This window comes from Halosimplex halobium (genome assembly GCF_051414055.1).
In the GTDB taxonomy this organism is placed as follows: Archaea; Halobacteriota; Halobacteria; order Halobacteriales; family Haloarculaceae; genus Halosimplex; species Halosimplex halobium.
The window spans coordinates 55,446-110,855 of record NZ_JBLKNX010000013.1; the positions used below are offsets into that span (position 1 = coordinate 55,446).

A 55,410-nucleotide genomic window follows, 5' to 3' on the forward strand; every position below is an offset into this window, starting at 1 on the left:
ACCGACAACCCGCTGGTCTTCCAGCGGTCGTCGATCGCCGACCGGACCGACCGGGCCACGGCCGCCGCCGACCGCGCCAGCGGCACCGACCGCGCCGCGGTCCTCTCGGGCGGCAACTTCCACGGCGAGCCGCTCGCGCTCCGCCTGGACTATCTGACGAGTGCGCTGACCGAACTCGCCGCCATCAGCGAGCGCCGCGTCGACCGCATGCTCAACCCCAACACCCAGGAACCCCACCTCCCGCCGTTTCTCACCAGCGAACCGGGACTCCGATCAGGGTACATGATCGCCCAGTACACCGCCGCCGCCCTCGTCAACGAGTGCCGGAGCACGGGTCGCCCGTCGACCGACAACACGCCCGTCAGCGGCAACCAGGAGGACCACGTCAGCATGAGCGCGGCCGCCGCGTGGGGCGCCCGCGAGACGGCCGACCGCGTCGCCCGCGTCCTCGGGGTCGAACTCCTCTGCGGTGCCCAGGCCGCCGAGTTCGTCGACGACGACCTCGCCCCCGGTCGCGGCAGCGGCGCGGCCTACGAGGCCGTCCGCGAGCGCGTCCCGCCGCTGGACGAGGACCGCCCGCTCGCAGACGAGATGGCCGCCGTCGCCGCCCTCGTGACCTCGGGCGCGCTCGAAGACCGAGTGAACGCCGCGCTGGACGAGCCGCTTGACTGAGCGGGATCCGCTCAGGTGGCGTCCCCGCCGTCCTCGTCGCCGCCCTCCCGGATCGCCCGCTCGGCCGCCGTCAACGCCTCGCCAGCGTCGAACTCGGCGACGATAGATTCGAGCGTCTCGCGGTCGGCGTCGGCTAGGTCGCGGGCGTGTTCGGTGATCCCCGGGACCGCGCGGATCACGTTGTCGACGATCGGCACGTCGGCGGCCCGCGCCGAGCGCGACATCGGGTTGAGGTCGATCACGATCTCGACCTTGCCGAGGTCGCCCAGCGCCTCGGCGCGGTCGCCGTCCTCCAGCGGGACCAGCACCACGTCGGCGTCGCCGATGCCGTCGGCGTCGACCTTCGCCCGCTCGTGGTCCAGCCCGGGGATCCGTCCGTCCGCGGTCAGCCCCTTCACCTCGCTCGCGCCGTGCTCGCGGAGGTGGTCGGCGATCCGCTCCATGCGCTCGTCGGTCCGGTTGAAGAGGTTCACCTCGATGTCGGCGCTCGTCGCCGCCGCCAGGTCGACGACCTCGCCGGGGACCAGCGCGGCGACGTTGCCGTTGACCGAGAGGACGGGGTGGTCGGCCAGCAGGAGGTGAGCGGCCGCCGCCCGCTCGGCGGCGTCGGCGGCGGGGAGCGTCCGCTCGCCGAGCAGGTAGTCGAACGCCTCGCCGCGGCCCTGCGCGATGAGCCCCTGGCGGGAGGTGATCCCGGCGTCGACGCCCGCCTCGATCCGGTGGCGGGTGAGCAGCGACTCGTAGCGGGGGTGGCTCTCGGGGATCTCGATGTCCGGGTCGGTCATGCCCGGAGCCTCGCGGTCGAGCGCCGAAAAGCCGCCGCTTTCGGTCGTATCGACGCGGGACCGCCTACTCCACGTCGATCCGGTGGCCGGCGGCGGGGCCGCACTCCTCGAAGAGGGCGCCCAGCACCTTGCGCTGGGCGGCCCGGAGGTGCTGAGAGAACGTCGACGGCGAGATGTCCAGCTCCGCGGCGACCTCGGCACCGGTCGTCGCGCGGGGCCGTTCGAAGTAGCCGGTCCGGTAGGCGGTCACCAGCACCTCCAGCTGGCGGTCAGTGAGCTCCCTGGCGAGCACGTCCTCGACCTGGTGGCGGAGAAAGAGCGGTCCGTCCTGTGGACGGTCGCGCTTGGCGACCAGTTCGACCGCCGGGTGTTGCTCCAGCAGGGCGTCGACGACGGTTCCGGCGTCGCGCGAGGGGAGGACCTCGGCGACGACGCGGCCGTCCCCCTCCTCGGCCCACAGGTCGCGGATGAACGCCGCCTCGTCGGCCAGCGTCGTCGCGACGCACTCGCCGGGTTCGTCGACCTGGCAGACCACGACCCCGTTGTCGGTGTGGCGGTCGACCAGCCGCTCGTCGACGGGTTCGGCCTCGGTGATCCGCTCGACGGTCGCCGGGGCGGCGTCGCGCACCTCGAAGAACTCCAGGTACTCGCCGTCGGACCGGGGCAACAGCTCCCGGAGGACCCATCGACAGGACCCCCGCTCGGAGCCGCTGACGAACGGGTACTCGGAGCTGGTCACCCGGAATTCGAGCTCCGTCGGCTGGTCCGCTGGCGGTGCCATCCTACCGACTACCCCACAGGTTCGGCGGGAAGCACCTTGTGCCCTTCGGGGTGAACGGGGACGCCGGGAGTACCGGGGACGAAACCCGGCATCGTCGGTCACCTCGCATACTGGTTCGATCCCTCGGCGTCGAACTCGGGGCGGTCCGGGTCGTCTGTCGCCGACGCGGCGGCCGCGCTCAGCTCCGTCGAGAGCGCGAACAGCGCCCGCTCGTGTGCGCCCTTCGAGCGGTGGACCGCCGTCGGCGTGACCGCCATACCGTCGTAGTCGTCGAACGTACCCGTCGGGAGCTCGCGCTCCTCCTCGAACTCGCGACGGACCAGCGCGAACAGCGCGTGCAGGTAGAGTGATTCGCGTTTTCGCATGGGTGGATGTGGACGGGCCCCGCGCCGTCGCGTCCGTGTGGGGCCGGGGGCGCGAGGCCGGGAATGGGGTGGGGTGGGATACGGTCGGACCGATTCCGCCCGGGTGCTCGGTCCGGAGGAGACGAAGGACGGGACGGATGAAAAACGAATACCTGATTACTGCGGTCCGCCGCCCTCGGGGAGTAGGCGGCCTCTACTCCGGTAGCGACCGCTCGGCCGGCGGGTCGAGCAGCGTCGCGCCCGTCGGGTCGATCCGGCAGACCGTCGGGTCGTAGCCCGCGTCCGTCAGCCCGGTGTCCAGCGCGACGACCGTCCGCCCGAGCATCCCCATCGTCGCCTCGCCGCCCGCCTCGGCCACGTCGGTCACCACCTCGTACACCCGGTCGGGCAGCAGCTCCGCCTCCCGGGCGAACTGCCGGGAGGCCCCCAGCAGCCGCTCCAGGGTCGGCTCCTCGACGAGCCGCGAGAGCGCCCGCTCGCCCGCCGTCGAGATGGGGTCGGTGTCGCCGCCGATCACGTCGCTCGTCGACAGCTCGCCGAAGGTCTGGAACTCGACCCGGGAGCGGGCCGGCACCGCGTCCATCCGGTTGTGCTGGGGGCTGCCCGGCTCCAGCCGGACCGGCACGCCGCCGTGGAGTTGCCCGACCACGTCGCCCAGGCCGGTCCCGGCCTGGACCTCCGCGCCGTGGGCCACCGTCGCGAGCTCGTACGTCGAGAGCCGCCGGTCCAGCAGGTCGTTGGTCGCCAGCGCCGCCCCGAGCGCCATCGCGCCGGAGACGCCGAAGCCCGACCCGACCGGCAGGTCCGTCACCCCGCGGACCGCGACGGTCGCCTCTAACGCCGCGAGCACGCGCTCGACCGCCTCGATCTCGACGGTCTCGCCGTTCAGCGTCACCTCGGTCGCGTCGGCGCGTCGCACCGTCACGGTCACGCCCTCCGAGAGCGCCAGCCCCGCGCCGCGCGACCCCGCCTTCGTCGGGTCGTCGTCTCGGTCGACGGTGAAAAAGCCCGTCACGTGCCCGGGGACGAACGCCCGTGCCACCGCTGTCATACTCGCCCGTCGGCGCGGCGCCGGTAATGCGTTTCGCCCTCGGCCCGCCGCGACGGGGCCGGCTCAGGCCCTGTCCGGCTCGCGGTCGCGGTCGCGCTCGTGGCTGGGTTCGTACTCGTCGACCCGCTCGCGTCCGTCGGCACGGTCGCGTTCGCGGTCCTCGGTCTCGGTGGCGAGGAACGTCTCGGCGTCGTCGACCGATTCGGTCTCCAGCAGGCGCTCGACGCGGCGTTCGAACTCGACATCGTCGATCTCCCCGGCGGCGTAGCGCGCCCGCAGTTCCGCCAGCGCGTCGTCGGTCTCGGCGTCGCGATTCCGGTCGCGGCGCCACTCGGACCCGCCGCGTCCGTGCTCGTGCTCGCGCTCGCGGTCCCGCCTGGACTCGTAGTACTTCGCCAGCGCGACCGCCAGCGGCATCCCGCCGCCGAAGCCCACGGGGAAGGCCACCCAGAAGTAGTCGACGCCAAGGAACATGAGCGAGAAGGCGACGCCCAGCGTCAGGAAGGTGACGGCGCCGGTCGCGACGCCGACGAGCGTGTCTTCCTCGTCGGCGTCGTGGTCCGATTCCGCGGCCATATCGGCCCGACGGACGCCCGATATTTGTATCTACCTCGGCGCGGTCGGTGGCGGCACCGACGGAACCCTCCAGCCGCGGTCGGCGACCCACAGAGTTATTGTATACGATGGGAGACAACGTATCGAGTATGCCGTCAGTCAGCGCGCGCCTCCCCAGCGAGGAGAAGGAGGAACTGGACGCCGTCGCCGAACTGCTCGACGAGGACCGCTCGACGACGATCCGGAAGGCCCTGCGGGAGGGGCTGGCCGAGCTGCGGGTCCGCCGCGCAGTCGAGCGCTACCAGACCGGCGACGCCTCCGTCGCCGAGGCCGCCCGCATCGCGGGCGTCTCGCTGGGCGAGTGGCTCGAGATCGCCCACGAGCGCAACCTCACCACCCAGCTGGCCGCCGAGGACCTGAGCGACGACGCCTACACCGCCCAGCAGCTGTGACACGCATCTACGTCGGTCCGACGACGCTGTACGCGCTCGGGCAGGTCGGCGAGCTGGACCTTCTGGAGAGTTTCGACGGTCGGCTCGTCGTCCCCGACGTGGTCGAACGGCAGGTGACGACCGAGCCCGCCCGGAGCGCGCTGGAGGGGTTTCTCGAGGAGACCGACGTGTCGACGGCGGTCCCGGACGCGGCCCACGAGCAGGCCGTCGAGGTCGTCGGCATCGAGGACGGCACCCACGAGGCGGCGATGCTCGCGGGCGTTATCGCCCACGCCGACCCGAACGACCGCCACGCCGTCGCCGTCGTCTCCGAGGACCGCCGCGTCCGCCGGCTCGCAGAGGGGCTGGGCGGCGCAGTCACGAGCAGTTTCGGCGTCGTCGCCCGCGCCGCCGCCGACGACAAGTACCTCTCCCGCTCGCAGGCCCGGCGGATAATCCGCCGCATCGACGCCAACGGCATCCAGATGACCGGGGAGATGCGGTCGCAGGCGGTCGGCGCGGTCGGGGACTGAGCGGCGGCGCCGGTGCTCGGAGTCGGGTCGTCGACGCGACGGGGACGTTTTGCCGGGCTAGTCCGGGGTCACCCCCGCATAGTTCGGCATCACCTACTACCGGATCCGCGCCGAAGGGGTGGACGTATGCCACCAGTGACTCCGACCGCCGTCGTGCTCCAGGCGACCCAGTCAGAGGTGTTCGAGCAGATCAACAACGACCTGCTGCTGTCGTCGTCGCTGTGGGCGAACATCGCGCTGGCGGGGCTGTCGATACTGCTGTTCGTGTACATGGGCCGGAACGTCGAGGGGACGCGCGCGAAACTCATCTGGGGCGCGACGCTGATGATCCCGCTGGTCTCGATATCGAGTTACACGGCGCTGGTATCGGGGCTGACAGTCGGATTCATCGAGATGCCGGCCGGGCACGCGCTGGCCGGCGAGGAGGTGCTGAGTCAGTGGGGACGATATCTGACGTGGGCGCTGTCGACGCCGATGATTCTGCTCGCGCTGGGGCTGCTGGCCGACGTGGACCTGGGTAGCCTGTTCACGACCGTCGTGGCCGACATCGGGATGTGCATCACCGGACTCGCCGCGGCGCTGATCACCTCTTCGTACGCACTCCGCTGGGTGTTCTACGGCATCAGCTGTGCGTTCTTCGTGGTGGTCCTGTACGCCGTCCTCGTCGAGTGGCCACAGTCGGCGACAGCCGCGGGGACCGACGAGATATTCGGCACGCTGCGTGCGCTGACGGTCGTGCTGTGGCTCGGCTATCCGATCATCTGGGCGGTCGGCGTCGAGGGACTGGCCCTGGTCGAATCGGTCGGGCTGACCTCGTGGGGCTACTCCCTGCTCGATATCGGCGCGAAGTACCTCTTCGCGTTCCTGTTGTTGCGGTGGGTCGCCGCCAACCAGGACGTGGTCGAGACCGCCGGCCTCGGGACCGACACAGCGAGCGGCGCCGCGGCGGTCGACGACGACTGACCCGCCGGGGCTCCGTCGGGCGTCTGTCGGGTTCGGTCGGCCCCGCGCTCCGTTCTCAGTTCCCTTCGGCGGCCTCGTAGAACTCGCCGTCGTCGAGCACGGGGTCGTCTTCGAGGAACTCGACGCCCCGAGCGGTGGGTTCGACGCCCGTCTCCGCCTCGAATTCCGCCAGCAGGTCGCTGCCCCAGCCCATGCCGGCGACGGCGTCGAACGCGCCGAACAGCTCGGTGAGCATCGGCGCCGGCGGCGCGTGGGCGAACGCCCGGAAGCGAAACCGGTGGGCCATCGCGAACCGGTAGAGCATGTCCTGGCCCGCGAGTCCGTCCGCGCCCTCGTACCGAGCTATCTCTTCCGGGCCGTCCTCGCCGTCCGACCGGTAGAGCACCGCCTCGGTGCAGGTCTCGGTCTCCGAGTCGAACGTGCCGACCGCCGCCCGCTCCCACAGGTCGCCGCTCTCGACGAGCAGGCCAGGGACCGGCTCGTTCACGAGGGCGTAGCAGTACTCGGCGACCCACGCCAGGTCGACCGCCCGCTCGACCCCGTCGCCGTCGACCAGGTCGCCGTGGACGCACTCGTCGTCGTCGGGCACGTCCACCGGGTGGTGGTCGTCGAACCACGCGACCAGCGACTCGCGGGCCGCCCCGTCCGCGCACTCGAAGCTGTAGGCCGTCCACTCCACGGCCCCCGCTTCGGGACTGCCCCTCAAAAGCGTTTGCGCGAACGCCGCGGTTCGGCTACGGAGAGAGTCGCTGGCGACTCCGGACCGCTGCGAGATCGAGCGACACTACGGAGAGAGTCGCTGGCGACTCCGGACCGCTGCGAGATCGAGCGACTCTACGGAGAGAGTCGCTGGCGATCTCGCGGGAACAGCACAGCCTCGCGGATGTTGCCCAGCCCGAGCATCGTCATGACGAGGCGCTCGCCGCCGAGGCCCCAGCCGGCGTGGGGCGGCATGCCGTACCTGAACATCTTGGTGTAGTAGTCGAACTGCTTGGGGTCCAGACCCTGCTGTTCGAACCCTTCGACGAGGTGGTCGTAGCGGTGTTCACGCTGGCCGCCGGAGACGAGCTCCATCGTCGGGTGCATCATGTCGAAGCCGGTCGACAGCTGCTCGTCGTCGTCGTGGTCCTTGATGTAGAACGGCTTGATCTCCGAGGGCCAGTCGGTGATGAAGTAGTGCTCGCCCACGTCCTGGCCGAGCGCGTGCTCGCCCTCGGTGGGGAGGTCGTCGCCCCAGACGAGCTGCTCGTCGAGTTCGCCCGTGGCGTTGATCCGCTCGATGGCCTCCTCGTAGGTGAGCCGCGGGAACTCGCCGTCGGGGACCTCGAACTCGTCGGCCAGGTCCAGGGTCTCGAGCTGCTCGGCGCAGTTCTCGGCGACGCCCTCGTAGGCGGCCTTCACGACGGTCTCGCAGGCGTCCATCGCCTCACGATGGTCGTAGAAGGCCGACTCGAAGTCGATGGAGGTCGCCTCGTTGAGGTGCCGGGGCGTGTTGTGCTCCTCGGCGCGGAAGATCGGGCCGATCTCGAAGACCCGCTCCAGCCCGGAGCCGACCATCAGCTGCTTGAACAGCTGGGGGCTCTGGTTCATGAACGCTTCCTGCCCGAAGTAGGTGATCGGGAACAGTTCCGTTCCGCCCTCCGTGCCGGTGGCGACGATCTTCGGCGTGTTGATCTCCGTGGCGTCCAGCTCGCGGAACGCCTCGCGGACCGAGCGGAGGACCTCCGCGCGGATCTCGAAGATGGCCTTGGTCTCCTCCTTGCGGAGGTCGAGGGTGCGGTTGTCCAGCCGGGTCGAGAGGTCGGCGTCGACCTTCCCGGAGGGGTCCAGGGGGAGCTCGGGGTCGGCCTCGGCGACCACGTCGAGCGAGTCGGGCGTGATCTCGACGCCGGTGGGCGCGCGGGGTTCCTCCTCCACGTCGCCGGTGATGGCGACGACGGACTCGCGGTGGACGCCCAGCCCCGTCTCGACGAGGTCGTCGTCCATCTCGTCTTTCTCGAACTTGACCTGGATCTTCCCGGTCGTGTCCCGGAGGATGAGGAAGGCGATGCCACCGAGGTCGCGGATCTCGTGGACCCAGCCGGCGACCGTGACGGTTTCGCCCGGCTCGGCTTCTGCCGTGTAGGTGCGGTCGTCCATGTGAGTGGCTTTTGGTGGCCCCGACTTAAGAACAGCCCTTCCGGGTCAACCGGTCTCACCCCACCGAAAGGGATACCAGTCGGTGGCGGTGTCGCACGCCCGAAAAAATCGCGACGGTCTACGACTCGTCGCCGCCGTCGGTGAGGACCTCCACGTCCTCGCTGCCCTCCTCGTTGGCGAATCCCGGCAGTTCGTCGTCGGTCTCCGCCTCCTCGTCCTCGGGTTCACGGTCCCAGACGCGCGAGGTGTATTCGTGGCACATGGTGTCACACCATCCGATCCGCAACACTGGTCGTAAATGAACCCTTCGACGGAGGTGTCCCACCACGTCTCTCGGGGACTACGCTCCGGATTCCGGGCGGGCTCACCGCCATCACCTCGGTCACCTCGGGGACGGTCGCCGGTGCAGTGACGATCCGGGTGAAACTGTCGTTACTTCCGGGCGGGGGTCGTCGTGGCCGTGGGGAGGCGTGCGCCGCTGACGAGAAGCGCGCGGAGGACCCCTCCTTCGACAACTCCCCCCCTCCCCTCGCGGACGGACTGTTCGATACTGCGGACAACTCCGTAGTCGGGTCTGTGAATCGGTTGGGGACGACCGATCGGGGTGACCGTATCCGTCGACGAGCGGCGGAGTCGTCGCGCCGCTCACACGTCGCGGACACGTGGGGGACGACTGGAGACCGACCGTCAGTCGCCGAGCGTCGCGGGCGTGGCGTCTTTCGCGCCCTCGACGGTTTCGGCGACGGCGTCGACGCCCTCGTCGTGGACGAGGTCGCCGACGATCACGGTGTCGGCGTGTTCGGCCATGGTGTTGGCCGACTCGTAGTCGTGGATGCCGCCGCCGTAGAAGAGGGTGGCCTCGTCCAGCGCGTCGGCGGCGGCGGCGACGACCTCGGGGTCGCCGAACGTGCCCGAGTACTCGGCGTAGATGATCTCCTGGCCGAGCATCCGCTCGCCGACCTCGGCGTAGGCGGCCACGTCCTCGGGGTCGAGGTCGCAGTCGGACTGGGTGAGTTTGGCGGCGGCCGAGTCGGGGTTGAGGACGATGTACCCCTCGGTGAAGGTGCGCGCCCAGTCGATGTCGTCGTCGATGCGGACCCACTCCTTGTGGACGCCGGAGAGCCACGCGATGTCGCCGGCGTTGAGGACCGCGGGCACGAGGTAGCCGTCGACGCCGCCGCGGTGGACGACGTTGGCTGGATTGGACGGTTCGACGTACAGCGGCACGTCGTACTCGGCGCAGGCCTCGACCACGTCGGCCATCTTCTCCTCGGTGACGCCCGTCGTCCCGCCCACCTCGATGGCGTCCGTGCCACAGGTGACGACGTCGGCGTACGTCTCCCCGTCGACCAGCTCCTTGTCCGGGTCGACCTTCAGGATGTGGTCCCAGTCGTCCCACGGCCTCTGCATACTCGCACACACCTCGCGGGACCGTAAAACCGCTTCGGATGGGAGTAGCTGAGAGGTATCGCTACGCCGATGTTTGCTGAGTACCCGGATCGCACCTCCGTTCAGACGATGTTTTCCAGAACGTCACCGAGGCGCGATTCGAGTTCCGACGCCTGGAGGATCTTGATCTCGTTGTCCGACTGATCGTCGAGTGACGCGGTCTCCTCGTCGAGATCCTGCGTGACGAGCAGTCCGTTCCAGCCCGTTCCGAAGTAGTCCTCCGACTCGGACTCGCCGAAGACGAACTCGTCGTTGACACGGAGGAAGGCCAGATACTCCGCGGTCTCCTTGATCCCTTCGCGGATCGTGTCGGTCCGGCGGCTATTTTTCACCTCGGCGATGAGATACTCGTTCCTGTTCGCGTCCTCGTCGATGACCTCCATCACGATCACGTCGGGTCGGCCGGTGTGATTCCGGAAGCTACGGTCACTGAAGTAACTGTTCGCGACGTTTCGTGCGACAGTCTGGACCTTCTCGGTCCGTGATAGCAGCCGGTCTTCTGCCTCCGGAACGTCGGAGACGAAGGAGAGGTCCCTGTCTGCCGCGGAGTTGTCGTGGTAGAGGACGATATCTTTCTCGCCTTCCAATGTGGCGATTTCCTGTCGGCCCGTCGCGATCGTCTTGAACTGGAAGTCGTTGTCCTGAATGTCTTCGATGGTAGCGACGAACCGAAATAGCACGAACAGTTCGAACAGCGCGTGGTCGTCGTCGGGTGTGATGGCCGTCTGGTCGAGGAGGTCGTGAAGCGCCTCCTCGTCGCCGGCGAAGAGTGATGCCCGGTCCCGGAGCAGTTCGGCTGCCTCCCGGTAGATCACGTCTCGAGAAGTCTCCGCGGTCGTCAGCATCTGCTCGGTCGGTTCGTAAACCTCCGGTTCGCGGATGCGCCGTACGTGGACGTTCCGTTCCACGATCCGTTTCAACTCGTCGATCAGTGGCTCGCTCCCTCTCCACGTCTCTGTCACCCACTCGTACTCCCCACGGAGGTACTCTTCGGCCTCTGTGACCGTCGTGTGGACCACCGAGAGTAAATGTTTCAACACGACGTTCTCGGGAATATCGTAATCCTCGGACCGGTTCGTGCAGACGAACAGTGAGGCGTCGCGAGGGCTCTCGGTATAGCGCTTCTTGACTGTCGCGTTCCAGTCGATGTGACCGTCTACGCCGCCTCTCCGGGTTTTCGACACGGTTTCCGTCTCGGTTCGTACGCTTCGGAGCCGTTTCGGGAGCGCCCGAACGAATTCGAGCACGTCCTCCTGAAGGATAAAGTGCAGATCCAACAGCAACTCGTAGTCCTCGAAGCGCTGGTCCAGTTCGTCGGGTTTGATCGAACGGGCGACTTCCTGCTCGGGAAACGCCCCGTGCATCGCGTACGCCAGGATGTCCTGCGTGAGATTGTTCAGGAGTTCGTCCCTATCCATTGCTGAGGAAACTCACCTGAAGCATATCTCTGGCGGCATCGTCGAGTTCGTGTTCGTCGATCTGCTCGACAGAAGCGATCTGTTCGACGATCTGTTCCCGCTTGGGAACGCCTTCGAGTTGAGGGAAGATGAAGCTGACAACCGCCTCGGTAAGGCGGTCTTCCAGCGGGAGCGTCTCGTTTTCCCGCGTGTATTCGAGCATGTCTTTGACGAGCGCTGGGCCGATAGCGCGGTCGTCGATCGCGTGGTTCATCTTTCGCCAGATCCGGCCGATGCCGATGAGTCGTTCCCGGTCACGGTCCTCGACATTCAACCCCCAGGCGTCGGCGTACTGGTGCATGAGATCCTCGATTTCTCCGTCTGACTGGGGGATATCCGGTGCGCTGATCCGGACGAAGGCGAACCGCCGCATGAACGCGTAACTCATCTCGTATAGCGATGTCTTGTCGTACGTATTCATCGTCGCGAGCAGTCGCCACGACGGGGTGACGGGGAACCGATCCTCGTCTCTGACGACCTGTTCGACCGTTCCGTCGGAGGTCTCCTCGTCGACCCACTCGATCCGTACTCGGTTCTCTCGCTCGTACGGCAACTCGACGGAGTCCTTCGAGAGAACGGAGAAGAGCTGTCCGAACGCCTTGTCGATGTCCGCCCGGTTCAGTTCGTCGATGACCAGCCACTTGTTCTGAATATCGCCGTTCTGGTCCCGAAAACAGCGGAGGAAGAGCCTCGGATCGAACGACAGCTGGTTGCCGTCACCCGTCGGGGCGTATCCCCCGATGGTGTCGAACGTGCTCCACTCGGCTGTCGCTGTCGTGAACGTGTATCCGTCGACTTCGGGGGATTCCTGCACCTGTTCACACACCGACCGCGCCAGCCGGCTTTTCCCAGTTCCTGGCGGCCCGGTGAACACGATGTGTTTTCCCGAGTTCAGCGCTGCTTCGATCTGCCCCTCTAATCGCTCAGTGTTCTCGAAAACGAGGTCCGAGGGCAGTTCGATATTCACCGGAGAAAGTGCAAGTTTGTCGCTGATATCGGGCTCCGTTGGTGTATCAGATTCGGTATCTTCACCGGGATTCGCATCCGTTCGTCGTGCTTCGATGTACTCGTTCACCGAGCCGAACTTCTCGCGGATAGCCCTGTGGCCGTCGTCGCCGTAGGAGACGAACGACTGCTGGATGTACGTCTTGGTCAGCCCGTCGAACCCGTGAAGTTCTTCGCTCGGAATGTCGAGCGGGAAGGTCTCGGAGAAGTAGATGATGTAGTCCCAGGGGTCGTCGGATTCTTTCCCCTCACTTCCCCAAACCCGGGTGTAGACCTCCCAGAGTTCTTTGCGGAGTTCTGGATTGTGCTCTTTCGCGAGTACCTGCCCGCCGTAGCTGTATTTTCGTGTCCCATCCTCGTCGTCAGCACCAGTATAGAACAGAACGTAATCGCCGGCATCGAGATCGTCCCAAGTAGAACTCGGATTCGGAATGCCCCAGATTGAGACCTTTCCTTCGAGTCCATCGACACCCGTATGTGACTGATATATCTCTTCACCGACTCCGTCCTTCACCGTACGCTGGAGATTACTCTTCGCCTTGTCGTTCGCGCAAGCAACTCTGAAAATACGAGACTGATCCGACATCGTGAGATGAGGATAGTGTCTCGTTGCAGTGTACTTAGAACTTCTTGAAGAATTAGCTTTCTTTGGTAATCTCGCAATTCGGTGCCGGAAGTCCCCTGGATAGCACGAGGTGTAGCTCGATATGGTTCCAGCCCTCCGGATCACGGACCTCTCGGAGACGGAGGCGGACCTGATCGAGGCGTTCGTGCCCGTCGCGGTCGAGGAGGCCGGCGGGTTCGCGGGCTTCCGGGAGACGGCGACGAAGACGAACTCGCTGGTCGACCGCCTGCGCTCGCTGACGCTGCCGCGGGTCGCCGACGTGGAAGAGGGGCTGGCGAGCTACCGCGAGACGATGGCCCGGGCCGAGGAACTGGACCGGAAGATCGAGCGCACCGACGAGTTGATCGACGAGATCGTCTACGAACTGTACGGGCTGACCGACGAGGAGATCGAGATCGTCGAGGAAGCTGTGGAGGAGTAGGATCGGGTGTGACCGCACTCGACGGTGTGCGCTGAAAGCCTCGACGCGCTCGCTAACTGGAATCGTGACCGAAGGTGACCGCAGGCGTTGAAAGCCCTCGGCGCGCTCGCTAACCGGAGACACTACCGCACTCGATAGTGAGCGCTGAAAGCCCTCGGCGCGCTCGCGGTCGCTGAGCGACATATCCGCGCTCTCTGCACCGCCCGCGCGGATAGGGGTCGCTCAGACGACTAAACTGCACGCGAGCGCGCCTCGCCCTTTCAGTCCACCAGGGACCACGACCACCCCGCACAGCACCGCAGACGGCCACACACCTCCCCAGCCGATTGCGCTTCTCGGCCTCCGGCCTGCGATGCTCATCCCTCGCGCGATGTCGTCGCGCGCATGAAAGCGCGCTCCAGCGCGCGCCGGCGTGGAGAGGTCGTCGGGCGGATGTTCGCCGCCAGACCTAACTCGTCGCTGTCCTATCGACGGGTGATGGCAGACGGCGCGCGACTGACGACAGTCGAGGACGTTCGCGAGGACGGATCGTTCCTGTTCACGGCGACCAACTCCTTCGACATGGACGAGGAGGTCATCGTCGTCCCCTGCGACGACGAGCTGGCGGCCGACGGCGGGGCGCCGGTCGACGGCGATGGCGGCGTCGCGGCGTGGATCAACCGCTGCACGCACGAGGCCCAGCGCTTCGACACCGGCCGCGGCGTCCCCATGCGCGACGGCGAGATCATCTGCCCCAAACACGGGTCGATGTTCGACGCGTGTTCCGGCGAGTGCAACAACGGCGAAGCCGCCGGAACCACGCTGCCCGACGTGGACGTGACCGTCGAGGACGGCGAGGTGTTCCTCGTCGACGACGAGTATACCTTCGAGCACGAGGGCGGCATCGACGAGGGCGAGGACGGTCCGAGTTCGACCAGCCACGTCGGCTTCTGAAGTGCGGTCGAGGACACTCACCGGACGCGAGCGAGTGACACGAGCGAGTCGTCCGGCTTTTTGGTCCAGATTTTTCGCCGACGGTTCCCGCAGGTCGCCTCCGGCGACCGAGGAAACCCGAGGCGAAAAAGGTGGTTCCTGACGCCTGCTCGGGGGAGTGCAACAACGGCGAGGCGGCGGGGACGACCCTGCCCGACGTGGACGTGACCGTCGAGGACGGCGAGGTGTTCCTCGTCGACGACGAGTATACCTTCGAGCACGAGGGCGCCATCGACGACGGCGACGACGGCCCGAGTTCGACCAGCCACGTCGGCTTTTGAGCGGCCCCTCGACCCGCCCTTCGCCCCAGCGTTTTAACACAGAGACAGGTCAAACGTCACTCAGCGATGCGACTGGCGAACGCGGTCACGGCGCCCGCGGCGGGGGTGGCCATCGTCGTCGCGCTGGCGCCCGTGGTCCCGGTGGCGGCGACGCTGCTGGTCGGGGCGGTCGTCGCGACGGCGGTGACGTTCCGGGCGGGGACCCACCGCTACGGGCTCGTGGGGGCGCTGTACCTGCTGGGCGTCGGGGCCGCGGTCCTCGCGCTCGCGCGGTTCCCGTTCGCCTGGAAGCGGACGCCCCTGTTCGCGCTGTGGGGGTTCGGCCTGCTGAGCCTCGCGGTGTTCTGCCTGCGGGTCGCGCTGGGGGTCGTCGGGCGGCGCGTCCTCGCGCTGGTCGTCGACGAGGGGGCCGACAGCGTGTGGGACGCGCTCTCGGCGTTCGGCGGCACCCTGGTGGTCGCCTGGAGCGTGCTGACCGCCCACGAGAAGGCCGCGCGCTCGGCCGGCGTCGCGGCCGGCGTGTCGACGACGACGCTGCTCGACGCGCTGGGCTACGGCTTCCCCGTCCTCGCCGGCGTCCTCCAGCGCTACCGGTCGGTCACCGTCGCCGGCCGGGAGTTCGTCGTCCCGCTGTGGGCGCTGCGCCACGGCGTCGACGCGACCACCGTCCTCTTCGTCGGCTGTCTCATCGTCGGCTTCCACACGGTCGGGACGCTGGCCGCGACCTGGCGGGCGGTGAAGGACACGACCGGCTACGCGACCGAGCAGGCGGGCGATGTCGCGGCCGATGCGGCCGCGGACGGCGGTGACGCCGACGGCAGTGGTGACCGAACCGAACGGTGAACCCGGCCACTCCCCGGCCAGTCCAGTCGCCGTGACTCGCGCCCGGAGGTTTAAGACGGATAGAGGCCTACTCCGTCGTGAGATGGCGACCCAGCGACACGGGATCGTGCCCGGCGACGAGTCGTCGATCCACGACGAGCCCCACGTCGAGGGGCGGCGGGTGACGGTCAGAGTCGTCCAGGCCCGCGTCGAGGAGCGCGGCGACGATCCCGAGTGTGTCGCCGACCAGCTCGACCTGGACATCGCCAGCGTCTACGAGGCGCTGGCGTACTACCACAACAACCCCGAGGAGATGCGGGCCGTCGAGCGACGCCACGAGGAAGCCGTCGCCGCCGCGAAGCGCCGTTCCGACCTCTCGCCGCCCGACGGTGAATGAGCTACCGGCTCCTGCTCGACGAGAACGTCGAGCGAGCCGTGGCCGAACGGCTACGGGACGGCGGTCACGACATCGAGCGGGTCGCGGCCGTCCCCGAACTCGGACCCGGTGGCGCCGACGAGCTAGTCGCGGCGCACGCTCGCGACAGCGACCGCGTGCTCCTGACGTACGACGACGATTTCGTCCCCGCCATCGACGGGACGCCGACGCTGTACGTCCCCGACGAGACGCTCGCGAGCGACGCGGTCGCCGGGATCGTCGCGTCGGTCGCGGACCACTGTCCCCAGTCGGAGATCGGCGGCGTGGTCTACGCGGGGGCGAACTGGCTGTGAGAAGGGGTCGACTCAGTCGCTCTCGCCGGCTCTGGCTCCTTCGACCTCGGCCTGGATGTCGTCGAGGATCGTTCCTTCCTCGGTCGGCTCGTCGCCCCCCTCGGCGTCGGTCTCCGCGTCGGAGTCGCCGTCGGGACCCTCGTCGTCGTCGCCGGCGTCGACCTCCGGAAGCTGGGAGATCCAGTCGCGGATCTGGCTGGCGCTGACGCCCTGGATCTCCGTGGCGAGTACGTCCGGGTCGACCTCCCGGAGGTCCGCGGGTTCCTCGACACCCGCGGTCTCCAGCCGTTCCGCCGTGGCCGGGCCGACGCCGTCCAGATCCTCCAGGTCGTCGACGGCCTGGCGGGCGCGGTACTCCCGGTAGTTGCAGATGGGACAGCCCAGTTCCCACGGGTCGTCGTCGTCCTCGCCGCTGTGGACGACGAGCTCCGGCAGGTGGTGTTCGTCGCAGTACTCGTCGGTGATCTCGATGTCGCCCCGCCGCGGGAGCGGCAGCGAGTAGTCGCAGTCGGGGTAGCGGGTACAGCCGACGAGCCGCGAGCCCGACCGGAGCTGTTTGATCGCCAGCTCGCCGCCCTCGTCGTCGCCACACTCCGGGCAGCGGCCGATGACCTCGTCCTCGGTGTCGTCGGCCTCGTCGGCCGCACACTGCGGGCAGCCGTGGACGAACGTGTCCCGGCCGGCGAGCATCTTCACGTGGTTGAGGCCGTGCTCCTCGCAGGTCTCCTCCAGCACGAGCGGCTCGCCCGTGCTCGGCAGCGGGAGGGTATACTGGCAGTCGGGATAGCCGTCGCAGCCGACGAAGTAGGAGCCCTGCCGGCTCTGGCGGACCAGCAGGTCGTGGTCGCTCTCGGGGCAGGGACCCAGCCGGCGGTCGGCCTTCAGCGACTCCTGGAGGTGGTCGCCAATCGCCTCGCGGGACTCGCGCAGTTCCTCGAAGACGCGTTCGAGCATCTCCCGCGACTCCTGGGTCACGTCGTCGAGCGTCGCCTCGCCGTTGGCGATGGCGGACATGTCGGCCTCCAGCTGGGCGGTCATGTCGTCGCTGACGACGGGGTCGGCGTACTCCTCGGCGGCCTCGACGACCGCCTCCGCGAGCGCGGTGGGCCGCGGCGGGTCGTCCTCGATGTACCCCCGGTCGTAGAGCTTCTCGATGGTGTTGTGCCGGGTGGCCTTCGTCCCCAGGCCCAGGTCCTCCATCCGCTGGATGAGCCGCGACTGGCCGTACCGGCGGGGCGGCTGGGTCTGTTTCGCCTCCAGCTCCACGTCGGTCACGTCCAGCGCGTCGCCCTCCTCGACGGGCGGGAGGAACGATTCGCTCGCGGAGGAGTACGGATACACGTCGTGGTAGCCGGCTTCGAGCAGGCGCTTGCCGGTCGCCTTCAGCTGGCAGTCGTTGGCCTCGGCGACGACGCGCAGGTGCTCCCAGGTCGCCGGCTCGGCGACCGTCGCGAAGAAGCGGCGAACCACGAGTTCGTAGACCTCCCACTCGTCCTCGTCGAGTTCGTCGCGGTCGGGCACCGCGCCGGTCGGGTGGATCGGCGGGTGGTCGGTCGTCTCGTCGTCACCTTCCGTGGGATCGATCTCGTCGAGTTCCAGCAGCGACTCGGCGTCGTCCCCGAACTCGTGGGTCATCGTGAACTCGTCGAGCAACTCCTCGGGGTCCAGGTCCTCGGGGTAGACCGTGTTGTCCGTCCGCGGGTAGGTGATATAGCCCGTCGTGTACAGCTCCTCGGCGATGGACATGGCGCGCTGGGCGGAGTAGCCCAGCGATCCCGCGGCGGAGATGAACGCCGTGGTGTTGAACGGCGCGGGCGGGTTGTCCGTTCGGGTGCGCCGGCGGACCGACGTGACCTCGGCGCTGGTCGCCTCGCGCAGCCGGTCGTAGGCGTCGTCGGCGTCGCCCTCGTCCCAGACCCGCTCGGCCTCGCTGCCGTCGTCGTCGTAGAAGTACTGCGCCTCGAAGGTCTCGCCGTCCTTGGTGAGGTCGGCGAAGACCTCCCAGTAGTCGTCGGGGTCGAACGCCTGGATCTCCCGCTCGCGGTCGACGATGAGCTTGAGGGTGGGCGACTGCACCCGCCCGACCGAAATGAAGTCCTCGCCGAGCTGGCGCGCGGACAGCGAGAGGAAGCGGGTCAGCGCCGCGCCCCACACGAGGTCGATGATCTGCCGGGCCTCGCCGGCGGCCGCCAGGTCGAAGTCGATGTCGTCCGGTTCGGCGAAGGCGTTCTTGACCTCGCGCTCGGTGATCGAGGAGAACCGCACCCGCTTGACTGGGGCGTCGGTCTCCTCCCGGATGAGTTCGTAGGCCTCCTTGCCGATGAGTTCGCCCTCGCGGTCGTAGTCGGTCGCGATGACCGCCTCGTCGGCCTCGCGGGCGAGTTGCCGCAGGGTGCGGACGATGTTCTCCTGGGTGGGCGACTTGACGATGTCGGCGTCGATCAGCTCGACCGGTTCCACGTCCCGCCAGTCGCTGTACTCCTCGGGGAAGTCGACGCCGACGACGTGGCCCGAGAGGCCGACGCAGGTCTTCGTCCCCCACTCGTAGACGTTGACGCCGTTGCGCTGGGTGGTCGTCGCGGCCCCGTCGCTGAGGATCTCCGCGATGCGGCGCGCGGCGTTGTTCTTCTCCGTGATTATCAGTTCCACCGGGCGCCACCTCCGGCTCCGCGGGTTGCAGTCATGGGCGTCGATAGGGAGGTCCCCGACCTAAAGGTTTCGGGCAAAATCGACGGACAGCGGGCGTGTGCGTGCGATCGAGCGCCCGCGAACGGGAGCGTGTGCGGGCCCGTGCGAGCGGATGCGTCGCGCGGGCACGTGCGGAGGTACCACCAGTATTGCTCACACCAGTATTGCTCAGCGCCCGGTCTCGCGACCCGGTACGGCGACCGACTCGTAGGGGGCCTCTGCGGGCGAGTCCCGCGCGAGCGACGCGCTGTCGGCGCCCGTGTCGACCACCCACGACCAGATCGTCGACCGCGGGTCGTCCTCGGCCCCGTCGAGGCTCCACGCGACGCCGGCCTCGGGGTCGCCGACCAGCCGCCGCAGGTCGGCCGCCCCGACCGCCCCCTCGCGGTCGGCGGCCCACGCCTCGACGGCGCAGTACCGCGGACAGTCGGCCGGAGTCCGCTCGACCGACTGGTGAGCGCGCATCCGCGCCGAGTCGAACTGGTTGGTCGCGACCAGGAGGGAGTCGCCGTGGTCCGGTCGCCGCGTCTCGACCGCTCCGGGGCTCGCCTCGACGACCGCCACGTCGCCGTCCGCGTCCGCCACGAGGACGTTCACGTTCCGCGCGTGCGGGACGGATTCGAGATAGTCGACCGCCTCGGCGACGGTCCCGCAGGTGTCCAGCACCGTCCGGACGGCCAGCGGCCACATCACGCCCGGTTCGTACTCCTCGGTCGGGACCCCGGCGAACCCGGCGGCGAGACCCGCCTCGTTGACCCCGTCCAGCCGACCGGCGAACCCGTGGGCGCAGCCGACGCTGGCCAGCCGGTCAGTCGGGTCGGTCCGGTACAGCTTGGAGTAGCGCCGGAACGAGGGGTAGAAGTCGTGGTTGCGGGCGAACAGCGCGCTCCCGCCCTCGGCGTGTTCGCCGGGGACGCCGACGAGCGAGCAACTGGGGTCGGCGTCGGCCGCGAGCGCGACGGCCCTGACCGCCTCGCGTTCGACGCCCGCCTCCGCGGCGATCGCGTCGAGTTCGTCGAGGACGCCCGGTGCGTGTTCGCGGACGTGCGGTTCGCACTCGCGGGCGAACTCGCGGACCGGCCGCGACGGGTCGAGCGACTCGGGCGCCACGTCGGCCAGCGACCGGTCCGACGCGGCCACCTGCGCCGCGAACCCCGTCCCGAGTTCCGCGGGCGACCCCCGGAGGTGAAACTCGTCCATGCCACCCGGCTCGGAGCCGACCCCGATAACGACTGGGGTGGCGTGCGAACGGTTCGCGACCTACGCCGCCTGTTCGGCCGCGCCGCTCGCCTCCGGTTCGCGGGGGACCGCGCAGGCGGGGTCGTGGCTCGCCCGGACTGCGCTGCCGGTCAGGATGAGGACGCTCGCGGCGAAGAAGAGGCCGCCGACCGGCGACGACGGGTCCATGAACGCCCAGTAGACGGGGGTGGCCGCCGCGCCGAACAGCGCACCGGCCGCGCCGTAGACCGCGGGCGCGCAGCAGCCGCAGGCGGTCGCGCCGGCAGTCGTGAGCGTCCCGACGATCACCCGCGGGGAGTCGACGGACCCGCCGGTCGTGAGCTGGCGCGCCGCCAGCGCGGCGTTGCTCGCCACGAGCCCGCCGAGGATGGCCACGAGCAGCAGCGACCCCAGCGAGACGTACCCCGACAGCGGGATAGCGGGCGCGTAGAACTCCAGGGCCGGCCAGTAGACCAGCGGCGAGGCGACCTGGTAGGGGGTGACGAACCCCTGGCCGGCGATGTCGGCGGTCAGGTCGGGGTTCACCGAGAGCGTCCCCGCCGAGAACAGGTAGAAGACGCCGAACAGGAGGAAGGTGACGACGGCGGTGACCGCGGGGACTCGCGCGGTCAGCACCCCCGGGAACGACGGCCCGGCGTCGCGGTAGAAGACGTAGAGGACGGCGGCGGGGACGGCCGCCGCGAGCAGGTAGCCCAGCGGGTTCGTCAGCCCCTCCTGGGGCAGCAGCGTCGGGTAGGCGATCCACGCCGCCAGCAGGAGGCCGAGCCCGACGTAGCGGGGGCGCTCGGGCCACTTCCAGCGGACGACGACGAGACTCCCCAGCGCCACGACGATGGCCGAGACGGCGTTGATCACGGGGAACCACTCCGTCCAGTCGGGCGTCGCCGCCGGCGCGATCTGCACCTCGACGAGGCCGATGGTCCCGGCGATGACCGCCACTGCGCCCAGCGAGACGAGCCCGGCGCCGAACCGGTCGCTCCGCGCCCCGTCGCGCAGCACCCGATAGCCGCCGATCCCCGCGACGATCCCCAGGATCGTGACCGCGCCGAGGACCCAGTGGGGCGTCCCCGCGTGCGTCGTTCCCGCGTGGGCGACGACCGCGTCGAGGCCCCCGATGGTCCCCGCGGCCGCCGCGAGCGCCTGGCCGAGGCCGAGTGTCATTGTCGACCGTCGGGCCCGGACGATAAAGGACGTTCTGATACGCGCGTCGAAAGCGCGGGTCGCCGCCCCGGAGCGAGCGGGCGGCGGCGACCGGGAGCGAGACGGATACGTTTACGGCCGGGTGGTTCCTGCGGGGAGACAGTGGCAGAGCCCGACTCGCGCGTCGACATGACCACCGGCGCGGTGACCCCGCGGCTGTTCAGCCTCGCCTGGCCGCTCGTGGCCGGCAACCTCCTCCAGACCGCCTACAACCTCGCGGACATGTTCTGGGTCGGTCGCGTCAGCGCCGAGGCCGTCGCCGCCGTCTCGCTGATGTTCCCGACCGCCTACCTGTTCATCTCCGTCGCGATGGGGCTGACCGCCGCGACCAACGCCGTCGTCTCCCAGCACATCGGCGCCGGCAACGAGCGGCGCGCCCAGCGGACCGTCGCCCAGTCGGTCCTGCTGGCCGTCGCCGTCGCCGCCGCGCTCGGGACCTTCGGTTTCGCCGTCCGCCGGCCGCTGGTCGCACTCATCGGCGCCCAGGGCGCCGTCTTCGACGCCGCCGTCGCCTACATCGAGTTCGTCTTCCTCGCCATCCCCTTCACCTTCCTCTTTTTCGTCTTCCGCTCGTCGCTGCGGGCCGCCGGCGACACCCGGACGGCGATGTGGTTAGTGGGAGCGAGCGCCGGCCTCAACATCGTCATCGACCCCGTCTTCATCCTCGACTGGGGACCGTTCCTCGGCCTCGGCGCGCAGGGCGCCGCCATCGCTACCTTCATCTCCCGGGGCGTGGCCGCCGCCATCGGACTCTACATCCTCGTCGACGGCGGCTGGGGCATCCGCCTCCGGCTCGGCGACCTCTCGCCCGACCCGGCCATCCTCCGGCGGCTCGTCGACGTGGGCTACCCCGCGACCCTCGACGGGCTGACGCGCTCGCTGGCGGCGGTCACCTTCGCCGCCCTCGTGGCACGGTTCGGCGCGGTGGCGACGGCCGCCTACGGCATCGGCATCCGCCTGATGTCCGTCTCCTGGACCGTCTCCGGGGCGGTCGGCCAGGCGGCCGCGACCGGCGTCGGGCAGAACCTCGGCGCCGACCAGCCCGACCGGGCGGCCGACGTGACCTGGAAGGCCACCGGCGGCGCGATGGCCGTCCTCTTCGCCGCCGGCGGGCTCGTCTACGCGTTCCCCGCCATCGCGATGGGCGTGTTCATCGGCGAGCAGGCCGTCATCGACGCCGGCGTCACGCTCCTGCGGATCATCGCGCCCTTCTGGGCCTTCTTCGGCGGCCTGATGGTCGTCCAGGGCGGGTTCCGCGGCGCCGGCCGGACGAAGGTGGCGTTCGTCCTCTCGCTGCTCTCGCGGTGGGTCTTCCGGGTGCCGGTCGCGGTCTTCCTGGCCTACGCCGTCGCGCTGGACCCGCCGGCCGTGACCCCCGTCGACGTGAACGGCCTCTGGTGGGCGATGGCCGCCTCCGCGCTGGCCTCGTTCGTCGTCGGCGTCGCCTGGTTCCGCCGCGGCGGCTGGCGCGAGGCCGTCATCGACGACGAAGGGACCCCCGCCGGCGACGGCCCGGTCGGCGACGCCGTCGACGGCGAGGAGCCAGTCACCGACTGAGCCGGACAACTGAGACCGAAAACTGACCGCTCGCCGGCGTTACCCGTCCAGTTCCTCGCGGAGCAACTGATTCACGTCACCGGGGTCCGCAGACCCGCCGGTCTTGCCCATGACCTGCCCGACGAGGAAGTTGATGGCGCCGTCGTCGCCGTCGTGGTAGTCGGAGACCGCCTCGGGGTTCTCCTCGATGGCCGCCTCGACGGCCTGCTGGACCTCGTCGCCGCTGGTCTTGCCGAGGTCCTCGCGCTCGACGATCTCGTCGGGGGGGTCCCCGTCGTCGAGCATCCCCCGCAGCACGGTCTCGCGGGCGTTCTTCGTCGTGATCTCGTCCTCGGCGACGAGTTCGACGAGCCGCTCGATCTCGTCGAAGCGGTCGGACACGTCGGTGATCTGCATATCGCGGTAGTTGAGTTCCCCGAGGAGTTCGTCGGCGACCCACGTCGCGGCCAGGTCGGGGTCGAACTGCTCGGCCACGTCCTCGAAGAAGTCCGCGACCTCCTTCGTGCTCGTCAGTTTGTCGGCGGCCTCCTCGTTGAGCCCGTACTCCTCCCTGAAGCGCTCGCGCCGGGCGTCCGGGAGTTCCGGGATGGCGAGCTTCTCCTTCCAGTCACTCACTTTGAGTGGGGGGAGGTCGGCCTCGCGGAAGTACCGGTAGTCCTTCTCCTCCTCCTTCGAGCGCATCGAGAGGGTGACGCCCTTCGACTCGTCCCAGTGGCGGGTCTCCTGCTCAACGGCGCGGCCGCGCTGGATGGCGTTCTTCTGGCGGGTCTCCTCGTACGCGAGGGCCTTCTCCGCGCCCTTGTGGCTGGAGATGTTCTTGACCTCCGTGCGGTTGGCCGACTCCAGCGTCTCCGTGTCGATGGCGCCGTCGTCGCCGACCGCCGCGCCCTCGACGATGGAGAGGTTGGCGTCCACGCGCAGCGAGCCGTCGCGGGTGGCGTCGAAGATGCCCAGATACTCCAGCACCTCCGTGAGCTTGGCGAGGAAGGCCCGCACCTCGTCGGGCGAGCGGAAGTCCGGTTCGGTGACGATCTCCATCAGCGGCGTGCCTGCGCGGTTGTAGTCGACCAGCGTGTAGTCGGCGGTGTCGATCGAGCCGCCCTTGTGCTGGAGGCTGCCGGGGTCCTCCTCGAGGTGGGCGCGGCGGATCGCGACCGAGCGGCGCTCGCCCGCCACCGAGAACTCCAGTTCCCCGTCGGCGCAGATCGGGGCGTCGTACTGGGTGATCTGGAAGTTCTTGGGGAGGTCGGGGTAGTAGTAGTTCTTCCGGTGGAAGGTCGTCTCCTCGGGGATGGTGGCGTCGATGGCCTTGCCGACCTTGACGGCGGCCTCGACGGCGCCCTCGTTGACGACCGGGAGCGCGCCGGGCAGGCCCAGGCAGACGGGACAGGTGTGGGTGTTGGGCTCGTCGTCGCCCACGTCGGTCGAGCAGCCACAGAAGATCTTCGTGTCCGTCTCCAGCTGGACGTGGACCTCCAGCCCGATGACGGTCGCCAGATCCTCGGACTCGACGGCTTGTGCGGTCATTACCCGCGGTTCGGCGCCGCCCGGCTAAAGGCTAACGACCACGAGTGGGCCCCGACCGCCGGCCCCGCGGTCAGGCCGCGCCGGCGGTCGACTCGCCGTCGATCGCCACCGCCGCCCCGAACTGCAGGTCGCCCTGCCGGCCGGTGACCCCGATCTGGCCGGAGAAGGCCGTCGCGTTCTCCGGCAGCTCCGGCCGCTCGTTCACCGACAGGCGGGGCGTGCGGTCGAACCCCTCGCCCGTCGCGTACACGTAGAGCGTGTCGCCCTCGGAGATCGGCTGGTCGGCCGAGACGTTGCCCAGCGAGGTGAACTGACCGCCGACGGTGAGGTTCGTTCCCGGTTCGATGGTCGGCCCGCCAGTGTGCTCGACGACGAGCAGCCGATTGTCGGCGGCCGTCGCGGCGGTCACCTGCGGCGGCTTCGAGAGCCAGGCCGGCCGGTCGAGCGCGCCCGCCTCGAGGTCCGCGACCGTGTAGGAGACGGCCTGGGTGTAGGGTTCGCCGCCGGCCTGCTCGATCGTGAGCGTGACGTTCAGCGCGCGGACGAGCCCCCCGGACGTGACCTCCGCGCGGGCGTCGACCGCGGTGACCTCCTCGCCGGCGCCGGCGACACCGCCGCCGGGCTGGGCGCGCTGGCTGTCGTCGCGGAGCGAGTCGGCCGTCAGGACGAGCCGCCGCTCGCCGTCGGCGGTCGTCGACCCCGCCGCCTCCCAGTCGGGCGCGCTCACGTACGCCTGCGGGACGATGTAGGCGATCCCCGTCACGAGCTGGGCGCCGAAGCGCGTGCTCGTCGGGCCGTGGCCGTAGGCGATCTCGCCCGACGAGCGGTTGTAGATCCCCGCCGCCTCGGGGCCGTAGTACGTCGAGATATCCGTGGTTGCGGCCGCACCAGCGGCCTCCGTGAGCCGGACGTGCGACGACTCGGTGTCGTTGGCGATCCGGATGGCACCCGTCCCCTCCCGCGAGGAGTTCGCGATCGTCATCCGGAGGTCGACCCCGCCGGCCGTGAGCCCCTCCCGGTTGGCCGCCGCGAGGGCGGTGACGTTGGCGACCTGCCCGCCCTCGACGCCCGGCGGGAGCGACGACATCGACGACACCGGATCCAGGTCGCCGGCCGGCGTCGACTCCGGCGTCGCGGTGGACGCGGGTGTGGGCGTGGCAGTCGGCGCCGTCGTCCCCGCCGCCGTCGCGGTCGGCCACGGCGTCGCCGCCGCGGTCGGCGTGGCTGTCCCCGTCCCCGCAGTCGTCTCGGTCGCAGTCGGCTCCCCGGACGGCTCCCCCGGCGTCGCCGTCGACCCGCCGCCCCCGATGATCGAACACCCGGAGAGCACGACGAGCGCGGCGACCGCCACCGTCAGCAGTTTGCGGTCCATATCGGTGGCTCAGACCGACGCGAAATAAGGATAGCGGAACTGACAGCGACGTTTCGTGTCGAGATTTCGGTCCCGGCCGCGACCGGGCGAGTCCCCCGTTCGTGACGGCCGGCCCGTGGGCGGCGCGGGCGTCCCTGGTAGCCGGTTCCTATCAGGATCGGTGCGAATGTCTGACGTAGGTTTATGACGGGGGAAGCCACTCGTAGTGATATGTGCGGTAACCGAGTCGAGGAGCTCGAATCACGCGTCAAGGAACTCGAGGCGTCCGTCGAGGGGCTGACGGACGAACTCGTCGAGTGCAAGGTCCGGCTGCGCGAGCTGGAGAACGCAGTCGACGAGGACCTCGGGTTCACCCCCGAGGAGTCCGGCGACCCGTCGGAATCTCCAGACGAAGCCGCGGCCGACAGGACTAAAACCGAGGCTACCGACGAAGAGGATAGCACGGAGAGCGGCCCCGGCGACATCATCATCGCCTAGGCCGGCTCTCCACCGCGAGCGACCATGCACATCAAAGAGCTCGTACTCGACAACTTCAAGAGTTTCGGCCGGAAGACTCGCATTCCCTTCTACGAGGATTTCACCACCGTCAGCGGCCCGAACGGCTCCGGTAAGTCCAACATAATCGACGCCGTCCTCTTCGCGCTGGGGCTGGCGCGAACCTCCGGCATCCGCGCCGAGAAACTGACCGACCTGATCTACAACCCCGGCCACGCCGACGACGACGTGGACACGTCCGGCGAACGGGAGGCCAGCGTCGAGGTCATCCTCGACAACGCCGACGGCACCCTCTCCCGGTCGCAGGTCGTCACCGCCGCCGGCACCGAGAACGTCGGCGACGTCGACGAGATCTCCATCCGCCGGCGCGTCAAGGAGACCGACGACAACTACTACTCCTACTACTACATCAACGGCCGCTCGGTCAACCTCTCGGACATCCAGGACCTGCTCGCTCAGGCGGGGGTCACCCCCGAGGGCTACAACGTCGTCATGCAGGGCGACGTGACCGAGATCATCAACATGACTGCCGGCTCGCGTCGCGAGATCATCGACGAGATCGCCGGCGTCGCCGAGTTCGACCAGAAGAAGGAATCCGCCTTCGAGGAACTGGAGGTCGTCGAGGAGCGCATCGAGGAGGCCGAACTCCGCATCGAGGAGAAGGAGACGCGCCTCGACCAGCTCTCCGACGAGCGCGAGACGGCCCTGGAGTACCAGGACCTGCGCGACGAGAAAGGGGAGTACGAGAGCTACCGGAAGGCCGCCGAGCTGGAGGACAAGCGCGAGGAGCTCGCCGCGGCGACCGACGCGGTCGAACAGCTGGAGGACGAACTCGAAGACCTCCAGATGGAACTCGACGAGCGGCAGGGTCGCGTGCTCAGGCTCGAAGACGAGCTCGACGAACTGAACGCCGAGATCGAGCGCAAGGGCGAGGACGAACAGCTCGCCATCAAACGGGAGATGGAGGAGGTCAAAGGCGACATCTCCCGGCTGGAGGACAGGATCGAGTCGGCCGAGGAGACCATCGAGGACGCCGAGAACGAGCGCCGCCAGGCGTTCGTCGAGATCGACCGCAAGCAGGAGACCATCGACGACCTCGAATCGGACATCCGCGAGACCAAAGTATCGAAGTCCTCGCTGAAGGCCGACGTGCAGGAGAAGGAGTCCGAGCTCGAAGAGGTGCAGGCCCGCATCGACGAGGTCGGCGAGGAGTTCGAGGAGGTCAAAGAGGAACTGGAGGAGAAACGCGGACGGCTGGAGGAGCTCAAGTCCGAGCGCAACGACCTCCAGCGCGAGCAGGACCGCCTGCTCGACGAGGCCCGCCGGCGGTCGAACGAGCAGCGGGAGACCGAGTCGGAGATCGAGGAGCTGGAGGAGCGGATCCCCGAGATCGAGGCCGAGATCGACGACCTGGAGGGCGAACTGGAGAAGGCCCGGAAGAACCAGGAGACCATCGCCGAGGTGGTCGCAGACCTCAAGGAGGAGCGCCGCGAGTTACAGGACGAACTCGACGATATCGAGGACGAGCTGACGGCCAAACAGCAGGAGTACGCCGAGTTAGAGGCCAAGGCCGGCCAGGACGGCGATTCCTCGTACGGGCGCGCGGTGACGACCATCCTGAACGCGGACATCGACGGTGTCCACGGCACGGTCGGACAGCTCGGCGGCGTCGACCCCGAGTACGCGGTGGCCTGCGAGACGGCCGCCGGGGGACGGCTGGCCCACGTCGTCGTCGACGACGACGGGATCGGCCAGCAGTGTATCGACTACCTGAAATCGCGGGGCGCGGGGCGGGCGACCTTCCTGCCGATCACGCAGATGCAGAATCGCTCGCTGCCTTCGCTGCCGAGCCACGACGGCGTGGTCGACTTCGCGGCCAACCTCGTCGACTTCGACAGCGAGTACGCCGGCGTCTTCTCGTACGTGCTGGGCGACACGCTCGTCGTCGACGACATGGACACCGCCCGGGACCTGATGGGCGACTTCCGGATGGTCACGCTGGAGGGCGACCTCGTCGAGAAGTCCGGCGCCATGACCGGCGGCTCCTCGAAGGGGACCCGCTACTCGTTCTCCGGCGGCCAGGGCCAGCTCGAACGGATCGCCGCCCAGATCAACGATCTGGAGGACGAACGGCAGTCCGTCCGCGAGGACCTGCGCGACGTGGAGGACCGCCTCGACGACGCTCGGGACAAGGAATCGGACGCCGCCGAGCAGGTCCGGGACATCGAGACCGAGATCGAGCGCCGCGAGACCGAGCGCGAGGAGGTTCGCGAGCAGATCGCCGACCTCGAGGACCGCCTCGAGGAGATCGAGAGCGAGCGCGACGAGGTCTCCGCCGACATGGACGCCATCGAGGCCGACATCGAAGACAAGACCGCCGAGATCGAGGCCCTGGAGGGCGAGATAGAGGAACTGGAGGCCGAGGTCGAGGACTCGGAACTGCCCGACCTGACCAGCCGCGCCGACGAGATCCGCGCCGAGATCGACGAGCTGGAGGACCAGATCGACGACCTGGACGGCGAGCTGAACGAGCTACAGCTGGAGAAGGAGTACGCCGAGGACGCCATCGACGACCTCCAGGAGAAGATCGAGGCCGCCCAGAACCGCAAGGCCGAGAAGCAAGCGGAGATCGAGGAGCTGGAGGACCAGATCGCCGAGAAGGAAGAGACTCTCGCGGAGAAGGAGGAGGCCGTCGCCGAGCTGGAGTCCGAGCTGGCCGACCTCAAGGAGGAGCGCGAGGCGCTGAAAGACGACCTGAAGGAAGCCCGCGCCGAGCGCGACGAGAAGAAAGAGGAGGTCGGCGCGGTCGAGAGCGACCTCGAGGAGCGCCGGGACGAGGCCGAGCGCCTGGAGTGGGAGGTCGACGAGCTCGAATCGGCGGTCGGCGACTACGACCCCGAGGAGATCCCCGACCACGACGAGGTCGAGTCGGAGATCGCCCGCTTGGAGAGCGAGATGGAGGCGCTGGAACCCGTCAACATGCTCGCCATCGAGGAGTACGACCGCGTCGAGGACGAGCTCGACGACCTGACGGACAAGAAGGCGACGCTCGTCGAGGAGGCCGAGGGGATCCGCGACCGGATCGACCGCTACGAGCAGAACAAGAAGGAGACGTTCATGGAGGCGTTCGACGCCATCGACGAGCACTTCCGGGACATCTTCGAGCGGCTCTCGAACGGGACCGGGCACCTCCACCTGGAGAACGAGGAGGACCCCTTCGACGGCGGGCTGACCATGAAGGCCCAGCCGGCCGACAAACCGATCCAGCGGCTGGCGGCGATGTCCGGCGGCGAGAAGTCGCTGACCGCGCTGGCCTTTATTTTCGCCATCCAGCGGCACAACCCCGCGCCGTTCTACGCGCTCGACGAGGTCGACGCCTTCCTCGACGCGAAGAACGCCGACCTCGTCGGGGAGATGGTCGACGAACTCGCCGGCGAGGCGCAGTTCGTCGTCGTCTCCCACCGCTCGGCGATGCTCGAACGCTCCGAGCGGGCCATCGGCGTGACGATGCAGGGCGACAACGTCTCCGCGGTGACGGGCATCGACCTCAGTTCCGAGGGGGTGCCCGCGGATGACTAGCGATGACGCCGAGGGACGTGAGTCGCGCGGCGACGGGGACGAGGACGACATCCCCCTGCACATCGCCGGCCACGAGGACCGCGACCCGCCCGACGAGAGCGGAGCGAACCCGTTCGGCGGGAGCGTCGACGGCGACGATTCGGACGACGCGGGCGACGAGTCCGCTGACGAACTCGTCACCGGCGACCCGTCGGTGGACGGGCAGCCGGACCCGGCGGTGGACGAAGAAGCGGACGCGGCCGCCTCGACTGCCGGGGGCGACGAGGAGGTCGAGCCGGTCGAGGTGCTCGTCAACCTCGCCGAGGAGGGGGAGATCGACCCGTGGGACATCGACATCGTCGCGGTGACGGACAAGTTCCTCGACCGCCTCGACGAGGGCGACCTGCGGACCTCGGGGCGGGCGCTGTTCTACGCGAGCGTCCTCCTGCGCATGAAGAGCGACGCGATGCTGGACGACGGCGACGACGAAGAGGAGGCGGAACCGTGGGAGGAGCCCTGGGAGCAGGGCGGCGAAATGGCCGACGACGGCTTCGAGGGGCCCGATCCCTTCGCCGCGCTGGAGTCGGAGATGGACCGCCGGCTGGAGCGCCGCCGCGCCCGCGGGATGCCACAGACGCTGGACGAGCTCGTCCGGGACCTGCGGGAGGCCGAGCGGGACAACTGGTGGAAGGAGTCCCGCGAGTACGACACCAGCGACTCGCCGGGCGGCTTCGACCGGGGGACCCAGGAGCTGGACTACCGCACCGGGGACGACCTCCGGATGGACGAGGAGCCCAGCGCCGCCGACGTGACCGACACGGCCCACGAGGAGCACGTCGACGAGATCATCGACGACGTACACGACGCGCTGCGCGAGCAGTACGACAAGGGTCGCGAGGAGGTGCTCTACCGCGAAATATCCGAGACCGGCGGCTCGCGCGTGCTCACGTTCCTCGGGTTGCTCTTCCTCGCTCACCGCGGCCACGTCCGGCTCACACAGGACGAGATGTTCGGCGACCTGTGGGTGCAGGACCCCAACGCCGCCACGGGGACCGAGGAAGCGGTCGCCGACTGACGCCGCCCTCGCCTCTTTCAGGCGTTCCATCCCGTTCGGTATTCCATGTGTCGCGCTCGGCATCACACCTATGTACGCGAGAGGCGAACGCGCAGGGGTGAACGTCCCCGACCGCACCGAACACGCCCTCGCCGCCGTCGGTATCGCCCTCTGTGCGCTGACCGCGAGAGTCGGGAGTTCGACCCGGCGGCTGTGTCCCGGGATCGACAGCGCCGTCTACGACGCGGTCGGTGTCGACCCCTGGGGGGCCAGACTCCTCGGCGTCGAGGTCACGTCGCTGACGCTGTCGTGGTACGACGGCTGCAACTGGCGGACCAACTCCCTCGCCCCGCTGGTCCTCGGCTGTTGCTGTCTTCTCGCCGCCGCGCTGGTCTACCGCCGGACCGACTGAGCCGTCCCGACCGGGAGCGGCGGCGAGCCGCCCGAGGTGCCGATACCGACCGGCGACGCCGTCGACCGTCCGCGGCCACCGTCGACGAAACACTTATTCGCTCGTTCGGTGTATGTTAACGTTGATCATGACACCGACGAAACTCCGCGAGCGCCTGAAGGAGGCCGACGGGAAGGTCGACCTCGAGGCCTTCTACGGGGCGCTCCGGTATGTTCGCGACGACGGGCGTGCGCGCACGAGACGCCGGCGCTGAACGAAGCGTATAAAAGAATTACAAAACGGAGTTCTTCGAACGACAGGCGAGTTCGCTCGTCCCGATTTAATCAGATAAGCTCAGCAATTTAAACCCGGAGGAAAACAACCGTCCGAACATTTCACGAGAGACGGATCTCTCAGAATCGTCAAGTCGAAGACGGGAGGTCTTGGTTAACTCCAGCTGAATTCAATCGAATCCCAGTCTGCGTATCCATCGTATGCACCATCGGAGTGGAGATCGATAGATGCATGCGACGCGAAGATTGTCGCAGTGTGAGCACCCGCATAGAGGCCGACACCGTATTTTTACCTGCTTCTAGATTGACGCCCATTTCTACTTCATCACTACCCCTTTTTTGCCGGACATCTTCAAGAGCGGCCTTACCTTCAGCAACCAATTCTCTCTCTAACCAGTCTCCTGCTTCGTAGTCATAGACATATACACCGACTTTCCACGCTCCCGCTCCTGCTGAGCCTTTAACATACGGGATAGTAACTGTCAGCCAGCTAGCAGCATATTCTGTGGAGATAGAGATGTCACAGTGTTTATCTGATGGCGAACCCCCATCTGACTGGACTTCAAAGCTGACCCAGGTTTGTGCATACGCACCGGGTATACCAGCAAATGCAGATTTTGTTTTTATCAGACACTTTGTGCCATTTGTATCAGCTGTTGCACTCCCTCCCAAATAATCTCTGACTGTTCTTGATCGGGAGTCGGTTTCTACGAAGAATTCTTTGTCCGACCCGATGGTAACAGTCTCCCAATCGGAACCTCCAGAAGGCCCCTCAGGATCCATTTGGCTTACAGCCAGCTCTTTGGACTTGTCCGTATTCGCACCCTTATTCGGATGTTCTGGCGGGTTTAGACTACTGAGCTTCTCATCGTCTTTTAGCATTTCGTACTCAGTCCCACGGAACCGTGCTACTGTTATATTCTCAGACTTTTTCTGAGATGGAGTATCCGCCGTGCTCCGGATTCAAAGACTAGTGACTGGCGTATTTTTTCGTCAGTTGGTTTCTTCGTAATAATATCTACAATTTCACCTTGGTTTGAAGCCGTCTCCTCGACTTTTTGAATGAGATCGCGATAATCATCTTTTTCATCCGCCACTGTATTTGATCGGGCCGATTTCGACTCCTGAGCAGAAACAGTTATCGGAAGAGATACTGCGGATGTCGCAATTGCTGATTGGGCCAAAAACGATCTTCGGTTATACCCTTTCTTATCGGACATATATATCATATAGTTATACCAAACCAAATATAACTTACGTTCTACACATCATATGGTTGTTAATTCATTTCCCCATTCACCACAACGTTCCTACATACTAAACATATTAATACCACATGATCTATAAAGGTCACGTTTAAATAGAACGAGAACACAAATTGAAACGTTATGGACCGACATGCGGACAAAATGGCACTCGGCATTGTGTCGGTCACACTCTACGCGCTCGTACTGGGAGCCGTGCTGCCGTTGTACCCAAGTCTCTACCCGAAACTGTTTCTCGCGGGAACGCTAGCGTACGTCGTCCCTGCCGCGGTCGTCTGGGTGGCGTCTCTGGTGGCACGAGAGGAAACTACGGGCGAAGCGGCGAAGACGAGCAGGTTCAGGGATCAGTCGAGACTCGTCAGGGTCTCCACTGTGTTGCTCGTAGTACTGTTCGTCCCGGCAGCAGTCTACGCACCGGCCGATACGACGGACGCTGCAGCCGTCTTCGCCGTGGGCGCCATCGCCTCGCTGATCCTGATTGCCGTGGTTCTACGATTCGATATCGACCAGCGTCTCCAAAGTCGCCTGGCTTGATTCGACCCCGGAGACTGATAACTACCCCACGCCGGACTGCAGCAGCGAGATGAGCACGGTCATCGCGGGGAGGCTGACGAGCGTCGTGACGAGGACGACCGTGCTGGCGAACTCGGAGACGGTGACGCCGTCGACGGGGGTCGAGTCGCCGAACTCGATGAGGAGGATCAGCGGCGTCACCGCCGACGGCGTCGACGCCTCGAGGACGAACACCCGCGCGACGGTCCGGTTCTCCAGTCCGGCGCCGGCGGCGGCGCCCGCGGCGAGGATCCCCACGGCGACGACCGGCGCGACGGCCATCTTCAGGACCGTCGCCGTCCCGACGGTCCGCAGGGTCGCCCCGTAGTCCGTCCGGGCGAGTTCGATCCCGAGGATGATGAGCATCAGCGGGATCGATGCGTTGCCGAGCATGCCGACCGTCTCCATGAGCGTCGACCCCGCGGGCGGGAGGACGCCCAGTTCGCGCCCGGCCAGCGCGGCCGCGACGGCGTAGACCAGCGGCACCGCGAACACCCGTTTCAGTCCCTCGGTCCAGTCGTCGCTGCCCGAGCGGGCGGCGATGTAGACGCCGACGGTGTAGACGAGCACGCCCTGGACCGTCAGGAAGATCACCGCCGTGTCGCGGCCGGTCGGGCCGAACGCGAACGCCGACAGCGGGATCCCGTAGTTGCCGGAGTTCGAGAAGACGCTCACCAGCACCAGCGCCGAGAGGATGGGCTCGCGCACGCCGGCGAGGCGCCCGACCCCCTCCGCGAGGACGGTCATCACGACGGTGAACGCGGTCACGCCGGCGGCGATCCCGGCCAGCGTCGCGCCGCTCAGGTCGGTCGTCGCGACGCTGTGGAACACCAGCGCCGGCGCGAGGACGTAGACGACCGTCGTGTTCAGCGGGTCGACCTCCACGTCCTTCGCCCGGCCGAGGACGTACCCCAGCGCCGCCATCGCGACGACCGGGAGGATCGCCGACCCGAAGATCGAGAGGAGCGACACGCCCGTGGGGTCGACCGCGCGCGCCTCAACGCTTCCGAATCCGGTCGGTCCCGCCGCGGCCTGGGGCTCCACCGGACTCCGCCGAGCGGTCGTCCGCTCTCGTCGAGTGGTTGCCGGATAGTTCCGGGTTCGATCCGTGTACCCTGCGGGTCCGGGCGCCCCCCGGCGGCGCGGCGGCGTCGAGTAAGCCCCGGTTGCGTCCCGCGACGGCCGAGAAGGCGGCTCATAGTTAACGAAACACACGCCCGACGGGCACGCATGAACCTCGCCGTCATCGGCTTCGGCAACGCCGGGGGGAAGGTCGTGGACAAACTGCTCGCCTTCGAGTCGGACACGGGCCGGTCGCTGTGTCGCTTCGCGCTCGCGGTCAACTCCGCGGAGATCGACCTCGCAAAGCTCGACTACGTGCCTCGGGACAACCGCATCCTCATCGGGCAGACCGACCAGCGCGTCAAGGGCCGCGGCGCCGGCGCCGACCCCGAGGTCGGCGCGACCATCGCGCGCCAGGACCACCACGAGATCGAACGCGCCATGGACGGCGTGCCGATCCACGACATCGACGGGTTCCTCGTCGTCGCGGGCCTCGGCGGCGGCACCGGCTCCGGCGGCGCGCCCGTCCTCGCCGAGACCCTGAGCGACCGCTACGCCGAGCCGGTCTACGGCCTGGGCGTGCTCCCCAGCGCCGACGAGGGCGGCCGCCCCGCGTTCAACGCTGCCCGCTCGCTCACGTCGTTCACCGAGGCCACCGAGAACCTCGTCCTGTTCGACAACGATACCTGGCGCCAGCACGGCGACTCCGTGGAGATGGGCTACGAGCGCACCAACGAGGAGATCGCCCGCCGCGTCGTCACCCTGCTCGCCGCCGGGGAGCTCGACGGCTCGCGCATCTCCGAGGCCGCCATGGACTCCTCGGACGTGAAACGCACCCTCGCGACCGGCGGCGTCAGCTCCATCGCCTTCGCCTCCACCGAGGTCGAGTCGACCACGCACGGGGACGGAGGCCTCATCGATCGGTTCACCAACGGCCACGAGGACGCCGACGACGAGAGCGACCTCACGATGAAGGTCCACGGGCTCGTCCGCAAGGCCGTCAGGTCCCGGCTGACGATCCCCGCCGACATCGACTCCGCCGAGCGCTCGCTGATCGTCGTCTCCGGCCCGCCCTCGGAGTTCTCCCAGAAGGGCCTCCGCCGCGCCCGCGAGTGGCTCGAGAGCGAGACCGACAGCGTCGAGGTCCTCGCCGGCGACGACCCACGCGAGGACGCCGACACGCTCTCGGTCGCGGTCCTGCTCTCGAACGTCACCCAGGTCGACCGCATCGACGCCCTCCAGGAGCAGGCCGTCGACGCCAAGTCCAACATCCAGCAGCAGGCCGACACCCGCGAGGACGAGATCGACGACCTCGTCACCGACGACGCCGGCGAACTCGACCCGATCTGAAGTAGTTGAAACTCTTCGAGGAGCGGACTGCAGCACCAGCACCGCGACCGCCGACCACAGGAGTGATCCGTCGACCGCGAACAGCGTGAAAGCCCCCGCTCGCTCCGGTCGAGGGGCTCGCTGCGCTCCTCGGGCTTCGCCCTGCGGTGCTTGCGTCGCCCGTCTTCCCGGCGCGAGCACCGGGAGAGCGCAGCTCTCCCGAGCAATCGGGCGACGAAGTCGCCCGATGACGGCCCCTTTCATTCCCACCCGCACAGACAGATCGACAGGAGAAACGGGTGGGAATGAAAGGGGCGACGCGTTCGACGAACCCCGGTGAAGCAAGTGACGCGAGACCGGAGGTCCCGCTAATCTGAGGCCGTCGCCCTCAGACACCGCAGGGAGTGGAACGACCGAGGAGCGCAGCGAACCGCGGGAGTCGAACGCGTCGGGGCTTTCACGCTGTTTGCGGCGCCAGCAGGAGTGCGGTGCTGCGCGGTCGCGATGCCGACGGCACGAATGCGACCCGTTCACCCGGCATCTTATTGTGCAGGTAGGCAACGGAGTACACATGACCGAGAACCGTCGCGTCCACCTCGTCGACGCGTTCACGACGGAACCGATGGCGGGCAACCCGGCGGGGGTCGTCCCCGAGGCGGACGACCTCGCCGACGACCAGATGGAAGCCATCGCCTCCGAACTCGGCGCGAGCGAGACGGCGTTCGTCCTCCCCTCTGCGGAGGCCGACCGCCGGCTGCGCTACTTCACGCCCGAACGGGAGGTCGACCTCTGCGGGCACGCCACCGTCGCGGCGTTCGCGTCGCTGGCCGAGCGCGGCGAGGTCGCCGACGGCGAGCACACCGTCGAGACCGAGGTGGGGACCCTCGACGTGGAAGTCGAGCCCGACGGCACCGTCTGGCTCACACAGTCGCCGCCCGAGATCCGGGAGGTCGACGTGTCGATCGAGGAGGCCGCCGACGCGCTCGGGCTCGACACCGCGGCCCTGTCGGAGGTCGGCGAAGACCTGCCCATCGCCCGCGCCTCGACCGGCCTCCCCTTCCTCGTCGTCCCGGTGGGGTACTTCGAGCAACTGTCGGCGGTCGACCCCGACCTGGACGCGATCGAGAAACTCTGCAAGATGAACGGCACCGAGGGGCTCTACGCCTTCACCTTCGACACCCTGGAGGGCGAGGCGACCCTGCACGGGCGGGCGTTCGTCCCGCTGGCGGGCATCCCGGAGGACCCCGTCACCGGGACCGCCAGCGGCGCGGTGGGCGCGTACCTGCGCTACCAGGGTGCGCTCGACGCCGACGACCCGCTCGTGTTCGAGCAAGGGCACTTCCTCGACCGCCCGGGCCGGGTGCTGGTCGACACCCGAGAGGGCGAGGAGGGCGTGACCGCGCCGCGGGTCGGCGGCCGGGCGGTCACCACGCTCGACGGCGACCTCGCGATCCCCGAGAGCGACGAGGACGACATCATCGAGGCCTGATCCGCCAGCGGTACGGCGATCCGTCCGGTCCCGACACTCTGTGAGTGGTGACCGTGCGAGAGTGCCACAGGGACTCGGAAGCGAAACAATGTTCGACAGAACGTCGCCGTTACCGCCTCTAGCGCAAGGTTTTTACCGGTATTCGGGCCGGAAAGTTCTTGGGCGTCCTCGGCGACACTGTGGGTACGGTCATGGCATTACTCTGGCTGGACGACATCACGACCGAGGATTTCGACTCGGTCGGAGGTAAAGGCGCATCCCTGGGGGAGCTGACATCGGCGGGGCTGCCGGTCCCACCCGGGTTCGTCGTGACGGCCGAGACGTACCGGTCGTTCATCGAGGAGACCGGCATCGACGAGGAGCTGTTCGAGGCCGTCGATGTCTCCGTCGACGACTCCCAGGCGCTGGCGGAGGCCGCCGAGCGCGCCCAGCAGCTCATCACGGAGACCGAACTGCCCGACTCCATCCGCGAGGAGATCCTCGCGGCCTACGACTCCGTCGAGGACGGCGACGCCTCCGTGGCGGTCCGCTCGTCGGCCACGGCGGAGGACCTGCCCGACGCTTCCTTCGCCGGGCAGCAGGAGACGTTCCTCAACGTCACCCGCTCGGGCCTGCTCGACAGGGTCCGGGACTGCTGGGCCTCCCTGTTCACCCAGCGGGCCATCTACTACCGCCAGGAGCAGGGCTTCTCCCACGACGTGGTCAACATCGCCGTCGTCGTCCAGCTGATGGTCGACGCCGAGAAGAGCGGCGTCATGTTCACGAGCCACCCCACCACGGGCGCCCCGCAGGCGATCATCGAGTCCGCCTGGGGGCTGGGCGAGGCGGTCGTCTCCGGCGCCGTCTCCCCCGACAAGTACGTCCTCGACCGCGAGACGGGCGAGCTGCGCGACGCCACCGTCGCCACCAAGAAGGTCATGCACGTCCGCGACGAGGAGACCGGCGAGACCATCGAGCGGCCGGTCCCCGAGGACAGGCGCGACCAGCAGGTCCTCTCCGAGGACGAACTGGACCGGCTCGTGGGCCTGGGCGACGAGATCGAGTCGTACTACGGCGACCCCCAGGACGTGGAGTGGGCCATCGCCGACGGCGAGCTGTACGTCCTCCAGTCGCGTCCGATCACCACCATCGACGAGGACGCCCAGGAGGTCGAGGGGGCCTCCAACAGCGTCGACGACGTGGCCGGCGTCGCCGACGGCGGCGCGGCCGCGGCCGACTCGGGCGGGAGCAGCGGCGGATCGGAGGGCAACGTCGTCTTCTCCGGCATCGGTGCCAGCCCCGGCCGCGTGTCGGGGCCGGCCCGGATCGTCCGCAAGCTCGACCACCTCGACAAGGTCGAGGAGGGCGACATCATCGTCGCGGAGATGACCACCCCCGACATGGTGCCGGCGATGAAACGCGCGGCCGGCATCGTCACCGACGAGGGCGGTATGACTAGCCACGCCGCCATCGTCTCGCGGGAACTGGGCGTCCCGGCCATCGTCGGCACCGAGCAGGGCTCGGAGACGCTGCACGACGGCCAGGTCGTCACCATCGACGGCGAGAAGGGCACCGTCGAACAGGGCGACGCCACCGGCGGCGAGGAGCGCGAACCCGTCGAGGAGGTCCGCCCCCAGGCGCCCGTCAAGCCGATGACCGCCACGGAGGTCAAGGTCAACGTCTCCATCCCCGACGCGGCCGAGCGGGCCGCCGCGACCGGCGCCGACGGCGTCGGGCTCCTGCGGATGGAGCACATGATCCTCTCGACGAACAAGACGCCCGAGCGATACATCGAGGACCACAGCGCCGACGAGTACGTCGACGAGATCGTCGACGGGGTCCGGGGCGTCGCCGAGGAGTTCTACCCCCGGCCCGTCCGCGTGCGCACGCTCGACGCGCCCACCGACGAGTTCCGCCAGCTCGAGGGCGGCGCCGACGAGCCCGCCGAGCACAACCCGATGCTCGGCTACCGCGGGATCCGCCGCAGCCTCGACCGCCCCGATCTCTTCGCCCACGAACTCGCCGCCTTCCGCCGGCTGTTCGAACTGGGCTACGACAACGTCGAGATCATGTTCCCCCTCGTCAACGACGCCGAGGACGTGCTGCGCGCCCGCCGGCTCATGGAACAGGAGGGCATCGACCCCGACAAGCAGGACTGGGGCGTGATGATCGAGACGCCCGCCGCGGCGCTGGGCGTCGAGGCGATGGCCGACGCCGGCATCGACTTCGTCTCGTTCGGCACGAACGACCTCACCCAGTACACGCTGGCGGTCGACCGCAACAACGGACGGGTCGCCGACCGGTTCGACGAACTCCACCCCTCCGTGCTCAAGCTCATCAGCGAGACCATCGAGACCTGCCGCGAGGAAGGCGTCGCCACGAGCATCTGCGGCCAGGCCGCCTCGAAGCCCGAGATGGTCGACCACCTCGTCAACGAGGGGGTCACCTCCATCTCCGCGAACATCGACGCCGTCCGCGACGTGCAACACGAGGTCAAGCGCGTCGAGCAGAAGCTGCTGCTCGACGACGTGCGCTGAGCAGAGACCGCTCCGAGTCCGTCGGTCGTTTCCCCCGGCATCGACGTTCCGGAACTACTCGTCGAACCGACGGGCAGCGGATCCTCGACGCGAGAAAGAAGAGCTACGACTGGTCGGAATCGTCCGATTTCGCTAGCGACCGGACGAAATCCGAGATGAACTTGGGTCCCCGACGGACACGTTGTTCTTCGACCTCTCGGCCAGTCTTCGGAGACTCGCTCATACCCGTACGTACTGTGGTCCAACATAAAAAGTTGATCCAGTCGCCCGTACGCTTCGGTTTCCGACCTCGACGAGCGGATCCATCGGTGGTCGCCCGGTCACACCGAGGAGGATGCCGGCAACCAGAAGCACGATACCCAGAGCGAGCGTCAGCTGCGTGTAGAACAGCGCCCGAGCGTCACCGTCGGCCATCTGACTCGCGTCGGCGAGCCAGGACTCGTACTCTCTGATCATCCACTCGTTCCACTCGCGTTCGCTCCAGGACGACGCCCGGAACTCCCTGAGATAGTCCGCGCTGACCCCGGTCGGATAGTTCGAACCGATGTTTGTGACAAGTGCGAGGAGTGCCGAACCGAGGATCGACACGAACCCGAGTATCGAAACGACGTTGCCCAGTCGAAGCGTGGCCGGGACGGACGTAACCGCAGTCAGTACCAATCCGATGATGATAAGATCGATTCTGAGCGTCGACATCGCGGTTTCGTCGATGTCGCGGATCGTGTGAATCGTCTGATCGAGCGACTGCCGTGCATCGGTTCGTGCAACGTTCAACGCGTCCTCCTCGGAATTCCACGCCGGGAAACTGTTCTCGTTCCACTCGCCTCTGGACTCAGAGTGTTCCTCCGCCTCCTCGGAACCGAGTAGCCCGCGCAAACCCATAGAGTCGCTCCGGGATGTGGCCCGTTCGCATTTAAATTTCGGTAATAGACACCGCTCGTTTTCAGAAGAACGTCAGCTTGTCCCGGCGGTAGAGGTCCAGTTCCGAGACCATCGACGGGTCCTGCTTCGCTGCGAAGCGGACGGCGTCGGCGATCTCGGTAGGCTCGGAGACCTCGCCGTAGTCGAACCGCTCCTCGAAGGACTCGCCGCTCTCGCTGGCGAACTCGCTGCGGACCTCGGCGGGGTTGATAGTGGTGACGGCCACGTCGTCCTCGCCGGCGTCGGCGGAGACGCTCTTGGCGAACCCGCGGACCCACCACTTCGTCGCCGCGTAGACCGGGTTGAACGGTCGGGGGTACTGCCCGGCGAAGCTCCCGATGAACACGACGGTGCCCGACGACTCCCGGAGGTGGGGCAGCGCGGCCCGGGTCGCGAAGAAGTAGCCGTCGACGTTGACCTCCATCATCGTGCGGTAGTCCTCCGTCGAGAGGTCGTCGACGCCGTCGCCGGCGACGACGCCGACGTTGTTCACCAGCAGGTCGAGCCCGCCGAACTCGGTGACGGTCTTCTCGACTAAGGCGTCGACGGCGTCCTCGCTGCGGACGTTCGTCGGCACGACCAGCGTCTCGACGCCGTAGGCGTCTTCGAGGTCGGCGGCGATCGATTCGAGCCGTTCCTCGCGGCGGGCGGCCAGCGCCACGTCCGCGCCGTCCTCGGCCAGCGCGTGGGCCGTCGCCTCGCCGATGCCGGAACTCGCGCCGGTCACGATCGCCGCGTCGCCCTCCAGGGACTGCTCGGTGGACATACCACGGGATAGAACGGCCGCCGCTATAAGTGTCGGTAGTCGTCCGGGCGCGTCGCGGCCGCAGTATCGCTCCTGGCCCGAGCGGACCCGCTCGAACTCGCCCGGTCGGTCCGGACCCGGCCGGTCCAGCTTGGCCCGGAACCGGTCGGGTCTGGCCTTCGGACGGGTGTGTTCCGGTAACGGGACGGGCGGAATCTGTCCCCCAATAGATATTTGCGCGCGGGGGGAGAAATACGACTATGAATAATGAGGAAATCACGTCCCGCCTGTTCGGGGCGCTCGCCGACGGTGACAGACGCATCGTTCTCTACTACCTGCGGGAGCACGAGTCGGCGTCCGTCGGGACGCTCGCGGACCTGGTGACCGGGTGGGCGGAGGCGGGGCCGGGACCCGACCGGCCGGTCGCCCGGGAGGACGTGCGGGTCGCGCTCCACCACGTCCACCTGCCGGCGCTCGACGCGGCCGGACTCGTCGAGTACGAGCCCGACGAGGAGCGAGTCACGCTCGTCCCGCTCTCGGTCGACGAAGGGGCGGCCGTCGACGCGGCACTGGCCGCCGACACGACCGAGACGGGGGTCGACCTCGGCGGCCTGCTCGCCCCGACCGGCGACACGGGGGCGGAGGATGGCGGGTGACGGGGGATCGCCGCTCCGCGAGTTGCGCGAGCGGGCGCGCGGCCCGCGGAAGACGATAACCACCTTCGGCCCGGAGCCGTACGACGACCTGGCGCCCGTTCTCGACCGGTTCGACGCCGACCTGCGCCACGAGTCGCTACCGATCCCCGAGGAGTCGGGCTATCTCGTCGTCGAGCGCGACGGGGAGTACCTCGGCGCCGTCCCGGCGGCGGCGTTCGACGAACTGCGCGACCCCTCCGGGGGCGCGCCCTGGGACGCGACCGCGGAGGCGTCGGCGTACCGCGAGCTGGTCGGGCTGCTCTCGGGGACCGCCTTCGAGATGGACGAGAAGGCCCGGCTGGTGGCGACCGCCCGCGAGGTCGAGGACCGCGCCTGGCGGACCGGTCGGGGGAGCCTCTACGCGACCTTCCAGTCGCTGTCGGCCTTTCGGTCGCAGGTCCCGATGTACGAACACCTGGCGGGGACGACCGACCTGTCCGTCACGGTCTTCGGCGAGCCCGACTGGGAACCGCCCGCCATCGACGGGGTCGCCGTCCACCGCGACGAGACGGGGGAAGTCACCGACTTCTGGGTCGTCGCCTTCGACGGCGCCGGCGACGACGACGCCAAGTCCGCGCTGATCGCCGCGGAGGAGCGACCGGGGACCTACGCCGGCGTGGTGACCTACGACCCCGGGGTCGTCGACGAGGTGACCGCGCATCTGGACGGCGTGGCCGCCTCGGCCCCGTGAACCGCCGGCTCCGACACCGCAGGAGCTAAACGAGTCGCCTCCCTGCCTGTGGGTATGCAGCTGGCCGAGCCGCAGGACTTCGAGCGCGTCCTGTCGTCGATGTGTACCGAACCCCACCCCGCGGCTCGGGAGGCGGCCGAACGCTTTCTGGCGACCAACCCCGGCGACCCCGGCACCTACGAGAGCGTCGCCGCCCTCGAAGGGCGGGCGGTCGACCTGCTGGGCGAGGTGACCGGCCACCCCGACCCCGAGGGCTACGTCGCCAGCGGCGGGACGGAGGCCAACATCCAGGCCGTCCGGATCGCCCGCAACCGCGCCGACACCGACGACCCCAACGTCGTCGCCCCCGCGAGCGCTCACTTCTCCTTTACCAAGGCCGCCGACCTCCTCGACGTGGAGTACCGCACCGCCCCGACGACCGACCACCGTGCCGACCCCGCGGCGCTGGCCGAACTCGTCGACGAGGACACCGTCTGCGTCGTCGCCGTCGCCGGGTCGACCGAGTACGGCTACGTCGACCCGGTCCCCGAGGTCGCCGACCTCGCTCACGGGGTCGACGCGCTCTGTCACGTCGACGCCGCCTGGGGCGGGTTCGTCCTCCCCTTCACCGACCACGCGTGGGGCTTCGACGACGCCGCGGTGGACACGCTGACGATCGACCCCCACAAGATGGGCCAGGCCGCCATCCCCGCCGGCGGGCTGCTGGTCCGCGACCGCGGACTGCTGGACGAACTCGCCATCCGGACGCCCTATCTGGAGTCGACTTCGCAGGTGACCCTGACCGGGACGCGCAGCGGCGCGGGCGTCGCCAGCGCCGTCGCGGCGATGGACGCGCTGTGGCCGGAGGGCTACCGCGAGCAGTACGAGCGGTCGATGGACAACGCCGAGTGGCTGGCCGACCAGCTCGCCGCCCGGGGCCACGACGTGGTCGAGCCGGACCTGCCGCTGGTGGCCGCCGACCTGTCGGTGCCGATGACCGAGGAGCTGCGTTCGCGTGGGTGGCGCGTCTCGAAGACCGGCGCCGACGAGATGCGCGTCGTCTGCATGCCCCACGTCACCCGCTCGATGCTGCGGTCGTTCGTCGCCGACCTCGACTGGTACTGAGTGGGGCGAACATGAAAGTTTACGACACCCCGCGCGTTACCGCCGGTCGTGCTCCCCGTCGAGGTCCCCGCGCTCCTGCTGGGCAGTTCCTGTAGCGACCCCGGCGGCGCCGTCGTCACCGCCGTCTGTACCGCGACGGGCCCCGCCGGGCTGCTCATCGTCTTCGTCTACTCCTTTCTGATCACCTTCATCCTCCCGCTGCCCTCGGAGATCGTCCTCCCGCTGGCCGACCAGCTCCGGCTCGGTCTGCCGCTGTGGGCCAACCTCGCGATCGTCGTCCTCGTCGCCAGCGTCGGCAAGGCGGGCGGCAGCGTCTTCGCGTTCCACATCGGCCAGGAGGCCAAGGAGTCGGGGCCCGTCATCCGGTGGCTCCGCCGGTCGCGGTTCGACGTCATCGAGTGGTCCCAGACGAAGGTCGTCCAGCTCTCGAAGAAGTACGGCTACGCCGGCCTCGCGCTGGCGCTGTCGGTGCCCGCCTTCCCAGACACCCTCTCGGTCTACGCCTTCTCCGTCCTCGAGGACGACTACCTCAAGTTCGCCGCCGCGACCTTCGTCGGCAGCATCGGCCGGTTCCTCGTCTGGATCCTCTTCTTCCGGGGCGCCGTCGCGAACCTGTGAGCCGAGGCCGGCGTCGCGGTCCCCGCCCGGACGACCGCGGTCCGCACCCCGGCCCCGTCCGCGAACCGGCCGTCCCCCCGGAATCGACCGCCGTCGCGGCCCCTTACCGCCGCCGGTGCGCTTACAAGGGGGCCGAGTCACTGTTCGGGGTAATGGAAGGGGTGCTGTGGTACGTGTTCGCCAGCACCCGTGGGGGTGACAACCGGGCGCGCATCCTCCGTGCGATAGACGAGCGACCGCGCAACGCCAACCAGCTCGCCGAGGACCTGGAGCTGGACTACACCACCGTCCGCCACCACCTCGACGTGCTGGCGGACAACAACGTCGTCGAGGCCAGCGGCGACGACTACGGCGCCGTCTACCTGCCGACCGACCAGTGTCGCGCCAACTGGGACACCGTCGAGGAGGTCCTCGCGACCGTCCTGGAGGACGATTCATGACCTGCCGACCAGACCGCCGACCGACCGACCCGTCGAGCGAGGAGCCGCCGAGCGACGAGCAGACGACCGACCGGCCGCCGGCCGCGAGTCCGCGGACGGGCCGGCCCCCGGGACCGTGGAGTCGGGAGACAATTTGGACAGGCTATTTGCGGGAGCATCGCAAAGGGGTGAGCGAGCAATGACCCTGTGGTTCGAGGCCGCCCGGCTCGCCGTGGTCGCCAACGTCGCCCTGCTGGTCGGCCTGACCGCGGTCTGGGCGCGCAACTACCGGGCCCACGGCGCGAAACACACCCTGGGCCTGCTCGTCTTCGGCGCCTTTCTCCTCGCGGAGAATCTGCTGGCGGTCTATCTCCTCTACGTCCACAGCACCTTCCACGGCTGGGTCTACTCGGCCGCCCCCGTCGCCCAGCGCGGCATGATGGCGCTGAACGTCCTCGAACTGCTCGCGCTCGCCTTCCTCGTGAAGATCACCTGGGAGTGAGTCACAGCCGCGCGGCGGCAACCTTTTTGTGTCGAGCGGCCACACCGACTGGTGATGGCAGTCCCGTCCACCCGCCGTATGCGTATGCGCGCCTCCTTCTAGCGCCGGGTGGACCCACCGCACCGCCGCGGGCTCATACCCCCAGCCGGGCTCCGGCCCGGCCGGTCGACGGCGGGGAAGGCCGGCATCCGACCGAGTACAGGCCGACCAGCGAGCGGATCCCGACGGCAGCGATCCACGATGACAGCGAATCACCGCGTTAAAGAGCCGACTGGAGGTATCGAGTAGTATGAGCCACGAGGAGTTCCCCACTGACAACCCAGCGGTCGTGACCTGCGGGTTGCCCTACGCCAACGGCGACCTGCACATCGGCCACCTGCGGACGTACGTCGGCGGCGACGTGCTCTCGCGGGCGCTGGAGACACTCGGCCAGGAGACCGCGTTCGTCTGCGGGTCGGACATGCACGGCACCCCGATCGCCGTCCAGGCCATCGAGGACGGCGTCGACCCCGCCGAGTTCGCCCTGGAGTGGCACGAACAGTACGAGGAGACGTTCCCGAAGTTCGACATCGACTTCGACAACTACGGCCACACCCACGACGACACCAACCGCGAGGTTACCTACGAGATCGTCGACGCGCTGGAGGCGGAGGGCTACGTCGAGGAACGGGCGATCAAGGTCGCCTGGGACCCCCAGGAGGGCCAGCCGCTGCCCGACCGCTACGTCGAGGGGACCTGCCCGTACTGCGGGGCCGACGCCCGCGGCGACGAGTGCGACGAGGGCTGCGGCCGCCACCTCGAACCCGGCGAGATCGAGGATCCCGTCTCGACGATCTCCGGCAACCCCGCGGAGTACCGCGAGCGCACCCACAAGTTCTTCCGCGTCTCCGAACTCGCCGACTACCTCTCGGACTTCCTCGACCGGCTGGAGGGGACCAGCAACGCCCGCAACCAGCCCCGCCAGTGGATCGAGGACGGCCTCCAGGACTGGTGTATCACCCGCGACCTGGACTGGGGCTTCGACTACCCCGGCGACGACGGCGAGGACCTCGTGCTGTACGTCTGGGTCGACGCGCCGATCGAGTACATCGCCTCGACGAAGCAGTACACCGAGCGGGTCGGCGCCGACACCTACGACTGGGAACAGGCCTGGAAGGCCGGCGAGGTCGGCGTCGAGGCCGGCGGCCCCGACTCCGGGGAGATCGTCCACATCATCGGCCAGGACATCATCCAGCACCACACGATCTTCTGGCCGGCCATGCTCCAGGTCGCCGGCTACAACGAACCGCGCGCCGTCGTCGCCAGCGGGTTCATGAACCTCGACGGGGACGCGTTCTCGACGAGCCGCAACCGCGCGATCTGGGCCCGGGAGTTCCTCGACGAGGGGTTCCACCCCGACACGCTGCGGTACTACCTCACCACCGTCGGGGGATTCCAGGACGAGATCGACTTCTCCTGGGACCGCTTCGCCGAGCGGGTCAACGGCGAGCTCGTCGGCAACGTCGGCAACTTCGCCTACCGCTCGCTGCTGTTCGCCGAGCGCAACTTCGGCGGCACGCCCGACGCCCACGTGAGCGCGGAGGTCCGCGAGCGCATCGAGGACGCGGTCGCGGAGTTCGAGGCCGCCGTCAACGACTACTCGACGCGGCGGGCCACCCAGGCGGCCGTCGACCTGGCCGGCTTCGGCAACGAGTACATCCAGCGCCACGAGCCGTGGAACCTCGACGACGACGAGGCCGCGCCGGTCATCCGCGACTGCGTCCAGGTCGCCAAGGCCGTCGCCGTGCTCGTCTACCCCGCCACCCCCGACACCGCCGAACGGCTCTGGGACCAGCTCGGCGAGGAGGGGTCCGTCGCCGACGCCACGCTCGACGCCGCGCTGGAGGCGCCGCCCGCCGACTTCGGCGAACCCACCGAGCTGTTCGAGAAGATCGAGGACGAGCGCGTCGAGGAACTGAACCAGAAGCTCGAGGACCGTGTCCAGGAAGTCGCCGAGGACGACGGTGACGGCAGTGACGACGGAACCGAAACCGACGAGGCCGCGGGGAGCGACGAGGGGAGTATGGACGTAGAAGCCCTTGCGGAGAGCCGGATCGGATTCGACGACTTCGAGGAGCTGGACATCCGCGTCGGCCGGATCGAGTCCGCCGAACCCATCGAGGACTCGGACAAACTTGCCCGCCTCGAAGTGGACATCGGCCTGGAGACCCGGCAGGTCGTCGCCGGCATCAAGCAACTGCACGACCTCGACGAGCTCCCGGGCACGAAGGTCGTCCTGCTGGCGAACATGGAGAAGGCGGAGCTGTTCGGCGTCGAGTCCAACGGCATGGTGCTGGCCGCCGGCGAGGAGGCCGACCTGCTGACCACCCACGGCGACGCCGAACCCGGCACGAAGATCCGGTAGGGTCCTCCTGGCTGGCGCCTTCCTTCTACTCGATGTGGTAGTCGCTCACCCGCCGGACCGCGAGGACGTACGCCGTCGGCACGGCCGCGACGAGGACGACGGCGACGCCCAGCGCGACCCGTTCGAGCCCGGCGACCGACAGCGAGAGGCCGAACGGGAGTCGGGGAGCGAGCAGCGAGTGGATCACCAGCCGATAGACCTCGTCGGTGAGGACGCCGGCGGCGCTGACGCCGAGGACGGCGAGAATCGAGTACAGCGAGAACGCGGCCTTGCTCGGCGGCGTCGCCGTCCGGTCGGCGGTCACGTCGACCCCGTCGAAGCGGGGGAACCGCGCGCCGACCGCGGCCGCGAGGACGCTTCCGCCGGCGACGACGACGAGCGCGAGCGCCGCGAAGCCGACGGACTCCGGGGTCGAGCGCCCGCTCGCGCGTGCCGCCGCGCCCGAGAGCACCGCCGCGACGGGGGCCGCGGGGGCGACGACCGCGAGGACGGTCCCGTGGACGACTTCGCGGCCGCTCGCGCGGGAAGTCAGGAGGCCGGGGAGCGCCGCGCCCTGGTTGCCCAGGAGGTTGAGCGGCGCGGCGACGCCGGCCGCCCACGCGCCGTACAGCATCGCGAACCACGGCGCGTACGACGGAACCGTCCCGGTCGCGAGCGCGCCCTCGACCATCGGCAGCGCGAACAGCAGCGGCACTGCGGCGAACAGCAACTGCAGCGGCGCCCGGTAGGCGCGGACGAGCGTCGTCGCCGCGACGCCGACCGTGCCCCGCCGGCGACAGACCAGCCCGAGCGCGTCCCCCAGCTGGGTCGAACCCGTCGGCGTGACCGTCCCGGACGCGGCGCCCGACGCCGCGGCGGGCTCGGACTCCTCGTCGGCGTCGCGCTGCTCGTCGGTGAACCACGCGAACTCGGCCGCGCCGACCGTCGCGAGGACGCCGACCGGGGCGGCGGCGACGGTCAGGCCGAGCGCGGCCACGGCGCCGACCGTCGAGGCGCCGGCGCCCGGCGTGGTGACCAGCGCGAGGTCGCCCAGCCAGGCGAGCGGCGGCCCGCGAAGCACGGGCGAGAGGGCGTCGATGAGCGCGGGGAGGTGCCCGGCGAACATCACCCAGAAGTACGCCACGGCGACGACGACACCGAGGGCGGGCTTGAGCCGCGAGAGCCACTTCGACCGGCGGACGGCGCCCTTCAGCGCCAGCCCGACGGGGTAGCCGACGGTCATCGCGCTGACCAGCAGCGCGGCAGTCGCGGCGAGGCCGCCGGCCAGCGGCAGGGGCGTGCCGGCGCCGGCGGCCAGGCCGGCGAACCCGACCCCGAACGGGACGACCACGTAGGGGAGGTAGGCGACGGCGTTCATCAGGAGGAGTCCGCCCGCGACGTCCTTCGGCGGGCGGATCGTCAACATCGCGGCGGACTCGTCGATCTCGCCGTAGGAGCCGACGCCGGCGACGACGCCCATCGCGAGGACGAACACCCACCCGCTGGCGACGAGCAGGGAGACGGTCGAAGCGGGGGCGGCGTCGCCGCTCGCGAGCGTCGCGCCCCAGTCGCTGGCCGCGCCGAAGGCGATCGGGAGCACCGCGAGGATGGCGAGCGCCCCCAGCGCGACCATCGCGAGCCACACGTCCTGGGCGCGGACCCGCCGGACCATCCGCCGTAGCTCGACCCTGGCGACGGTCGCGCTGACGGCGGGCGACGGGAACCGCCCGCGCCGGCTCGGCGACGCGGACCGGTCCCTCGTCGCCGCTCCTCGCTCAGGCCTCGACTCGTTCGTCGGGGACATCCTCGTCCTCCGTGATGTCGAGGAACGCGGTCTCCAGGTCCGTCTCGCCGTCGTCGCGGGCCCGGCGTTTCAGCTCCGCCGGCGGCCCCTCGGCGACGAGCTCGCCGTCGTCGATGACGCCGACGGTGTCGGCGAGTTCGTCGACGACCGAGAGCACGTGCGAGGAGAGGAAGACGGTCACGTCGCGCTCGGCGACGGCCGCGACGGTCTCGCGCATCGTCCGCGCGGCCCGCGGGTCCAGCCCGCTGGTCGGCTCGTCGAGGAAGACCACCGCGGGGTCGCCCAGCAGCGCCGCGATGGCGCCGACCTTCTTCCCCATCCCCGTCGAGTACTCTCCGATCCGGCGGTCGGCGTCGCCCGCCAGGTCGAACCGCGCGAGCAGCTCGTCGATGCGCTCGCCGGCCTCGTCCGGCGGCAGCTCGTGGAGCCGCGCGACGTACCGCAGGTGTTCGCGGCCGGTCAGCTCGTCGTAGACCGGCGGGTCCGCCGGCAGGTAGCCGACCCGCTCGGTCAGCGCCGGCCGGTCGTCGACGGCGGCGCCGGCGACCGTCGCGGTCCCCTCGGTCGGGCGGGTCAGCCCGGTCAACATCCGCATCGTCGTCGTCTTCCCGGCGCCGTTCGGACCGAGGAAGCCGTACACGTCGCCCGCTGGGATCGACAGCGACAGGTCCGAGACGGCCAGTTCCTCGCCGTACCGCTTCGTCAGTCCGTCGGCGACGACGGCGGGGTCGGTCACCGTCGCTCACCCCCGGAACTCCCGGGCCGCGTGGGAACCGCTTCCCGCGCGCGGGACTCGCGTTCGACGCCACGCCGCTGTCGGGCGGACGGTCGGTCGCACCGCGACGGCCACCGCTCGGCTGGAGGGCACGTTCGCATACTCCGAGGGGAACCGCCCGGAACAAAAGTGCTTGGAGAACGACGCTTCTGTCCGGGACCGGACAGGAGTCGGCCCACGGCACGGCCGGCGACGACAAGCCCTATTGGTCGCCGGCCGTAACGAGCGGCCATGGCAGACGACGCCGGGGACGACGAGGAGGAGTGGCGGTTCTCCGTCGACGAGGTGGGCGACGACACCGGCGACGTCGAGGAGGCCGACACCCTCGACGAGAGCGACGAGTGGGACGTGGCGGTCGGCGACGAGGACGACGACGGTCCGACGGTCGCCTTCGGCGGGACGGACGGCGACGACGGCGACGGGAGCGGGGGAGAGAGCGGGGAGAACGGCGGCGGCAACGTCGCCGGGTCGGTGACGCCGGACCTGCCCGTCGAGTCGGACACGCCGAGCCTGGAGAGTGCGGTGTTCGTCGCCGCCGGCGCGCTGCTGGTCCTGCTGGTGTTCGCCAGTATCGTCACGCCGCTGACGCCGACGACGGTCGGCGGGATCGCGCTCGGCGTCGCCGCCGTGACGGCGGTCGTCTACGCGGTGTTCGTGCGGTTCTGACGGCCCGGGGACGGCGCCGCGGTGGAAACCCACACGAGCAGAAGTGTTTTCGGGCAGGCGACCGAATCTCCGCTATGTTCGAGTGGATCGGTCAGACCTCGGTCCTGTCGTGGATCGGGTCGAACCTCTCGCTGTTCCTCGTGCTGGCGGGCGCCGGGCTGATGTTCGCCGAGGCGTTCGCCCCCGGCGCGCACTTCGTCGTCCTCGGCGTCGCCCTGCTGGTGGCGGGGCTCGTCGGCCTGCTGTTGCCCCCCGGTCTCGGCGTCCTCGCGCCGCTGATCCTCGCCGGGCTCGTCCTCGGGGCGGGGGGCGCGGCCCTCTACGTCTACCGCCAGTTCGACTTCTACGGGGGCAAGGGGACCGACCAGACGAGCGACTCCGACTCCCTGCGTGGCAAGACTGGCCGCGTCACCGAGCACGTCTCGCGGAGCGGCGGCGAGGTCAAACTCGACGAGGGCGGGTTCAACCCCTACTACCGCGCCGAGAGCGTCGACGGGGAGATCGAGGAGGGGACCGAGGTGATGGTCGTCGACCCCGGCGGCGGCAACGTCCTCACCGTCGAACCCCTCGCCGGCGGCGTCGACGACATCGACCGCGCGCTCGCCCGCGAACGCCAGCGCGAGGGGACGGCGTCCGACGGCGACGGGACGCAGACCGACAGCGAGGGGACACCGACCGACGACGCCGCGGCCGACCCGGACGCCGAGTCCGGGGACTCCGGGTCCGAGGGCTCCGGTCGCGACCGCGAGTTCGAGACGGACACGGCCTGATCCTCGCCCGGTCCCGACCGCGCCATCTCCCGGTCCGGAACCGTCGACCCGACCTCGGCGCCACCCGGAACTGTGGTATCTCACCCAACACTTTTGACTGGCTGGGGCAAACTTCGAACGTATGAGCCCCGCACCAGTGTTGCAGAGCGTCGGTGGCGCCCTTCCGATCGTCGCAGTGTTGCTGTTGCTGCTGGCGGTCGTGGTCGTCTACAAGTCCGTCGAGATCGTCAACGCCTACGAGAAGCGGGCGCTGACGGTCTTCGGCGAGTACCGCAAACTCCTCGAACCGGGTATCAACATCGTCCCGCCGTTCGTCTCGAAGACCTACGCCTTCGACATGCGGACCCAGACGCTGGACGTGCCCCGCCAGGAGGCGATCACCCGCGACAACTCCCCCGTCACTGCCGACGCGGTCGTCTACATCAAGGTCATGGACGCCAAGAAGGCGTTCCTCGAGGTCGACAACTACAAGAAGGCCGTCTCGAACCTCGCCCAGACCACCCTCCGGGCCGTCCTGGGCGACATGGAACTGGACGACACGCTGAACAAGCGCCAGGAGATCAACGCGAAGATCCGGAAGGAACTGGACGAGCCCACCGACGAGTGGGGGATCCGCGTCGAGAGCGTCGAGGTCCGCGAGGTCAACCCCTCGAAGGACGTCCAGCAGGCGATGGAGCAGCAGACCTCCGCCGAGCGCAAGCGCCGCGCCATGATCCTCGAGGCGCAGGGTGAACGCCGCTCCGCAATCGAGCAGGCCCAGGGTGAGAAGCAGTCCGACATCGTCCGCGCCCAGGGGAAAAAGCAGTCGCAGATCCTCGAAGCGCAGGGTGACGCCATCTCGACCGTGCTGCGCGCGAAATCCGCCGAGTCGATGGGCGAGCGCGCCATCATCGACAAGGGAATGGAGACGCTCGAAAATATCGGCCAGGGCGAGTCGACCACGTTCGTCATGCCCCAGGAGCTCACCTCGCTGGTCGGCCGCTACGGCAAGCACCTCTCCGGCGGCGACGTGAGCGACATGGCGAAGGCCAACGGCGAGAGCGAACTCGACAGTCTCGACTTCGACAGCGAGACGCGCGAACTGCTCGGCCTCGACGACATCGAGGAGATCCTCGGCCAGATCGACCAGGAGGCGGAGGTCGACGTCGAGGAGATGGAGCAGGAGGCCCAGGCCATCAAGGAGGGCAACGACGCGACGAATATCCGCGACCCCGACGAGGTCATCCAGGAGATGGACGCGGAGATGGACCCCTCCGGCAGTCCGGTCGGCGGCCCCGGCGGCGACGGGACCGGCGGCGGGAGCGCCGACGGCAGCAGCGGTGGAAGCGCCGACGGCGAGCGCGAACCCGAGACGGAAACCGAGTAAGGCGTCCTTGCCCGTGCCCTCCGGGCGGTGACCCGCCCGCCGACTCCGTTTTCCGCGACCGTTCGGCCAGCCGAAGCCGTTTTACCACCCCACTGCCAAAGAGCTCGTAATGGCGCGAGAGGGGGATGTCGACGAGAGCAAGCGGGCGACGCTCCGTCGGTTCGCTGCGCTGGGGGCGTCCAGCCCGTTCGTCGGCTTCGCGAAGGACAGCGACAGCGACGCGCCCGACGCCCTGCTCGGGTACGTCGCCGCGACGCCCGGCGCGCACTTCTCGAAGATCCGCGACGACCTGCAGCTGGGCACGGGGGAGACCCAGCACCACCTCCGCCGGCTCGAACGGGAGGGCGTCGTCGAGAGCCGCGAGGACGGCGAGTACCGGCGCTACTTCCCAGCCGACCGCTTCTCGGAGTTCGAGCAGGTAGCGCTGGGCTACCTCCGGCGGGAGACCCCCCGCGGGATGGTCGTCGCGCTCCTGCGCGACCCGGCGGCGTCGGGCACCGCGCTCGCCGAGGAACTGGGCGTCTCCGCGCCCACCGTCAGCAAGTACGCCAGCCAGCTGGAGGAGGCGGGCCTGCTCTCCCGCGAGGACGGTTACGCGCTCCGCCGGCCGGAGACGCTCCTCTTGCTGCTCGTCCAGCACGCCGACTCGTTCGGGCCCGAGGCCGCCGAGCTTGCGGCCGACGCCGACGACATCGTCACCTACGACCCCTGAGCGGGCACCCGGGTCGAACTCCTGTGGACCACGAAGACCTGCCATCCGCCAGCCGTCGCTGACGGGTGTGAAAAAGCGCGAAGTGAGCGGTCGGTTACGCGGTGACCTTCCAGGTGGTCGACGAGGAGTAGCCCCACTTCTCCACGTCCAGATCGAGGTCGCTGTTCTGGATGGCGGTCATGTTCGAGCCGACCTCCTTGGCCGACAGGTCGAGCTCGTCGCCGATGAGCCGCGATTTGAAGTAGGTCTGCTGATCGGCGTTGTCGCGGAGGTACTCGAGGATCCGGTGCTGCTTGGGGGTCAGCTGGTCGCCCGTCGCGCTCGCGGTGGTCGCGCTCATACTTCCAGAGAGGTACCGTTCCCCTAAAGCGGGTTTGGTACGATCGGTAAAACCCGGCGCCCTCCCGCGATTAGCTGGCCCGGGTACGGTCGTAACGCCGGCCTACGACGGGCTGGGCGGGGGCCGTTGGTGCCGTTGGTTAACCGGTCGTACCAGCGGGGTCGGGGACGCCGTCGTCGGGGTAGCGTCGACGGTCGCGCCGCTCGGCGGCTGGCTGGCGGGCGAGGGGTGCCCGGAGAACTACAGGTCCTCGTCGATGATCTCGCCGACGGCGAAGTTGGACTTGACCTCGGTGACCTCGATCTTGACGCGCTCGCCCACGTCGGCGCCGGGGACGATGATGACGTACCCGCGCTCGACGCGCGCGATGCCGTCGCCCTGTTTGCCGATGTCCTCGATCTCGACGTAGCGGATCTCGCCGGCCTCGACCGGCGGCTGCGGTTCGGAGGGGACGTTGTCCTCGTCCGTGCTCTCGGCCCGGTCGACCTCCGAGGAGATGAGCGCGACGCGGTAGGTCTCCCCCGGCTCGACGGCCCCCGTCTCGATCTCCCGCTTGGGCACCTCCACGACGTATCGGTCGCCGTCGTCCGACACGTCCGCACTGAACAGACACAGCAGTTTATCCGAGATTTCCACGATGTAGACCTCCGGGTGGGTCATAGAACCCCTCTGTTATGAAAGTATTCCAGCCCGAGCGCGCGGATCCGCGCGTCCGTCCGACCGGATCCGCGGGCGCAGTCACTCGATCCGCGACCCGTCCGGTCGCTTGGGCCCCTCGGAGTCGAAGACCACCACCTCGCCGGGGTCGCGCTCGACCGGCCGGTAGCCGTCACGGACGGCGATAGCCTCCTCCAGTTCGCGTACCGCTCGCTCCTTGAGCGCCCGGGCCAGTTCCTCCGCTTCCTCGCGTGAGATGTCCCGGCCCAGCCCCTCGCACTCGTGGGCGCGGACCATCCCCTCCTCGTCGACGGCCTCGCCCATCGGCTGGCTCGTCCCGCCCAGCGCGACGCTGAACGGGTAGGTCCGACAGACCAGCGGGCGGTCCTCGTGGACCGTGCAGGCGCCGACGCCGTCGCCGTCCTCGGCGTAGAACCGACAGTCGCCGCAGTCGTCGGTCCCCAGCGCCCACTCGAAGGTCTCGCCCTGGGGGCCGTCCTCGCCCTCGACGAGCCCGTAGGGCATCGGCCGCGCCACGTCCCGCCAGTCGTAGTCGCCCGTCTCCTGCAACTCCCGGACTTCGTCGGGGAAGACGGTCGCGGTGTGGTCGTGACCGTCG

General features: G+C 68.8%; 56 protein-coding genes and 1 pseudogene (2 of these 57 running past the window's edge). 31 read left to right on the forward strand and 26 right to left on the reverse strand.

The features are described 5' to 3' along the window. Positions 1-672: the 3' portion of a histidine ammonia-lyase gene (hutH, locus tag ACMGFG_RS14275; protein ID WP_436930997.1), read on the forward strand. 930 nt of this gene lie to the left of the window's left edge; only the last 672 of its 1,602 coding nucleotides appear in the window; its start codon lies beyond the left edge, outside the window; the stop codon is at positions 670-672. A gap of 11 nt (positions 673-683) precedes the next feature. Here hutH and ACMGFG_RS14280 read toward each other — a convergent pair whose 3' ends face one another. The 5 genes from ACMGFG_RS14280 to ACMGFG_RS14300 form a co-directional block, all read right to left on the reverse strand. Then, on the reverse strand, positions 684-1,457 hold the full coding sequence (locus ACMGFG_RS14280) for a 4-phosphopantoate--beta-alanine ligase (protein WP_436930998.1): 774 nt from the start codon (positions 1,455-1,457) through the stop codon (positions 684-686). 64 nt (positions 1,458-1,521) lie between these two features. Then, positions 1,522-2,238, reverse strand: a complete 717-nt coding sequence (locus ACMGFG_RS14285; protein ID WP_436930999.1) for a helix-turn-helix domain-containing protein — start codon at positions 2,236-2,238, stop codon at positions 1,522-1,524. Positions 2,239-2,336: 98 nt separating this feature from the next. Next, positions 2,337-2,603 (reverse strand): UPF0058 family protein, encoded by a 267-nt coding sequence (locus ACMGFG_RS14290; protein WP_436931000.1) that lies wholly within the window; start codon positions 2,601-2,603, stop codon positions 2,337-2,339. A gap of 193 nt (positions 2,604-2,796) precedes the next feature. Beyond that, on the reverse strand, positions 2,797-3,654 hold the full coding sequence (locus ACMGFG_RS14295; protein WP_436931001.1) for a pantoate kinase: 858 nt from the start codon (positions 3,652-3,654) through the stop codon (positions 2,797-2,799). A gap of 63 nt (positions 3,655-3,717) precedes the next feature. Beyond that, complete coding sequence (locus tag ACMGFG_RS14300; RefSeq protein ID WP_436931002.1) at positions 3,718-4,230, reverse strand: SHOCT domain-containing protein; 513 nt, start codon at positions 4,228-4,230, stop codon at positions 3,718-3,720. A 128-nt stretch (positions 4,231-4,358) separates the two neighbouring features. Here ACMGFG_RS14300 and ACMGFG_RS14305 point away from each other — a divergent pair, with 128 nt between their 5' ends. The 3 genes from ACMGFG_RS14305 (at position 4,359) to ACMGFG_RS14315 (ending at position 6,136) form a co-directional block, all read left to right on the forward strand. Further along, complete coding sequence (locus tag ACMGFG_RS14305; protein ID WP_436931003.1) at positions 4,359-4,661, forward strand: UPF0175 family protein; 303 nt, start codon at positions 4,359-4,361, stop codon at positions 4,659-4,661. Continuing rightward, positions 4,658-5,173 carry a PIN domain-containing protein gene (locus ACMGFG_RS14310; protein ID WP_436931004.1) on the forward strand — a complete coding sequence of 172 codons (516 nt, stop codon included), beginning with the start codon at positions 4,658-4,660 and terminating at the stop codon, positions 5,171-5,173. Before ACMGFG_RS14305 ends, ACMGFG_RS14310 begins: the two co-directional genes overlap by 4 nt. Before the next feature lie 126 nt (positions 5,174-5,299). Then, positions 5,300-6,136 carry a bacteriorhodopsin gene (locus tag ACMGFG_RS14315; RefSeq protein WP_436931005.1) on the forward strand — a complete coding sequence of 279 codons (837 nt, stop codon included), beginning with the start codon at positions 5,300-5,302 and terminating at the stop codon, positions 6,134-6,136. 55 nt (positions 6,137-6,191) lie between these two features. Here ACMGFG_RS14315 and ACMGFG_RS14320 read toward each other — a convergent pair whose 3' ends face one another. The 6 genes from ACMGFG_RS14320 to ACMGFG_RS14345 form a co-directional block, all read right to left on the reverse strand. Further along, the gene (locus ACMGFG_RS14320; RefSeq protein WP_436931006.1) at positions 6,192-6,815 is read right to left on the reverse strand and encodes a hypothetical protein; all 624 of its coding nucleotides are present in this window, start codon (positions 6,813-6,815) and stop codon (positions 6,192-6,194) included. Between the two features lie 155 nt (positions 6,816-6,970). Then, entirely contained in the window at positions 6,971-8,275 is a 1,305-nt protein-coding gene (gene aspS, locus ACMGFG_RS14325; RefSeq protein WP_436931007.1) for an aspartate--tRNA(Asn) ligase, read from the reverse strand. A 118-nt stretch (positions 8,276-8,393) separates the two neighbouring features. Then, positions 8,394-8,537 (reverse strand): hypothetical protein, encoded by a 144-nt coding sequence (locus ACMGFG_RS14330; RefSeq protein ID WP_436931008.1) that lies wholly within the window; start codon positions 8,535-8,537, stop codon positions 8,394-8,396. A gap of 425 nt (positions 8,538-8,962) precedes the next feature. Next, positions 8,963-9,685: a phosphoglycerol geranylgeranyltransferase gene (locus ACMGFG_RS14335; RefSeq protein ID WP_436931009.1), complete on the reverse strand. Its 723-nt coding sequence runs from the start codon at positions 9,683-9,685 to the stop codon at positions 8,963-8,965. A 101-nt stretch (positions 9,686-9,786) separates the two neighbouring features. After that, positions 9,787-11,142, reverse strand: coding sequence for a hypothetical protein (locus ACMGFG_RS14340; RefSeq protein WP_436931010.1), 1,356 nt, complete (start codon positions 11,140-11,142; stop codon positions 9,787-9,789). After that, complete coding sequence (locus tag ACMGFG_RS14345; protein ID WP_436931011.1) at positions 11,135-12,700, reverse strand: AAA family ATPase; 1,566 nt, start codon at positions 12,698-12,700, stop codon at positions 11,135-11,137. The genes ACMGFG_RS14340 and ACMGFG_RS14345 overlap by 8 nt, the downstream gene beginning before the upstream one ends. A 190-nt stretch (positions 12,701-12,890) precedes the next feature. On the opposite strand from ACMGFG_RS14345, the pseudogene ACMGFG_RS14350 reads away from it, so the two are divergent. The 6 genes and pseudogenes from ACMGFG_RS14350 to ACMGFG_RS14375 form a co-directional block, all read left to right on the forward strand. Beyond that, positions 12,891-13,232: pseudogene (locus ACMGFG_RS14350) on the forward strand (restriction endonuclease); the annotation flags it as partial. A gap of 477 nt (positions 13,233-13,709) precedes the next feature. Then, a complete protein-coding gene (locus ACMGFG_RS14355) occupies positions 13,710-14,165 on the forward strand; it encodes a Rieske (2Fe-2S) protein (protein WP_436931012.1) in 456 nt (151 codons plus the stop codon). Between the two features lie 131 nt (positions 14,166-14,296). Next, the gene (locus tag ACMGFG_RS14360; RefSeq protein ID WP_436931013.1) at positions 14,297-14,485 is read left to right on the forward strand and encodes a Rieske (2Fe-2S) domain-containing protein; all 189 of its coding nucleotides are present in this window, start codon (positions 14,297-14,299) and stop codon (positions 14,483-14,485) included. A 66-nt stretch (positions 14,486-14,551) separates the two neighbouring features. Then, positions 14,552-15,328, forward strand: a complete 777-nt coding sequence (locus ACMGFG_RS14365) for a hypothetical protein (protein ID WP_436931014.1) — start codon at positions 14,552-14,554, stop codon at positions 15,326-15,328. A gap of 82 nt (positions 15,329-15,410) precedes the next feature. Further along, positions 15,411-15,704 (forward strand): DUF433 domain-containing protein, encoded by a 294-nt coding sequence (locus ACMGFG_RS14370; protein WP_436931015.1) that lies wholly within the window; start codon positions 15,411-15,413, stop codon positions 15,702-15,704. Then, positions 15,701-16,036, forward strand: coding sequence for a DUF5615 family PIN-like protein (locus tag ACMGFG_RS14375; RefSeq protein WP_436931016.1), 336 nt, complete (start codon positions 15,701-15,703; stop codon positions 16,034-16,036). Before ACMGFG_RS14370 ends, ACMGFG_RS14375 begins: the two co-directional genes overlap by 4 nt. 12 nt (positions 16,037-16,048) lie before the next feature. Here the strand turns inward: ACMGFG_RS14375 and ACMGFG_RS14380 are convergent, their stop codons facing one another. From ACMGFG_RS14380 to ACMGFG_RS14390, 3 genes are all read right to left on the reverse strand, one after another. After that, on the reverse strand, positions 16,049-18,685 hold the full coding sequence (locus tag ACMGFG_RS14380; RefSeq protein ID WP_436931017.1) for a DNA topoisomerase I: 2,637 nt from the start codon (positions 18,683-18,685) through the stop codon (positions 16,049-16,051). A gap of 207 nt (positions 18,686-18,892) precedes the next feature. Further along, entirely contained in the window at positions 18,893-19,924 is a 1,032-nt protein-coding gene (locus ACMGFG_RS14385; protein WP_436931018.1) for a C45 family autoproteolytic acyltransferase/hydrolase, read from the reverse strand. Between the two features lie 60 nt (positions 19,925-19,984). After that, complete coding sequence (locus ACMGFG_RS14390; protein WP_436931019.1) at positions 19,985-21,124, reverse strand: hypothetical protein; 1,140 nt, start codon at positions 21,122-21,124, stop codon at positions 19,985-19,987. A 168-nt stretch (positions 21,125-21,292) separates the two neighbouring features. Between ACMGFG_RS14390 and ACMGFG_RS14395 the strand changes: the two genes are divergently transcribed. Then, on the forward strand, positions 21,293-22,720 hold the full coding sequence (locus ACMGFG_RS14395) for an MATE family efflux transporter (protein ID WP_436931113.1): 1,428 nt from the start codon (positions 21,293-21,295) through the stop codon (positions 22,718-22,720). A 39-nt stretch (positions 22,721-22,759) separates the two neighbouring features. Here the strand turns inward: ACMGFG_RS14395 and gatB are convergent, their stop codons facing one another. Then, a complete protein-coding gene (gene gatB, locus ACMGFG_RS14400; RefSeq protein WP_436931020.1) occupies positions 22,760-24,247 on the reverse strand; it encodes an Asp-tRNA(Asn)/Glu-tRNA(Gln) amidotransferase subunit GatB in 1,488 nt (495 codons plus the stop codon). A gap of 70 nt (positions 24,248-24,317) precedes the next feature. Then, complete coding sequence (locus ACMGFG_RS14405; protein ID WP_436931021.1) at positions 24,318-25,619, reverse strand: DUF7537 family lipoprotein; 1,302 nt, start codon at positions 25,617-25,619, stop codon at positions 24,318-24,320. A gap of 210 nt (positions 25,620-25,829) precedes the next feature. Here ACMGFG_RS14405 and ACMGFG_RS14410 point away from each other — a divergent pair, with 210 nt between their 5' ends. From ACMGFG_RS14410 to ACMGFG_RS14430, 5 genes are all read left to right on the forward strand, one after another. Beyond that, positions 25,830-26,096, forward strand: a complete 267-nt coding sequence (locus tag ACMGFG_RS14410) for a DUF7518 family protein (protein ID WP_135363957.1) — start codon at positions 25,830-25,832, stop codon at positions 26,094-26,096. Between the two features lie 24 nt (positions 26,097-26,120). Beyond that, entirely contained in the window at positions 26,121-29,693 is a 3,573-nt protein-coding gene (smc, locus tag ACMGFG_RS14415; RefSeq protein ID WP_436931022.1) for a chromosome segregation protein SMC, read from the forward strand. Beyond that, the gene (locus ACMGFG_RS14420) at positions 29,686-30,747 is read left to right on the forward strand and encodes a segregation/condensation protein A (RefSeq protein ID WP_436931023.1); all 1,062 of its coding nucleotides are present in this window, start codon (positions 29,686-29,688) and stop codon (positions 30,745-30,747) included. Before smc ends, ACMGFG_RS14420 begins: the two co-directional genes overlap by 8 nt. A gap of 97 nt (positions 30,748-30,844) precedes the next feature. After that, the gene (locus ACMGFG_RS14425) at positions 30,845-31,138 is read left to right on the forward strand and encodes a hypothetical protein (protein WP_436931024.1); all 294 of its coding nucleotides are present in this window, start codon (positions 30,845-30,847) and stop codon (positions 31,136-31,138) included. Positions 31,139-31,265: 127 nt separating this feature from the next. Next, the gene (locus tag ACMGFG_RS14430; protein ID WP_436931025.1) at positions 31,266-31,391 is read left to right on the forward strand and encodes a hypothetical protein; all 126 of its coding nucleotides are present in this window, start codon (positions 31,266-31,268) and stop codon (positions 31,389-31,391) included. A 148-nt stretch (positions 31,392-31,539) separates the two neighbouring features. Here the strand turns inward: ACMGFG_RS14430 and ACMGFG_RS14435 are convergent, their stop codons facing one another. Further along, entirely contained in the window at positions 31,540-32,292 is a 753-nt protein-coding gene (locus ACMGFG_RS14435; RefSeq protein ID WP_436931026.1) for a hypothetical protein, read from the reverse strand. A 32-nt stretch (positions 32,293-32,324) separates the two neighbouring features. Further along, positions 32,325-32,630 (reverse strand): hypothetical protein, encoded by a 306-nt coding sequence (locus tag ACMGFG_RS14440; RefSeq protein ID WP_436931027.1) that lies wholly within the window; start codon positions 32,628-32,630, stop codon positions 32,325-32,327. Positions 32,631-32,819: 189 nt separating this feature from the next. Between ACMGFG_RS14440 and ACMGFG_RS14445 the strand changes: the two genes are divergently transcribed. Then, positions 32,820-33,209, forward strand: coding sequence for a hypothetical protein (locus tag ACMGFG_RS14445; protein ID WP_436931028.1), 390 nt, complete (start codon positions 32,820-32,822; stop codon positions 33,207-33,209). 21 nt (positions 33,210-33,230) lie between these two features. Here ACMGFG_RS14445 and ACMGFG_RS14450 read toward each other — a convergent pair whose 3' ends face one another. Then, positions 33,231-34,199, reverse strand: coding sequence for an AEC family transporter (locus tag ACMGFG_RS14450; RefSeq protein WP_436931029.1), 969 nt, complete (start codon positions 34,197-34,199; stop codon positions 33,231-33,233). 258 nt (positions 34,200-34,457) lie between these two features. On the opposite strand from ACMGFG_RS14450, the gene ACMGFG_RS14455 reads away from it, so the two are divergent. From ACMGFG_RS14455 to ppsA, 3 genes are all read left to right on the forward strand, one after another. After that, a complete protein-coding gene (locus ACMGFG_RS14455; protein ID WP_436931030.1) occupies positions 34,458-35,639 on the forward strand; it encodes a tubulin/FtsZ family protein in 1,182 nt (393 codons plus the stop codon). 550 nt (positions 35,640-36,189) lie between these two features. Next, the gene (locus ACMGFG_RS14460; RefSeq protein ID WP_436931031.1) at positions 36,190-37,107 is read left to right on the forward strand and encodes a PhzF family phenazine biosynthesis protein; all 918 of its coding nucleotides are present in this window, start codon (positions 36,190-36,192) and stop codon (positions 37,105-37,107) included. Between the two features lie 191 nt (positions 37,108-37,298). Beyond that, positions 37,299-39,623, forward strand: a complete 2,325-nt coding sequence (ppsA, locus tag ACMGFG_RS14465) for a phosphoenolpyruvate synthase (protein ID WP_436931032.1) — start codon at positions 37,299-37,301, stop codon at positions 39,621-39,623. A 219-nt stretch (positions 39,624-39,842) separates the two neighbouring features. On the opposite strand, the gene ACMGFG_RS14470 is transcribed toward ppsA, so the two are convergent. Together ACMGFG_RS14470 and ACMGFG_RS14475 are read right to left on the reverse strand one after the other, a co-directional pair. Next, positions 39,843-40,505, reverse strand: coding sequence for a hypothetical protein (locus tag ACMGFG_RS14470; protein WP_436931033.1), 663 nt, complete (start codon positions 40,503-40,505; stop codon positions 39,843-39,845). A 61-nt stretch (positions 40,506-40,566) separates the two neighbouring features. Continuing rightward, positions 40,567-41,310 carry an SDR family oxidoreductase gene (locus tag ACMGFG_RS14475; protein WP_436931034.1) on the reverse strand — a complete coding sequence of 248 codons (744 nt, stop codon included), beginning with the start codon at positions 41,308-41,310 and terminating at the stop codon, positions 40,567-40,569. Positions 41,311-41,549: 239 nt separating this feature from the next. Here ACMGFG_RS14475 and ACMGFG_RS14480 point away from each other — a divergent pair, with 239 nt between their 5' ends. From ACMGFG_RS14480 to metG, 7 genes are all read left to right on the forward strand, one after another. Further along, positions 41,550-41,945 (forward strand): DUF7344 domain-containing protein, encoded by a 396-nt coding sequence (locus tag ACMGFG_RS14480; RefSeq protein ID WP_436931035.1) that lies wholly within the window; start codon positions 41,550-41,552, stop codon positions 41,943-41,945. After that, positions 41,935-42,675 carry a DICT sensory domain-containing protein gene (locus tag ACMGFG_RS14485; protein ID WP_436931036.1) on the forward strand — a complete coding sequence of 247 codons (741 nt, stop codon included), beginning with the start codon at positions 41,935-41,937 and terminating at the stop codon, positions 42,673-42,675. The genes ACMGFG_RS14480 and ACMGFG_RS14485 overlap by 11 nt, the downstream gene beginning before the upstream one ends. A gap of 54 nt (positions 42,676-42,729) precedes the next feature. Beyond that, positions 42,730-43,779 carry a tyrosine decarboxylase MfnA gene (gene mfnA, locus ACMGFG_RS14490; protein WP_436931037.1) on the forward strand — a complete coding sequence of 350 codons (1,050 nt, stop codon included), beginning with the start codon at positions 42,730-42,732 and terminating at the stop codon, positions 43,777-43,779. Positions 43,780-43,827: 48 nt separating this feature from the next. Continuing rightward, the gene (locus tag ACMGFG_RS14495; protein ID WP_436931038.1) at positions 43,828-44,397 is read left to right on the forward strand and encodes a YqaA family protein; all 570 of its coding nucleotides are present in this window, start codon (positions 43,828-43,830) and stop codon (positions 44,395-44,397) included. A 152-nt stretch (positions 44,398-44,549) separates the two neighbouring features. Further along, a complete protein-coding gene (locus ACMGFG_RS14500; RefSeq protein WP_436931039.1) occupies positions 44,550-44,837 on the forward strand; it encodes a winged helix-turn-helix domain-containing protein in 288 nt (95 codons plus the stop codon). Positions 44,838-45,015: 178 nt separating this feature from the next. Next, on the forward strand, positions 45,016-45,318 hold the full coding sequence (locus ACMGFG_RS14505; protein WP_436931040.1) for a DUF8036 family membrane protein: 303 nt from the start codon (positions 45,016-45,018) through the stop codon (positions 45,316-45,318). Positions 45,319-45,607: 289 nt separating this feature from the next. After that, on the forward strand, positions 45,608-47,722 hold the full coding sequence (metG, locus tag ACMGFG_RS14510; protein WP_436931041.1) for a methionine--tRNA ligase: 2,115 nt from the start codon (positions 45,608-45,610) through the stop codon (positions 47,720-47,722). 25 nt (positions 47,723-47,747) lie between these two features. Here the strand turns inward: metG and ACMGFG_RS14515 are convergent, their stop codons facing one another. Together ACMGFG_RS14515 and ACMGFG_RS14520 are read right to left on the reverse strand one after the other, a co-directional pair. Then, positions 47,748-49,373 (reverse strand): hypothetical protein, encoded by a 1,626-nt coding sequence (locus tag ACMGFG_RS14515; RefSeq protein ID WP_436931042.1) that lies wholly within the window; start codon positions 49,371-49,373, stop codon positions 47,748-47,750. A 103-nt stretch (positions 49,374-49,476) separates the two neighbouring features. Next, positions 49,477-50,241, reverse strand: a complete 765-nt coding sequence (locus tag ACMGFG_RS14520) for an ABC transporter ATP-binding protein (protein ID WP_436931043.1) — start codon at positions 50,239-50,241, stop codon at positions 49,477-49,479. Positions 50,242-50,511: 270 nt separating this feature from the next. Here ACMGFG_RS14520 and ACMGFG_RS14525 point away from each other — a divergent pair, with 270 nt between their 5' ends. From ACMGFG_RS14525 to ACMGFG_RS14540, 4 genes are all read left to right on the forward strand, one after another. Beyond that, complete coding sequence (locus ACMGFG_RS14525; protein ID WP_436931044.1) at positions 50,512-50,946, forward strand: DUF7312 domain-containing protein; 435 nt, start codon at positions 50,512-50,514, stop codon at positions 50,944-50,946. Positions 50,947-51,020: 74 nt separating this feature from the next. Beyond that, positions 51,021-51,716 carry an NfeD family protein gene (locus ACMGFG_RS14530; RefSeq protein ID WP_436931045.1) on the forward strand — a complete coding sequence of 232 codons (696 nt, stop codon included), beginning with the start codon at positions 51,021-51,023 and terminating at the stop codon, positions 51,714-51,716. 121 nt (positions 51,717-51,837) lie between these two features. Further along, positions 51,838-53,082 carry an SPFH domain-containing protein gene (locus ACMGFG_RS14535; protein WP_436931046.1) on the forward strand — a complete coding sequence of 415 codons (1,245 nt, stop codon included), beginning with the start codon at positions 51,838-51,840 and terminating at the stop codon, positions 53,080-53,082. A gap of 109 nt (positions 53,083-53,191) precedes the next feature. Beyond that, positions 53,192-53,794: a winged helix-turn-helix transcriptional regulator gene (locus ACMGFG_RS14540; RefSeq protein ID WP_135363935.1), complete on the forward strand. Its 603-nt coding sequence runs from the start codon at positions 53,192-53,194 to the stop codon at positions 53,792-53,794. 94 nt (positions 53,795-53,888) lie between these two features. On the opposite strand, the gene ACMGFG_RS14545 is transcribed toward ACMGFG_RS14540, so the two are convergent. From ACMGFG_RS14545 to ACMGFG_RS14555, 3 genes are all read right to left on the reverse strand, one after another. Then, positions 53,889-54,134 (reverse strand): DUF7123 family protein, encoded by a 246-nt coding sequence (locus ACMGFG_RS14545; protein ID WP_436931047.1) that lies wholly within the window; start codon positions 54,132-54,134, stop codon positions 53,889-53,891. 240 nt (positions 54,135-54,374) lie between these two features. Continuing rightward, entirely contained in the window at positions 54,375-54,770 is a 396-nt protein-coding gene (locus tag ACMGFG_RS14550; RefSeq protein WP_436931048.1) for a TRAM domain-containing protein, read from the reverse strand. 102 nt (positions 54,771-54,872) lie between these two features. Further along, positions 54,873-55,410 carry the 3' portion of a YkgJ family cysteine cluster protein gene (locus ACMGFG_RS14555; RefSeq protein ID WP_436931049.1) on the reverse strand. The gene runs 191 nt beyond the window's last position, so only the last 538 of its 729 coding nucleotides appear in the window; the start codon falls outside the window, past its right edge; the stop codon is at positions 54,873-54,875.

What these genes read in the sequence shown, in the direction of transcription:
- ACMGFG_RS14545 (WP_436931047.1), bottom strand. Translation starts at nt 54,134, where the DNA reads ATGAGCGCGACCACCGCGAGCGCGACGGGCGACCAGCTGACCCCCAAG.
- ACMGFG_RS14375 (WP_436931016.1), top strand. Translation starts at nt 15,701, where the DNA reads ATGAGCTACCGGCTCCTGCTCGACGAGAACGTCGAGCGAGCCGTGGCC.
- ACMGFG_RS14370 (WP_436931015.1), top strand. Translation starts at nt 15,411, where the DNA reads ATGGCGACCCAGCGACACGGGATCGTGCCCGGCGACGAGTCGTCGATC.
- ACMGFG_RS14305 (WP_436931003.1), top strand. Translation starts at nt 4,359, where the DNA reads ATGCCGTCAGTCAGCGCGCGCCTCCCCAGCGAGGAGAAGGAGGAACTG.
- ACMGFG_RS14530 (WP_436931045.1), top strand. Translation starts at nt 51,021, where the DNA reads ATGTTCGAGTGGATCGGTCAGACCTCGGTCCTGTCGTGGATCGGGTCG.
- ACMGFG_RS14445 (WP_436931028.1), top strand. Translation starts at nt 32,820, where the DNA reads ATGGCACTCGGCATTGTGTCGGTCACACTCTACGCGCTCGTACTGGGA.
- aspS (WP_436931007.1), bottom strand. Translation starts at nt 8,275, where the DNA reads ATGGACGACCGCACCTACACGGCAGAAGCCGAGCCGGGCGAAACCGTC.
- ACMGFG_RS14455 (WP_436931030.1), top strand. Translation starts at nt 34,458, where the DNA reads ATGAACCTCGCCGTCATCGGCTTCGGCAACGCCGGGGGGAAGGTCGTG.
- ACMGFG_RS14525 (WP_436931044.1), top strand. Translation starts at nt 50,512, where the DNA reads ATGGCAGACGACGCCGGGGACGACGAGGAGGAGTGGCGGTTCTCCGTC.
- ACMGFG_RS14365 (WP_436931014.1), top strand. Translation starts at nt 14,552, where the DNA reads ATGCGACTGGCGAACGCGGTCACGGCGCCCGCGGCGGGGGTGGCCATC.
- ACMGFG_RS14290 (WP_436931000.1), bottom strand. Translation starts at nt 2,603, where the DNA reads ATGCGAAAACGCGAATCACTCTACCTGCACGCGCTGTTCGCGCTGGTC.
- ppsA (WP_436931032.1), top strand. Translation starts at nt 37,299, where the DNA reads ATGGCATTACTCTGGCTGGACGACATCACGACCGAGGATTTCGACTCG.
- ACMGFG_RS14440 (WP_436931027.1), bottom strand. Translation starts at nt 32,630, where the DNA reads ATGTCCGATAAGAAAGGGTATAACCGAAGATCGTTTTTGGCCCAATCA.
- ACMGFG_RS14505 (WP_436931040.1), top strand. Translation starts at nt 45,016, where the DNA reads ATGACCCTGTGGTTCGAGGCCGCCCGGCTCGCCGTGGTCGCCAACGTC.
- ACMGFG_RS14460 (WP_436931031.1), top strand. Translation starts at nt 36,190, where the DNA reads ATGACCGAGAACCGTCGCGTCCACCTCGTCGACGCGTTCACGACGGAA.
- gatB (WP_436931020.1), bottom strand. Translation starts at nt 24,247, where the DNA reads ATGACCGCACAAGCCGTCGAGTCCGAGGATCTGGCGACCGTCATCGGG.
- ACMGFG_RS14420 (WP_436931023.1), top strand. Translation starts at nt 29,686, where the DNA reads ATGACTAGCGATGACGCCGAGGGACGTGAGTCGCGCGGCGACGGGGAC.
- ACMGFG_RS14475 (WP_436931034.1), bottom strand. Translation starts at nt 41,310, where the DNA reads ATGTCCACCGAGCAGTCCCTGGAGGGCGACGCGGCGATCGTGACCGGC.
- mfnA (WP_436931037.1), top strand. Translation starts at nt 42,730, where the DNA reads ATGCAGCTGGCCGAGCCGCAGGACTTCGAGCGCGTCCTGTCGTCGATG.
- ACMGFG_RS14280 (WP_436930998.1), bottom strand. Translation starts at nt 1,457, where the DNA reads ATGACCGACCCGGACATCGAGATCCCCGAGAGCCACCCCCGCTACGAG.
- metG (WP_436931041.1), top strand. Translation starts at nt 45,608, where the DNA reads ATGAGCCACGAGGAGTTCCCCACTGACAACCCAGCGGTCGTGACCTGC.
- ACMGFG_RS14295 (WP_436931001.1), bottom strand. Translation starts at nt 3,654, where the DNA reads ATGACAGCGGTGGCACGGGCGTTCGTCCCCGGGCACGTGACGGGCTTT.
- ACMGFG_RS14315 (WP_436931005.1), top strand. Translation starts at nt 5,300, where the DNA reads ATGCCACCAGTGACTCCGACCGCCGTCGTGCTCCAGGCGACCCAGTCA.
- ACMGFG_RS14340 (WP_436931010.1), bottom strand. Translation starts at nt 11,142, where the DNA reads ATGGATAGGGACGAACTCCTGAACAATCTCACGCAGGACATCCTGGCG.
- ACMGFG_RS14515 (WP_436931042.1), bottom strand. Translation starts at nt 49,373, where the DNA reads ATGGTCCGGCGGGTCCGCGCCCAGGACGTGTGGCTCGCGATGGTCGCG.
- ACMGFG_RS14535 (WP_436931046.1), top strand. Translation starts at nt 51,838, where the DNA reads ATGAGCCCCGCACCAGTGTTGCAGAGCGTCGGTGGCGCCCTTCCGATC.
- ACMGFG_RS14410 (WP_135363957.1), top strand. Translation starts at nt 25,830, where the DNA reads ATGTGCGGTAACCGAGTCGAGGAGCTCGAATCACGCGTCAAGGAACTC.
- smc (WP_436931022.1), top strand. Translation starts at nt 26,121, where the DNA reads ATGCACATCAAAGAGCTCGTACTCGACAACTTCAAGAGTTTCGGCCGG.
- ACMGFG_RS14300 (WP_436931002.1), bottom strand. Translation starts at nt 4,230, where the DNA reads ATGGCCGCGGAATCGGACCACGACGCCGACGAGGAAGACACGCTCGTC.
- ACMGFG_RS14485 (WP_436931036.1), top strand. Translation starts at nt 41,935, where the DNA reads ATGGCGGGTGACGGGGGATCGCCGCTCCGCGAGTTGCGCGAGCGGGCG.
- ACMGFG_RS14390 (WP_436931019.1), bottom strand. Translation starts at nt 21,124, where the DNA reads ATGACACTCGGCCTCGGCCAGGCGCTCGCGGCGGCCGCGGGGACCATC.
- ACMGFG_RS14540 (WP_135363935.1), top strand. Translation starts at nt 53,192, where the DNA reads ATGGCGCGAGAGGGGGATGTCGACGAGAGCAAGCGGGCGACGCTCCGT.
- ACMGFG_RS14330 (WP_436931008.1), bottom strand. Translation starts at nt 8,537, where the DNA reads ATGTGCCACGAATACACCTCGCGCGTCTGGGACCGTGAACCCGAGGAC.
- ACMGFG_RS14385 (WP_436931018.1), bottom strand. Translation starts at nt 19,924, where the DNA reads ATGGACGAGTTTCACCTCCGGGGGTCGCCCGCGGAACTCGGGACGGGG.
- ACMGFG_RS14480 (WP_436931035.1), top strand. Translation starts at nt 41,550, where the DNA reads ATGAATAATGAGGAAATCACGTCCCGCCTGTTCGGGGCGCTCGCCGAC.
- ACMGFG_RS14355 (WP_436931012.1), top strand. Translation starts at nt 13,710, where the DNA reads ATGGCAGACGGCGCGCGACTGACGACAGTCGAGGACGTTCGCGAGGAC.
- ACMGFG_RS14335 (WP_436931009.1), bottom strand. Translation starts at nt 9,685, where the DNA reads ATGCAGAGGCCGTGGGACGACTGGGACCACATCCTGAAGGTCGACCCG.
- ACMGFG_RS14470 (WP_436931033.1), bottom strand. Translation starts at nt 40,505, where the DNA reads ATGGGTTTGCGCGGGCTACTCGGTTCCGAGGAGGCGGAGGAACACTCT.
- ACMGFG_RS14500 (WP_436931039.1), top strand. Translation starts at nt 44,550, where the DNA reads ATGGAAGGGGTGCTGTGGTACGTGTTCGCCAGCACCCGTGGGGGTGAC.
- ACMGFG_RS14405 (WP_436931021.1), bottom strand. Translation starts at nt 25,619, where the DNA reads ATGGACCGCAAACTGCTGACGGTGGCGGTCGCCGCGCTCGTCGTGCTC.
- ACMGFG_RS14435 (WP_436931026.1), bottom strand. Translation starts at nt 32,292, where the DNA reads ATGCTAAAAGACGATGAGAAGCTCAGTAGTCTAAACCCGCCAGAACAT.
- ACMGFG_RS14430 (WP_436931025.1), top strand. Translation starts at nt 31,266, where the DNA reads ATGACACCGACGAAACTCCGCGAGCGCCTGAAGGAGGCCGACGGGAAG.
- ACMGFG_RS14285 (WP_436930999.1), bottom strand. Translation starts at nt 2,238, where the DNA reads ATGGCACCGCCAGCGGACCAGCCGACGGAGCTCGAATTCCGGGTGACC.
- ACMGFG_RS14395 (WP_436931113.1), top strand. Translation starts at nt 21,293, where the DNA reads ATGACCACCGGCGCGGTGACCCCGCGGCTGTTCAGCCTCGCCTGGCCG.